41 protein-coding genes and 1 pseudogene are annotated in these 48,165 nt (G+C 29.6%); 21 read left to right on the top strand and 21 right to left on the bottom strand.

Annotated features, from left to right (window positions below; all coding sequences use genetic code 11):
- From F811_RS16985 to F811_RS0107695, 5 genes and pseudogenes are all read right to left on the bottom strand, one after another.
- Window positions 1-86, bottom strand: a pseudogene (locus F811_RS16985) (Rpn family recombination-promoting nuclease/putative transposase); the annotation flags it as partial.
- Between the two features lie 324 nt (window positions 87-410).
- Window positions 411-1,613, bottom strand: a complete 1,203-nt coding sequence (locus F811_RS0107710) for a variable surface family protein (protein WP_020004679.1) — start codon at window positions 1,611-1,613, stop codon at window positions 411-413.
- Between the two features lie 912 nt (window positions 1,614-2,525).
- Window positions 2,526-3,806, bottom strand: a complete 1,281-nt coding sequence (gene serS / locus F811_RS0107705) for a serine--tRNA ligase (protein ID WP_020004678.1) — start codon at window positions 3,804-3,806, stop codon at window positions 2,526-2,528.
- 98 nt (window positions 3,807-3,904) lie between these two features.
- Window positions 3,905-5,200, bottom strand: a complete 1,296-nt coding sequence (locus F811_RS0107700) for an AAA family ATPase (RefSeq protein ID WP_020004677.1) — start codon at window positions 5,198-5,200, stop codon at window positions 3,905-3,907.
- Complete coding sequence (locus F811_RS0107695) at window positions 5,193-6,185, bottom strand: hypothetical protein (RefSeq protein WP_020004676.1); 993 nt, start codon at window positions 6,183-6,185, stop codon at window positions 5,193-5,195. Before F811_RS0107695 ends, F811_RS0107700 begins: the two co-directional genes overlap by 8 nt.
- 203 nt (window positions 6,186-6,388) lie before the next feature.
- On the opposite strand from F811_RS0107695, the gene F811_RS0107690 reads away from it, so the two are divergent.
- Both F811_RS0107690 and F811_RS0107685 read left to right on the top strand, forming a co-directional pair.
- Entirely contained in the window at window positions 6,389-8,239 is a 1,851-nt protein-coding gene (locus F811_RS0107690; RefSeq protein WP_020004675.1) for a methyl-accepting chemotaxis protein, read from the top strand.
- Window positions 8,240-8,641: 402 nt separating this feature from the next.
- Window positions 8,642-10,486, top strand: coding sequence for a methyl-accepting chemotaxis protein (locus F811_RS0107685; RefSeq protein WP_020004674.1), 1,845 nt, complete (start codon window positions 8,642-8,644; stop codon window positions 10,484-10,486).
- Between the two features lie 318 nt (window positions 10,487-10,804).
- Here the strand turns inward: F811_RS0107685 and F811_RS0107680 are convergent, their stop codons facing one another.
- Window positions 10,805-11,128 (bottom strand): cell division protein ZapA, encoded by a 324-nt coding sequence (locus F811_RS0107680; RefSeq protein WP_020004673.1) that lies wholly within the window; start codon window positions 11,126-11,128, stop codon window positions 10,805-10,807.
- A 23-nt stretch (window positions 11,129-11,151) separates the two neighbouring features.
- The gene (locus tag F811_RS0107675; protein WP_020004672.1) at window positions 11,152-12,219 is read right to left on the bottom strand and encodes a coiled-coil domain-containing protein; all 1,068 of its coding nucleotides are present in this window, start codon (window positions 12,217-12,219) and stop codon (window positions 11,152-11,154) included.
- Between the two features lie 115 nt (window positions 12,220-12,334).
- Between F811_RS0107675 and F811_RS0107670 the strand changes: the two genes are divergently transcribed.
- On the top strand, window positions 12,335-13,471 hold the full coding sequence (locus F811_RS0107670) for a hypothetical protein (protein ID WP_020004671.1): 1,137 nt from the start codon (window positions 12,335-12,337) through the stop codon (window positions 13,469-13,471).
- Window positions 13,472-13,686: 215 nt separating this feature from the next.
- Here F811_RS0107670 and F811_RS0107665 read toward each other — a convergent pair whose 3' ends face one another.
- Both F811_RS0107665 and rfaE1 read right to left on the bottom strand, forming a co-directional pair.
- On the bottom strand, window positions 13,687-14,817 hold the full coding sequence (locus F811_RS0107665; RefSeq protein ID WP_020004670.1) for a hypothetical protein: 1,131 nt from the start codon (window positions 14,815-14,817) through the stop codon (window positions 13,687-13,689).
- Window positions 14,818-14,853: 36 nt separating this feature from the next.
- A complete protein-coding gene (rfaE1, locus tag F811_RS0107660) occupies window positions 14,854-15,861 on the bottom strand; it encodes a D-glycero-beta-D-manno-heptose-7-phosphate kinase (RefSeq protein WP_020004669.1) in 1,008 nt (335 codons plus the stop codon).
- A gap of 283 nt (window positions 15,862-16,144) precedes the next feature.
- Here rfaE1 and lspA point away from each other — a divergent pair, with 283 nt between their 5' ends.
- From lspA to F811_RS0107640, 3 genes are all read left to right on the top strand, one after another.
- The gene (lspA, locus tag F811_RS0107655; RefSeq protein WP_020004668.1) at window positions 16,145-16,693 is read left to right on the top strand and encodes a signal peptidase II; all 549 of its coding nucleotides are present in this window, start codon (window positions 16,145-16,147) and stop codon (window positions 16,691-16,693) included.
- Between the two features lie 17 nt (window positions 16,694-16,710).
- A complete protein-coding gene (locus tag F811_RS0107650) occupies window positions 16,711-17,634 on the top strand; it encodes an RluA family pseudouridine synthase (protein ID WP_020004667.1) in 924 nt (307 codons plus the stop codon).
- Window positions 17,635-17,732: 98 nt separating this feature from the next.
- Window positions 17,733-18,374 carry a leucine-rich repeat domain-containing protein gene (locus F811_RS0107640; RefSeq protein WP_020004665.1) on the top strand — a complete coding sequence of 214 codons (642 nt, stop codon included), beginning with the start codon at window positions 17,733-17,735 and terminating at the stop codon, window positions 18,372-18,374.
- 108 nt (window positions 18,375-18,482) lie between these two features.
- On the opposite strand, the gene F811_RS0107635 is transcribed toward F811_RS0107640, so the two are convergent.
- From F811_RS0107635 to F811_RS0107590, 10 genes are all read right to left on the bottom strand, one after another.
- Window positions 18,483-18,773 (bottom strand): hypothetical protein, encoded by a 291-nt coding sequence (locus F811_RS0107635; RefSeq protein ID WP_020004664.1) that lies wholly within the window; start codon window positions 18,771-18,773, stop codon window positions 18,483-18,485.
- Window positions 18,773-19,558 carry a hypothetical protein gene (locus F811_RS0107630; protein ID WP_020004663.1) on the bottom strand — a complete coding sequence of 262 codons (786 nt, stop codon included), beginning with the start codon at window positions 19,556-19,558 and terminating at the stop codon, window positions 18,773-18,775. The genes F811_RS0107635 and F811_RS0107630 overlap by 1 nt, the downstream gene beginning before the upstream one ends.
- A 12-nt stretch (window positions 19,559-19,570) precedes the next feature.
- On the bottom strand, window positions 19,571-20,230 hold the full coding sequence (locus F811_RS0107625) for a HEAT repeat domain-containing protein (protein WP_020004662.1): 660 nt from the start codon (window positions 20,228-20,230) through the stop codon (window positions 19,571-19,573).
- Entirely contained in the window at window positions 20,221-22,794 is a 2,574-nt protein-coding gene (gene alaS / locus F811_RS0107620; protein WP_020004661.1) for an alanine--tRNA ligase, read from the bottom strand. Before alaS ends, F811_RS0107625 begins: the two co-directional genes overlap by 10 nt.
- A 203-nt stretch (window positions 22,795-22,997) precedes the next feature.
- Window positions 22,998-24,509 (bottom strand): Do family serine endopeptidase, encoded by a 1,512-nt coding sequence (locus tag F811_RS0107615; protein ID WP_020004660.1) that lies wholly within the window; start codon window positions 24,507-24,509, stop codon window positions 22,998-23,000.
- 240 nt (window positions 24,510-24,749) lie between these two features.
- Window positions 24,750-25,682 carry a lysophospholipid acyltransferase family protein gene (locus tag F811_RS0107610; RefSeq protein WP_020004659.1) on the bottom strand — a complete coding sequence of 311 codons (933 nt, stop codon included), beginning with the start codon at window positions 25,680-25,682 and terminating at the stop codon, window positions 24,750-24,752.
- 2 nt (window positions 25,683-25,684) lie between these two features.
- Window positions 25,685-27,685, bottom strand: a complete 2,001-nt coding sequence (locus tag F811_RS0107605) for a hypothetical protein (RefSeq protein ID WP_020004658.1) — start codon at window positions 27,683-27,685, stop codon at window positions 25,685-25,687.
- A 46-nt stretch (window positions 27,686-27,731) separates the two neighbouring features.
- On the bottom strand, window positions 27,732-28,508 hold the full coding sequence (locus tag F811_RS0107600) for an SDR family NAD(P)-dependent oxidoreductase (RefSeq protein ID WP_020004657.1): 777 nt from the start codon (window positions 28,506-28,508) through the stop codon (window positions 27,732-27,734).
- Between the two features lie 217 nt (window positions 28,509-28,725).
- A complete protein-coding gene (locus F811_RS0107595; RefSeq protein ID WP_020004656.1) occupies window positions 28,726-29,226 on the bottom strand; it encodes a hypothetical protein in 501 nt (166 codons plus the stop codon).
- Window positions 29,227-29,391: 165 nt separating this feature from the next.
- Window positions 29,392-29,886 carry a hypothetical protein gene (locus tag F811_RS0107590; RefSeq protein WP_020004655.1) on the bottom strand — a complete coding sequence of 165 codons (495 nt, stop codon included), beginning with the start codon at window positions 29,884-29,886 and terminating at the stop codon, window positions 29,392-29,394.
- 152 nt (window positions 29,887-30,038) lie between these two features.
- Between F811_RS0107590 and F811_RS0107585 the strand changes: the two genes are divergently transcribed.
- Together F811_RS0107585 and creD are read left to right on the top strand one after the other, a co-directional pair.
- On the top strand, window positions 30,039-31,514 hold the full coding sequence (locus F811_RS0107585; RefSeq protein ID WP_020004654.1) for a leucyl aminopeptidase family protein: 1,476 nt from the start codon (window positions 30,039-30,041) through the stop codon (window positions 31,512-31,514).
- Window positions 31,515-31,828: 314 nt separating this feature from the next.
- Window positions 31,829-33,190, top strand: coding sequence for a cell envelope integrity protein CreD (creD, locus tag F811_RS0107580; RefSeq protein WP_020004653.1), 1,362 nt, complete (start codon window positions 31,829-31,831; stop codon window positions 33,188-33,190).
- A gap of 225 nt (window positions 33,191-33,415) precedes the next feature.
- Here the strand turns inward: creD and F811_RS0107575 are convergent, their stop codons facing one another.
- A complete protein-coding gene (locus F811_RS0107575; protein ID WP_020004652.1) occupies window positions 33,416-34,348 on the bottom strand; it encodes a DUF7638 domain-containing protein in 933 nt (310 codons plus the stop codon).
- 144 nt (window positions 34,349-34,492) lie between these two features.
- Between F811_RS0107575 and trmB the strand changes: the two genes are divergently transcribed.
- The 8 genes from trmB to F811_RS0107535 all read left to right on the top strand — a co-directional run bounded on the left by trmB (window position 34,493) and on the right by F811_RS0107535 (window position 41,563).
- Window positions 34,493-35,140: a tRNA (guanosine(46)-N7)-methyltransferase TrmB gene (trmB, locus tag F811_RS0107570; RefSeq protein ID WP_020004651.1), complete on the top strand. Its 648-nt coding sequence runs from the start codon at window positions 34,493-34,495 to the stop codon at window positions 35,138-35,140.
- 19 nt (window positions 35,141-35,159) lie between these two features.
- A complete protein-coding gene (locus F811_RS0107565; RefSeq protein WP_020004650.1) occupies window positions 35,160-36,146 on the top strand; it encodes an ABC transporter substrate-binding protein in 987 nt (328 codons plus the stop codon).
- A gap of 204 nt (window positions 36,147-36,350) precedes the next feature.
- Window positions 36,351-36,545 carry a 50S ribosomal protein L32 gene (gene rpmF, locus F811_RS0107560; RefSeq protein ID WP_020004649.1) on the top strand — a complete coding sequence of 65 codons (195 nt, stop codon included), beginning with the start codon at window positions 36,351-36,353 and terminating at the stop codon, window positions 36,543-36,545.
- Between the two features lie 29 nt (window positions 36,546-36,574).
- Window positions 36,575-37,594 carry a phosphate acyltransferase PlsX gene (plsX, locus tag F811_RS0107555; protein WP_020004648.1) on the top strand — a complete coding sequence of 340 codons (1,020 nt, stop codon included), beginning with the start codon at window positions 36,575-36,577 and terminating at the stop codon, window positions 37,592-37,594.
- A gap of 58 nt (window positions 37,595-37,652) precedes the next feature.
- Window positions 37,653-38,507, top strand: coding sequence for a 3-oxoacyl-ACP synthase III family protein (locus F811_RS0107550; protein WP_020004647.1), 855 nt, complete (start codon window positions 37,653-37,655; stop codon window positions 38,505-38,507).
- 63 nt (window positions 38,508-38,570) lie between these two features.
- Window positions 38,571-39,878 (top strand): electron transport complex subunit RsxC, encoded by a 1,308-nt coding sequence (rsxC, locus tag F811_RS0107545; protein ID WP_020004646.1) that lies wholly within the window; start codon window positions 38,571-38,573, stop codon window positions 39,876-39,878.
- A 15-nt stretch (window positions 39,879-39,893) separates the two neighbouring features.
- Window positions 39,894-40,991: an RnfABCDGE type electron transport complex subunit D gene (locus F811_RS0107540; RefSeq protein WP_020004645.1), complete on the top strand. Its 1,098-nt coding sequence runs from the start codon at window positions 39,894-39,896 to the stop codon at window positions 40,989-40,991.
- Window positions 40,991-41,563 carry an RnfABCDGE type electron transport complex subunit G gene (locus F811_RS0107535; RefSeq protein WP_020004644.1) on the top strand — a complete coding sequence of 191 codons (573 nt, stop codon included), beginning with the start codon at window positions 40,991-40,993 and terminating at the stop codon, window positions 41,561-41,563. Before F811_RS0107540 ends, F811_RS0107535 begins: the two co-directional genes overlap by 1 nt.
- Before the next feature lie 425 nt (window positions 41,564-41,988).
- Here F811_RS0107535 and F811_RS0107530 read toward each other — a convergent pair whose 3' ends face one another.
- Window positions 41,989-44,403 carry a DUF2225 domain-containing protein gene (locus F811_RS0107530; protein WP_020004643.1) on the bottom strand — a complete coding sequence of 805 codons (2,415 nt, stop codon included), beginning with the start codon at window positions 44,401-44,403 and terminating at the stop codon, window positions 41,989-41,991.
- Between the two features lie 279 nt (window positions 44,404-44,682).
- Here F811_RS0107530 and F811_RS0107525 point away from each other — a divergent pair, with 279 nt between their 5' ends.
- The 5 genes from F811_RS0107525 to F811_RS0107505 all read left to right on the top strand — a co-directional run.
- Window positions 44,683-44,919 (top strand): 4Fe-4S dicluster domain-containing protein, encoded by a 237-nt coding sequence (locus tag F811_RS0107525; RefSeq protein WP_020004642.1) that lies wholly within the window; start codon window positions 44,683-44,685, stop codon window positions 44,917-44,919.
- Window positions 44,920-45,975: a 3-methyl-2-oxobutanoate dehydrogenase subunit VorB gene (locus F811_RS0107520; RefSeq protein WP_020004641.1), complete on the top strand. Its 1,056-nt coding sequence runs from the start codon at window positions 44,920-44,922 to the stop codon at window positions 45,973-45,975.
- Window positions 45,972-46,706 carry a thiamine pyrophosphate-dependent enzyme gene (locus F811_RS0107515; RefSeq protein WP_020004640.1) on the top strand — a complete coding sequence of 245 codons (735 nt, stop codon included), beginning with the start codon at window positions 45,972-45,974 and terminating at the stop codon, window positions 46,704-46,706. Before F811_RS0107520 ends, F811_RS0107515 begins: the two co-directional genes overlap by 4 nt.
- Before the next feature lie 13 nt (window positions 46,707-46,719).
- On the top strand, window positions 46,720-47,274 hold the full coding sequence (locus tag F811_RS0107510) for a 2-oxoacid:ferredoxin oxidoreductase subunit gamma family protein (protein ID WP_020004639.1): 555 nt from the start codon (window positions 46,720-46,722) through the stop codon (window positions 47,272-47,274).
- Window positions 47,275-47,521: 247 nt separating this feature from the next.
- Window positions 47,522-48,165 (top strand): Rpn family recombination-promoting nuclease/putative transposase (locus F811_RS0107505; protein WP_020004638.1); only part of this gene is annotated, 644 nt, incomplete at its 3' end.

Raw genomic sequence — 48,165 nt, 5'->3', positions numbered from 1 at the left:
ACTATGTTTTCTAGTATATCCTCGTTCCCTACAGAACCTAAAAGATAGCGTACAAAATAATCGTTCATTCTGTTTATACTACGCATTTATATTATACTCCAAAATTATGATAAGTAAATAAAATATATAAATATTAGTTAAACAAATTTTTTATGCAGAATAAGCCAAGAAAAACAAATTTTTTTATAATTTTTTTATAGGAAAGAAGATTTTTAAGAAAATATATGCCGTATAAAAAATAGAATCGGCACTTTGTTAAAAGTCTGATTACCCCGCCCACCCACCCCCAATTTTTTTATTTGGAATTATCTAATAATGAGCGGCAAATAATATGCAAATAAAAAGAGGAGCTAAAAAGCCCCCCTTTTATTAGTTATATATACTCTTAAAGTTATATTGCTAATCTATTATTATTCAGCACCGTTAAGAGAAGGTAAATACCAAGTAATACCAGTAGAAGCATTAAATGCTACAGTGCTTGCACTAGCAGCATAAGGATCATTACCAACTTCTGCCTCAAAGTACCATTCAAGATCTTTAACAGGAGTTATATAAATCTCTCCGTAAGCATTCCATCTTAAAGCATGCTCTACTTTAGAAGATTTCAAACCATTATGTCTAGCTCTATAACCTATAGAAGGTTCTAAATAAAGAGTAACTATATCACTGCTAGCATTCAAACCCAAAGAAGGAAGTATTTGTAATACATAAGGATTTGAATCATATATTGCTGAAGGGTCACCTGCTTGTGGTTTATACATACCTTCTATTACAGAATCAGCAGATACTTTTGTCAAAGCATAATGATCAGTACCATTTAATGTTTTTCCTTTAGCATCTAAAGCTGTATCAAAAGTAATTTTAATAAATGGATCAAGAAGAACATCACCAATAGTTGTTTTTAAGAAAAATAATCTTAAATCAAATCCAAATGAAGATACTACTTGCTTATATTCATCACCTTTTAGTTTTTTACCATCTTGATCATAAGCATTAAATGAATTATTTCCATATTTCAAGTATAATCTTACCAAGCTAAAAGCATCTATACCAGTATAATATCTTATTTGAGTTTCAGTAGATACACCTACATAAGTACTTCTTGCTTTTGATTCAGTAGTTTTATAAACATCTTGAACAGCTACAGATATAGGTATAGCAATTCTCAAATTATTATTTAAAGCATTCACTGTTAATACAGGAGTATGTACACTTAAATGTTTAACTTTATATATATAATCAGCACCACCTTTATATTCATTATAAGGAAGTGTATTTGGACTAAGTGTATAAGAATAACCAAGACCTATACCTATCATATCAGAAGTATAACCTATACCAGCTGATACTGTAGGAATAAATACATAACCACGATCACCTAATGTTTGTGTTTCTTTAATAAGAGTAGCCACACCACCATTTTCGCTTTTAAATCCAAAAGTACCTTTAATAGTACCATTACCTAATGTGAATCCTAATTGGTTCATTCTAGCTCTGAATTGGTTACCATGTACTAAGAAGTCAATCCAACTAGAATCGGATCCATACATACCAAATGCTGAAGCACTAGCTAATGTTACTATTGCCATAGCTGTCAATAAAACTTTTTTCATTGTTTTTTCTCCTAAATTTTTTTATATAGTTAATACCTTAAATAAGGCAGTAACTTCAAAACATTTTAGGAAACAATAAAGATTGGGATCTATATTGTTTCCCAATACGTTAGAATATTTGAGAATAATTCTAACGGACTATAAAAAATTAGTGAGAATAATAAGATTTAGAGGATCTTTATTCTCGGCAAAATTAAGAGGGCATTAGGAAACCGTTAATTTTGCTTTATGTGTACTTAGGAATAATAAGGATTTAGAGGATCTTTATCGTTCCGTACTTAAGCAAAATAGATAAACATAATAAGCAATCTTTTTTTCTGATGTATATCCTTGCATTTTGCTTATAATCTTATTCTAATGAATTTTTGTATAAAAGTCAACACTTACATATGTAAAATTTCAGAAATTTTGTAAAAAGAGGTGCAATAACCGTTAAAAACAGTAAATTATTTTATTCGTCAAATAAAATAAAATAAAAAAATATATACAACTATATTAATATAAATTAACCTTTTATACATATATAATATGTATACATACTATAATTACTTATATTATACAATCTTCCTATCACAAAAAAATATATTATATTATCAATAAAACATATACACAGTACATATTTGTTAAACATATATAATACGGCTTCATTCTTTATATACCTATCAATTCAAAACATATTATGATAATAAATATTAGTTAAACGAATTTATTGTGTAAAAAATGGAATATAAATCTTAAACAATCTGTTTACCCCGCCCGCCCGCCCCCATATATACTTTTTTAATGTCATTTGTTATTTTTAGTGCGAAAACTTAATCGTAAATTCCAATGCAATAAAAAATGCATACCTTGTTTAAGATATGCACTTTATCAATTTTATTTACTAAACTAATTGTTTTTATAATAACGGTATTAATTAGGTTTCTCTATCTTGTCAAAACCAGTAAATGGTCTTAAAGCCTCTGGTATGATAACGCTTCCGTCCGCCTCTTGATAATTTTCAAGTATAGCAATCCAAGTCCTTCCAACAGCAATACCAGAACCATTTAAAGTATGTACCAATTCAGTTTTACCGTTTCTTCTAGTTCTCATCTGCATACGTCTTGCCTGATAGTCCCAGCAGTTGCTCACGCTTGATATTTCTCTGTAGGTGTTCTGAGAAGGAAGCCATACTTCTATATCATAAGTTTTGTAAGCAGCATTGCCTATATCTCCAGAAGAAAGCACTACAACTCTGTATGGAAGCTCTAAAGCCTGCAAAATACTTTCAGCGTCTTTAAGCATTTTTTCATGCTCTTCTTTAGATTTGTCAGCAGCACATACCTTTACAAGCTCTACTTTATCAAATTGATGCTGTCTTATAAGCCCTCTCATATCGCGTCCGTAAGAGCCTGCCTCAGAACGAAAACATGGTGTATAGGCTGTTGCATATATAGGAAGCATATTCTCTGGTATTATCTCTTCTCTGTAAATATTAGTAAGAGGAACTTCTGCTGTAGGTATGAGGTATAAAGCAGGATCATCAGTAGTTTTAAATAAATCCTCTTCAAACTTTGGAAGCTGACCAGTACCAGTCATAGTTCTGCCATTAACAAGCATAGGAGGTACATACTCAGTATAACCATGTTCTGAAGTGTGTTTTTTAAGCATAAAGTTAATCAATGCTCTCTCTAAAGCTGCCCCTTTGCCTTTCATAAGAGAAAAACGAGTTCTAGCCATTCTTACAGCTCTTTCAATATCAAGTATATCAAGTCCCAATGCCACATCAACATGATCTTTTACTTCAAAATCAAATTTACGAGGCTCTCCCCATCTGATAATCTCTTTATTGGCATGCTCATCATCACCTTCAGGTACATCTTCTGAAAGCATATTAGGTAGATAAAGTATTTCATTATTAACCGATTCTTCAAGTTCTGTTAATTTTTCTTCTTTTTTATTTAAGGATTCTGTAAAGTTTTTCATCTCTTCTTTTATTTTTTCAGCTTCTTCTTTATTGCCTGCTTTCATACATTCGCCGATTTTTTTAGAAGCTTCGTTCTTTTTGGCTCTGTCCTGCTCTACTTCTTTTAATAAATTAAGTCTTTCATGCTCCAATGCTTTTAACTTATCCAAAGATACTTTACTTCTTCTCTTTCTTAAATTCTCTTCTACTAATTCAATATTTTCTCTTATTAATTTTACATCTATCATAATAAAAATCCTTAAATAAAATTTATATAAATTATACAACTTATTTAAAAATAGTAAATTGTATTTTTAGAAAATTTATAAACACAGACTTTTTGAAATTATATATGCTTTATAATCCACTCATAACGTCTTTTAAGCTCGCGTTCTTCCCCTATATCAACAGGCTCATAATACTCTTTTTTTATGCCATGCTCTAAATAGTCCTGTTTTACTATATGATAAGGAAATTCATGAGGGTATTTATATTCTTCATCACTTTTTTTATCAAATGACGCTGAATGATTATCTTTTAAATAATTAGGTATAGAATAAAGCTCTCCGTTTCTTATATCTCTAATAGCCTTATTAATAGCATTATAAGCAGAGTTTGATTTAGGACATAAAGATAAATATATAGTAACTTCTGCTAAAGGAATACGTCCTTCAGGCATACCTATAAAATCAATAATACTTACAAGAGAAGCGGCAATATTCATAGCATTAGGCTCGGCAAGCCCAATATCTTCAGAAGCTAATATACACAAACGCCTTGCTATATATCTTGGGTCTTCTCCAGCTTCAAGCATTCTCGCTAAATAGTAAACGGCAGCATTAGGATCGCTTCCCCTTACACTTTTTATAAAAGCACTTATTGTATTATAATGCTCATCTTCATCAAATGTCATAGACTGTTTGCTTGTAACATCTTTTACTATTTCTTCTGTAATTGTAAGTTTTTCTTTGGTTTCATCTATTTGTGTAGCTAAATATGAGGCTTCAAAATAAGTAAAAGCCTTTCTTACATCTCCATGTGAATAGCGTACTATTAAATTAATAGCACCATCTTCTACAGCAACATCATCTTCGCCTAAACCTCTTTTATCGGTAATAGCTTTTAAGAGAGCTTCTTTTATATCATTATCATCAAGATTTCTAAACTCAAAAAGCATTATACGTGAAAGAAGTGCATTATTAAGATAAAAATACGGATTTTGAGTGGTGCTTCCTATAAGTATTACAGAGCCATTTTCTACAGCTGGAAGAAGTGCGTCCTGCTGACTTTTATTAAATCTATGTATTTCATCTATAAAAAGAATAGTTTTTTTTCTGTTTTCCAAATTTTTCTCAGCTTTTTTAATAGCTTCTCTTATTTCAGAAACATTTGAAAGAACGGCATTAAGTTTAATATATTCGCTTTTAGTTTTTTTTGCGATAATTGAGGCAACTGTAGATTTACCAACGCCGGGCGGACCAAAGAAAACCATAGAAGTAATTTTGTCATTATCTATCATTTTCCTTAAAGTTTTATCTTTGCCAAGTATATGCTTCTGCCCGAAAACTTCTTCTATTGAAAGAGGACGCATTCTCTCAGCCATAGGCTTGAAAGAATTAAGATCTTCTTCAAAGTCAAACATTGAGTTTTTCAATATATTCCTCTACTAATGGTATATAATTCATAATATTTTCTATTCTATCTTTTATTTCATACTCAAGCAAATCGGCTATAGATATATAATCCTCATTTGCAAAAGCGTCAAGCACATTATTCATCATCTCATTAAAATCGCTAATAGCATCAGAAAGAGATACGGAGTTTAAATAAATTTGAGAATAGTCTATAGAATAAATAGAAGCGGCATTTGAAAGTATGCTGAATGAAAAACTCACTATTCTTGAGAATTTTTCAGCATATATAAAAGCCTCTTTATCATTTCCAGACTGAAGTTTATTAACTATAGAATCTAATATGTCTAAAATTAGAGGTAAGAATTTAGGCAGACTTCCAACTTTGTATAAAACATTGCTTTCTGTTATATTGCTTGCAAATAATGCAATAGTGTTTATTTTGGCTTCTTCTATAACAAGCTCCATAGTAGGAATCATCTTTTCATTTAAAAAAGGCTTTAAATCATCATTAAAGAACTCATTAACTTTATCTAAACTCTCTGATATGCTGTTTAATCTTTCTAATTTTACTTCGAGCATTTTTAATATATGTATTATATTATAGGATTCCAAACTCATATTAAATAAGAATATAGTTCTAGGCACAGAATCAAGCACCCAAAGCATACCGTCTTTTAATGCTTCTACATCTTTTTCGCTTATTTTTTCGGTATTTGAGACATTCTGCAAATATTCTATAATCGACATAATAGAATACAGAGAATATTCGGCATGGCTTAATGCCTCAACCTCTATTTTCTGAACATTATCTATAGGTATAGTTTCATATTCCTCATCTATATATGGCTGTAATTCTCTTCCATCTATATTAACTTTATTTATTAAAAAATCATTAGAATTGCACCAGCTCTCTATAGGTTTTAATATTTCATAAGCATTTTTTTCGTTTTCAAGCATTACTGATAATTCTTTACCGTTTATAAATATATTCATAAGTTTTGCACCATAAAATAAAAATTATTTTAGTAAATTCTATACAATTTTATATTCTCGGATTTAATAATTTTTTAATAACGACTTTTTAAGTATAAAATCAATATTAAAAATCACAAATACAAAAAATTATTGACGATATGAAAATAATTATTATATTACATTCTGTAATATAATTGATTGTATATGGAGTGAAAGTAGAAATGAGAAGATTCAACAGTTTGGCATTTAAGGTGCCTGCAATCCTTTGTATTGTTACAACTATACTTATAACAATACTTCTGATAATTTCCCTTACGATAGCTGGAAAAGGAATATCTAAAAGCAGATTTGAAGGTTTTGAAACAACAGTAAGAGGCTATTCATCGGTATTTGATGCTTGGTTTAGAACGCAGTCCTATTTATTAGAAACTTATGCCTCTGTACCAATAGTAGGAGAATATCTTGACTACAAAGATAATACAAGAACTGACAGATTAAATGCTACATTAAAAACATTCAGAGAAAAAAATGCCTGTTCTATTAATGTAGGAATAGTAGATAACAACGGTATTATAATAGCTGACAGCGATTATTCAAAATTAATAGGAACTAAATTTACAGACAGCAATATTGATATATGGAATAAATTAAAAAACAGACAATACGGATACGGCAGTGTAAGCTATGGTAATGAACTTGTACCGTCAATAGTGAATGGAGAATTATCTTTTATTTTTGCTACTCCTGTAAAAAATGGAAATAAAGAAGTAGGATATTTATATACTGTTTTTAATTGGAGAGAATTTTATAAAAACTATATAGAAGGTATACAATTAGGAGATACTGGAGGTTTGGACGTAATAACACCTAATTTGAAAGTAGTAATGAACACCGACTATAATAAAGTTAATATAGATGCCCCTTCCGTTTATAAAAGCGTATTTGATAATAATTTATCTAAAGGTGTAGTTACATACATTGCCAATAATCATAAGATGATGGGCTCTTATACCAAAATGAAATATGTTCCTTGGATTACTTCTATGACTATGACTTCAGAAGAAATATTTGCTGAAAATAGAAATGCTGTAATAGGCGGCATTATATTCGGTATAATAACTATAATTTCTATAGCAGTATTTATTAATATATTTATACGTTCTATAACTAAACCTCTATCTATAGTAGTAAATGAGGCACAAAGAATAGAAAGAGGTGATTTAAGTACTTCTCAGAAAAAAATAAAGCCTAGAAAAGATGAAATAGGGCTTCTTGCTGATAGTTTTAATAATATGAGAAGTAAATTAGTAGAAACTATTAAAGAGGTTAATCATGCTTCAGTATGCATAATGAATGCTTCTGAAAAATTAGCCGCTGGAAATATGGAGCTTTCTAAAAGAACAGAATCACAGGCAGCAAGCCTTCAGGAGACAGCCGCTTCTATGGAACAGATGGCTTCTACTATAAAATCTTCTACCGAATATTCTTTAACTGGAAACGACATGATGATATCTTCAAAATCTTCTATAGATGAAGCAGGAGATATTATTATACAGACCACTTCCAATATAGAAGAAGTTTATGAAGCAAGTACAAAAATAAGAAATATTACTAAAATAATAGAAGACATTGCATTTCAAACTAACATATTAGCACTTAATGCTTCAGTGGAGGCAGCAAGAGCTGGAGATCAGGGAAGAGGTTTTGCAGTGGTAGCAAGCGAGGTTAGAAACTTGGCTCAAACTACTCAGTCATCAGTAAAAGATATTACGGATTTGGTAGATAATGCCTATGATAAAATCAATAAAGCTACAGAAACAGCAAGACAATCACAGGAAATATTTAAAGATTTAAAAGCCAAAATAGATGAAACAGCTAATATAATGAGAGGAATAAGTTCAGCAGCAGTAGAACAGCAGTCTGGAGTGGAGCAAGTTAATAGGGCAGTTTCAGAAATGGACGGTGCTACTCAGCTTAATAATACATTGGTAAATGAGGCTGAAGCTGCTTCAAAAGATTTGGTTGTACAGGCTAATTCATTACAAGATGCTATGAACTTCTTTAAACTGTAAAATATCTAAAAATATCTTCATAAATGGGGCATATATTTTAATAATATGTGCCTTCTTTTTATTAGACTTGTTTCAAAATTTTTAATAATTATTAAATATACTATATAAAAAACCTGTATTGTAAAAATAGTGTAATTAATTTTTTAATATTTTGATTACAGAATATAATGCCTGAAATATATTGATTATAAAATAATTCCTATATTATAGAAAGTAATATAAAATTATATATAATATTCTTAAAAAATATTTATTTTTTTTAAATAAAATCAAAAAAAAATTATAATTTTTATTGACTTTGATTATTTTATTGTTAAATTAATTTTGTATTATCTTTACATATACCTGTAATCGATTTTATCAGAAAATAAAAAAATATTATATATAGAGGTTTTTCACAATATGAAAAAAATTCACAGTTTATCATTTAAAGTACCAATTATAATAAGTTCTATTATTTTTATTACTATAGCCATTTTATCTGTAATTTCAATATGGTCTTCATCAAGAGCTATAAGGAAATCTTCTTTAGAAGGATTTAGAGCTACAGTATCAGGATATTCTTCTATGATAGATATGGTTTTGCACGAACAGCTTCTTGCGATATCTACATACGCACAATCTGGGGCTGTAGTTAATGCTGTATTAAATCCTTCAGATGAAGCTGTAAAAACTGAAGCAATAAAAAGATTAAAAGATTTCGGCTCTGTAAATACATACTCTATCAATATAGGTGTAGCAGATATTAACGGCAATATTATACTTGATAATGCCAATCCTAAACTTGAAGGTGTATCTATAGCAAGTGTTCATACTGAATTATTTAATAGAATGAAGGCTAATAACTATAATTATACTTATGATAATACAACAAGTGTATCATCTACAACAGGAGGACAAGCACTTTTACTTTGCGGAGGATTAAGAAACTCAGCAAAAGAACTTATAGGTATAATATACATCAATTTAGATTTGGCTAAAGTAAATAATGACTTTATAGGCAATCTCAATTTAAACGGACGTATTACAGTGGCAAATAATGACGGAAATGTAATATTATCATCTGATAAAGAAAGAATAGGAGATAAACTTCCAGATGTTTACAGTGTAATAAAAACAAGTCATACTGGAATTATAGAATCTTATGATAATGAAGGTCATCAAGGCAAACGTTCTGCCGCTTATGAAAATATTCATACTATGCCTTGGTCTGTGATATTTGCTAAAGCAGACAGCGAAATATATAAAGAAATAAAATATACTATTATACGTACAGTAATTATAGGACCTTTGTTTATAATACTATGTACTTTAATAATAGCATTATACATAAAGAGCATAACAAAACCTTTAAATGAACTCGTATCTATTTCAAGAGAAATTTCAGACGGAGATTTAACTTCAACACATAGAAATATAAACCGTAAAGATGAACTTGGAGTTTTAGCTAATTCTTTCTTTGATATGAGAGACAGATTATCTGATATAATAGTAAAAGTGAGAAACTCAGCAGATGAAATAAGAATGAATGCTAAAGAACTTTCTCAAGGCAGTGCCGACTTATCAAAACGTACAGAAGCACAGGCTGCTAGTTTGGAAGAAACTGCTTCATCTATGGAACAAATGGCTTCTACAATAAAATCATCAGCAGATCAGTCTATTGAAGGAAATAAAATGATGATAGATTCAAGAACTTCTATTCAGAATGCAGGCGAGATAATACTAGATACAACAAAAAATATAGAAGAAGTTTATGATGCCAGTACAAAAATAAAAGACATTACAAAAATAATAGAAGACATTGCTTTTCAAACTAATATACTTGCTTTGAATGCTGCAGTAGAGGCAGCAAGAGCAGGAGAACAGGGAAAAGGATTTGCTGTTGTAGCAAGCGAGGTTAGAAACTTAGCTCAAACTACTCAGTCATCTGTTAAAGATATTACTGATTTAGTTGATAATGCTTATGACAAAATTAATAAAGCTACAGAATCAGCTAGAATATCTCAGGAAATATTCAATGATCTTCAGGGAAAAATAGAAAATACAGCTAAAATCATGCAGGACATAAGTTCCACTGCGGTAGAACAGCATGAAGGTGTAGAACAGGTTAATAGAGCAGTTACTGATATGGATAGTGTAACTCAGCAAAATGCTGCTTTAGTAGAACAGGCTTCCGCTTCTTCTACATCTTTACTTAATCAGGCTGTAGAATTGGTTGATGCTATGAGTTTCTTTAAAGTAAATTAAGTAAGTAATCTGAATTTAAATAAAATATTTTTCATTGTTAAAAAAAAAGACTTGCATTTTAATGCAGGTCTTTTTTAATTTGATATTACTAAAAAATTATATTAGACTTGTTTCAAAAGTACTTGACAAGATTATATGTAAAATTTTGCTAATTTATAAATTATTAAAATAATGTTTTAAATGTTGTATAGCTTATTATTTAAGTATGTAAATATGCAGTCCTTTTGCTTCTTTGGGTCACCAAAAGAAGTGGGGGTGTGGGGGCTAGTCCCCACAATTAATAAATAAAATTAGTTTTGAAACAAGTCTATTATAAAACTATTCTTTAGAATTTTCTTTAGTTTCATCTATAAGTTTGATTAATTTATTAGATCTTGAGGCTATACTTTCTTTTAAAGCTAATAAAGTATCTTTTCCAGCCTTACTGTTAGCTATTTCTCTTTTAAGCAGGTCTGCTATGTTGAGACAAGCTAGTATTGCTATAGTATCTCTAGGATAATTTGAACCATAATGCTCTGCTATATCATTCATACTTTCATCAACAAAATCAGCAACTTCTTTTAAATACTCAGCATTCTCTTCGCTTGATTTTATATTAAGAGTTCTGCCGTATATTGTAACCTCTAAAGTATTATTATCCATTTTATTTACCCATTTTTACAGAATTATTTTGATTCATTATCAAAGAAGAACTCTTCCTCATCATCTTCGCCGAACATATACTGATCATCTTCATTTATATCAAACTCATAATTATCTTCTTTTTTATTTTCATTACTCTCATTATTATCATCGCTGCTGTTACTTGCCTCTTCTTTACTTTCTTCTTTTATACTCTCTATCTCTTCGTCCCAACTAGCATCAGAAGCATTAGAAAAAGGATCTTCCTCTTCTGTAACTTTTACACTAGAAACAACTACTTCTGCTTTTTCTTTAACTGCTTCTTTTACATCTTCTTTAATAGGTTCTTTTGAATGATTAGCTACTTCGTTTTCTTTATACTCTTCATAATAATCTGAATCATTATTGCCGCTGAAAGGATCTTCTTCATCATTATTTAATTCTTCAGTATGCTGTTTTACTTCTTCTGCCTTAATCTCTTTAACTTCATCTTTTTTTATATCTTCTGTTTTTGTATGCACTGCCTCTTCTTTAATTTCTTTAACTTCTTTAGTCTCTTTAATCTCTTTAATCTCTTCTTTTGCAGGCGTATTTACAGCATGATAAACTTTTTTTAAGCTAGCGTTTCTTACACTGTCTATTCTATCTATCAATATACCTAGTTTTTCTTCCAATTCTTTATTTTCTTTTGTAAGAGTTTCTATAGTTCTGTTTGCTGTTTCTAATGATTTTTTTACACTGTCATTTTCTTCTATAAGTGTTACAGAATCTTTTTCCGTATTTTCTAAATTTGATTTTAATGTATCTCTTTCTCTTTTAGTAGTTTCTAATTCTATTCTTGCTGCTTCAAGCTGTTTTATAAGATTTTCTCTTTCTTCTCTTATAGAATTATAATTATCATTTGCATTTCTTTTATCGGCTTCTAGTATAGTTTTTTCCTCTTTAAGAGAATTAAAATTATCTTTAAGCTGATTTAATGAATTAGTTAAATCTTCTTTTTCTTTTTTTAACTGCTCTATAGTTTGTAATAATTCTTTATTATCAAATGAAATTAGCTGATAATCGTCTAAAAAATCCTTTAATTTTTCCTCTAAAATATTAAATTCTTTCAATTTTAAACTCCCCAAAAAACTATTAAAAAATTATATCACATATAAATTCAATTGTCAATTTTTTATTTATATGATAAAATGATATTATAATATTAAAACAAATAAAAACAGTTATATGAAAAATATTTTAAAATTTATAGTTTTTAACTTAATTATTATAAGTTACTTTGAAGTATATGCACAATCTCCATATACAGAAAAAGATCAGAGATTATTAAAAGGTATAATAACAGTTTGGCCCTATATAGGAATAGAGCCTGTAAGACCTACAGAAAGTTATATGCCCATTGATTATATACATGAAAGCTATAAAAGAGAGACTGCTTTAAAAACTTCTTTTTCTTCAAGACTTTTATATGAACTTTCTACTATAGAACTTCATATGGATACGCTAATCGGAGTAAACCTAAAATACGGACATTTCAGTATGCCTAATATGTACCTATCAGTTGGAAAAACATTTAATTTTGATTGGTACTTTTCAGCCACTCCTTTTGCAACTATGACTGCCAAATTTGATGTATTTAATAAAGACAATGCTACTGGAAGTATAGGATTATATGATGCAGGAATAGAGACTATTACATTAACTAGAATACTTCTTTCTTTTAGAATGAAGGCTGTAAATGATATTAACGGCTCCACATTTATGCTTTTGCCTTCAGTTTATGACAGTGAATCTGCTTCTTCTCAGCCGCATTGGTATCTGCCTAGAGTAAATAATGAAATGGGTTTTAGAGCTGGATTTATAGGATATTATTATGAGATATCATACTCTCAAGGCTATTCAAAAGACTCAAATCCTTTGGCTGTACTTTTAAAAGTTCATGGGGATTATTTCAAAGCTCAGTTTTTATATCAATACAACAAAAAAAATTCATTATCTCCAGAAAGATTTGAAACTCTTTATAATAATAATGATGATAAAACTCATCATCTCGTGCAGCTATCTGCTATGGGAAAACTTCCTCTGCTTGACAGACAATTATGGATTAATATGCTTGGAGAATACACTTGGAGAGACAATGATGCACATTATTTAAGATTTGAAATAGGGGCGGAATGGAAAATGCTCAATCTGGCTTTAAGACCGATGTTTTATATACCTGTAAACAAAGATGAAAAGTTTAATAGTAAAAAAGATTTATTCTGTTTAGAGTACAGTGCTTATATAAAATTTAACCCTATATACTTCGGATTTCAAGGCTCTACAGATGGTAGATATTATATAGCTATGAAGGCTGTATTTTAATTATAACAAACCGCATTTTTTTAAAAATACAGTTACAAAAAGTGTAAATATTTGTTAATTAAACTATATACATAAATAAAATTAGTTTTCAAACAAGTTTATTTTTATGAATGTATTATAGCTTTTTGTACGCTATTTACTCAAAGTTTTTATAGTTAATCTGCATTTTACTGCATCATAGTATATAATAATTTTTATTTCAAATTGGAAATATATCAATAGTTCTGGAATCTAATTATACCGTCTTCTAACATAAAGCCGTAAATAGAATCATCAAACATATGTATTCCCCGTAACTTATTAAATCCGTCAGTACCTAAATATTCTTTGCTGTAATTCTGCGATAAAAAAGGATTAGTACGTATAAAGAAATACATTCCATTATCCATACCAGTATATGTAACACGTCCAGTACTTGATATACCTACAGCAAGAGAGTTATCTCTGTTTGGTATTTTGTACGTTTCTTTAAGATTAAAATTATCCAGCTTTGATGTGTATATAATATCTTCCTGATGCTTACCTTCAATTACATTCATAGTAAGAATTGCCACAACCTCTTTATCTGGTACATATACACAGTCTACTATTTCTCTGTAAGACATAGCCGCTTTATCAGTATATTCAACATCTTTAAGAGAGAATCTTTTTTCCATCTTTCCCGTATCCATGTCGTATATATCCAGCAGCGGAACTTTATCTTTATCTCTTTTAAGAAGAGCAAATTTATGATTGGTTAATGTTATTAATTTGACTAAAGATTCGTATTCATTATCAATAACAGTATCTATGCTGTACAATGTATTACCATTGGAAGATATTTTATTTAAAGATACAAAACCTACTTTAGTATAATTGGTATTAGTTACTTTTACAGTATAAGTTTCTATACGCGGAGCATCATCGCCCTCAGTCGTAGGACTTTCAGATGGAAGACTCATCATAACATTGCTTACTACTATATCGCCTACATATCTTAAATTGTACCCTGTTATATAAATATTAGCATTAGAATCTATAAGAGATATTTTTGAAGTTTCAAGATTTTTATACTCCAAAGGAAAATACCTTACATTGCTTCCAGAGGCTATAACCATTCTTGAATTGGATACATCTAAAGCATAAACAGTATCGTTTTTTACTATATAAAAATCTCCGAAATAATATTCGTTATCAACTTTATATATTTTGGGGCTATCCAAATCTACAAACTCATTGCTGTAAACCCCTATATCCTTACCCAATGTAAGCTCTGTAACAACTTTAGCAGGCACTATTAAAGGTTTCGGCAGACAGGAAACAATAAATAACAGCAGTATAAATAATAATATAATTTTTCTCTTCATAATAAAATAATATTTCCAATTTTTATATAAAACTTATTATAGTACTTCCATAAGCTCATCTAATGTTAAAGTGGAAGTTCCTCTCTTTCCTACAACAACACCAGCAGCAGCATTTGATATTTCAGAAGACTCCTTAAAAGATAATCCTACCGATAAACACATAGCAAGTACCGATATAACAGTGTCTCCAGCACCAGAAACATCAAACACGCTCTTTGCCTTTGTAGGTATTATAAAAGGAGTTTTTTTATCAGGACCTTTTATATCCTTATCAAATAAAGCCATTCCATTAGCACCTAAAGTTATCATCAGTTTTGAGAGTGCTAATTTTTTTATTATATCATTTCCAAGTGTATTTATAGCTTCAGGATTAAACTCATAAAAAGGTAATCTACTGTCTGATCCTTCAACTGCCTCTTTCAAATTAGGCGTCATAAGTGTGGCTTTTTTATAAAATGAAAAATGCTTTATAGCAGGATCTACTAATACTGGCTTATTCTTTTTATTGCAGGTATCTATTATCTTTTTTGCAAGCTTATTTGTAATAATACCTTTAGCATAATCGCTTATTATTACAGCATTATAATTATCTACGTTATCAGTAAAGTTTTTTTCTATTTTTTTCATTATACTAGCAGAAAAAGGCTCTGTACTTTCATTATCTATACGCACTATCTGCTGAGTATTTGCCACTATTCTTGTTTTTGTTATAGTATCTCTGGAATCATCTTCTACTATGCCATTAGTAGATATATTTGCCTTATTCATACTTTTTATAATAGTATCAGCAGAATTATCTTTTCCTATTACGCCTATCATAAAAATGCTGTTATTATTATCCTCCCCTATTAAGGCAGAGATATTTCTTGCTACATTTCCAGCACCGCCTAAATAATTTTCTTCATGATTAACATGAAGAACTGGAACAGGTGCTTCAGGAGATATTCTTATAACATCTCCGTAAGTGAATTTATCAAGCATTAAATCGCCTATAACAAGAACTTTAGAGTATTTAATCTTTTTAGCTTTTATTTTTAAGTCCATAATTAATTATCACTATAATAGAATATATTTCTACAATGATTATAACATAAAATAAAAAAAATTGTAAATAATAACAAATGTTTGAAATAATTATATAAAATGATTATAAAAGATATTATCTATATTACATTATATATAAATCAAACTTGTAATTTTTATTAATATAAATTATTATAGTCTATTATATTGATAAATATATTGAAAAAAATTCACTTTTTATATTATAGTCAAGTTATATATTGCAGTAAAAATTAAATATATTAATAAAAAGAGTTAAAGCCATATGATAAAATTAAAAAAAATAGCACAAGAGATAAAACAAAAGAAAATATATTTTTTAGCAGCATTACTTATATTTATAGCAGATGCAGTATCAAAATATTTTATAGATAAATACCTTCAGGAAATAATTGTACAAAGAGTAATAGGCGATATATTAATATTTATATACACTAGAAATTACGGCGTATCATTCGGCTTTCTTAACAGTGTACCAGAATCAATACAGCATATAATACCAGAACTTCTCAAAATTATAGTATTTTTGGCCATGATTGTAGTATTCTTCATAATGATATCTATAAATGTAAAAAAGCAGAAACTTTCTATGATTGGTTTTACTATGGTTCTTGGAGGAGCTATGGGAAACTTGATTGACAGAATTATGAGAGGATATGTTACTGACTTTATTAGTATGGGTTTTAATGAAACTATAAGATTTCCTTATAATTATAATATAGCTGATGCTTCCATTACTATAGGAATATGTATAATAGCTATAGGAGTATTTTTCTTTAAAGAAGATTTTGATAAAAACAAAAATAATGAATAAAGATAAAATAATCAATTATGAACAGAGAAAAATCTGATAATAATAAATACTTTATAATTGAAGAAGCAGATGCCAAAAAAAGACTAGATGTATTTATAAGCGAAAAATTAAATATATCAAGAAGCCAAGTAAAAAATTATTTAAACTCTATCAAAGTAAACGGAATCGAAAAAAAACTTTCATATGCTCTTAAAATAAATGATAAAATAGAAGTTGATATAAATAATAGCGATAAAGAAATAGATATAGAAAATCCTAAAGCTGAAAATATAAGTTTAGACATAATATATGAAGATAAATACCTTCTTGTAATAAATAAGCCCGCTGGAATGAGTGTGCATTGTTCAGCATCAGAAATGACTGGAACTTTGGTTAATGCTTTGCTTTATAATATAAAAGACTTTGATTTTGTAGGCAATAAAAGCAGGGCTGGAATAATACATAGGCTTGATAAAGATACTTCTGGAATTATGATTATAGGGAAAAATGCTGATATTGTATCAAGAATTCAAGAACAATTCAAAAACCGCAAAATAAAAAAAATATATCATGCTATAGTTATAGGAGTTCTTAAAGATAATTATTTAGAAATTAATCTGCCTATAGGAAGACATCAGGTATACAGAAAAAAAATGACTGTAAGAGAAGACGGTAAACATGCTCTTACACATATAAAGGTATTAAAAAGATTTAAAAATCATACGCTTATAGAAATAGATTTAAAAACTGGAAGAACTCATCAGATAAGAGTGCATTCATCATACAAAAACTTTCCCGTAGCAGGCGACAAAATATACTCGAAAAGCTCAAACAAATATAAAGCCCTTATGCTTGTTGCTAAAAAAATAGAGTTTACTCACCCTATCACCAATGAAGTGCTTCAATTTGAGATCGATTATCCTTCTTATTTTTATGAGTTTTTATATTCAGAAAATATATAAAAATATTATTAAATATGTGTTAATGCGTCAATTTTTGTCATATAAGCATGCTAATATAATAATAAATGATAAAAATAATAAATACGGCTTTAATAAATATGACTAAGAGTAATTTTAAATATATAATTAAATGGGCTAAAGAAAATGATGCTTATGATATAGCAAATACAAAAATAGAAGATTTTGATAATATAAGGGAATTAAATCTGAGCAATTTAGATATAACAGAGATTCCTTTAGAATTCTTTGAAATTGAAAATATAGAAAGCCTATACATATCTATGAACTATATAAAAAAAATACCAAAAGAAATAGCTAATTTACAAAACTTAAAAAATCTCGATATATCTTCAAATAAAATAAGATATCTTAATAAAGAAATTTTTGAGCTTACAAACTTAAAATATCTCAATATCTCTTATAATAGTATAAGCAAATTAAATAAAAATATAAAAATGCTAAAAAAACTTGAAGAACTTGATATAAGCGGATGTAATATTTCTTATCTGCCTGATGAAATATATGAGCTTCATAATATAAAGTTTATAGACGCTTCATTTAATAAAATAAAAAAAATAGATTCAAAAATACAAAACTTAAGAAATCTCAAAGAGCTTATTCTTGATTCAAATAAACTAGATGATATACCAGAAGAATTGACAAAATTAAAAAAATTAAAGTTTCTTTCTATTTCAGAAAATAATATAAAATCAGAAAAGAATATAAAAAATAATTTTTAAATATTGGTGTCAGATTATTTATCAAATATTATATATTCACTTAAAGCTAATTTCATAAAACATAGTTAGCCATTTATTTTTTCAAATCTTATTCTTATATTACAAATACTATATTAAATCGCATATGGAGTTTATAATATTAACTTTCTTTCTCTCTCTTTCACTTAAAGGTGCATATTTTGATTTATACATCAAATCATTAGCAAGAACTATAAACTGATCTTTAAGCATTTCTGCTGCTTCTTTAGGTGTTTTACCAGTAGCTCTTATAGCTAAATCATCATTATTAATAACATAATGATCATCTGCTATTTTTGTAATATATCCTTTTAATGATTTTTTAAAATGAAAATCATCTACATCGCTGAAATTTAATTCTATTTTTTGTTTTTGTGCCATTAATATATACCTGCCTTTTTTGCATAGTCTTCATTGGTTAAACTAAAAGTTTTTTGTGTGAATATTATATCATTAGTATTAAATGCATAAGGAGCCCTTCCTTTAAGACCATTAACCCCATTTGATATGGCTTGGTCTATAACAATATAAAGCTCTTCTGCATGGAGTTTCTGATACTTCATAACATCGGCAATAACTATTTCATAAGCAGTCTGCCTAGTAGGAGCACCAGTATCGCCTATAATATGATAAGAAGCACCATTTAAAGTGTCTATCCACAAATAATCGCCTGTAATATCATAAATCTCAAAATCTATACTAACCTTCTGAGACCAAAAAGACATTGCAGAGTTTGCATACATTACTCCGTCAGCTTTACCAGCAAGTAAGGATAATGTTTCTTCGCTTAATCTGTTTGTAGCAAGAGTACCAGTTGCTGCCACATAATCAGCTCCTAATATAGAATGATTTGGAAGTTTGGCAAACTCTTCATTTCCTATTGCTTCCTGCAAGGTTATTAGTTTAACCATTTCATTTTGAGAATTAAAATTACTTATAAAACTATTTAATACAAAATCTGTATATATTTCTGTGTTTAAATATTTTAATTTGTCCAAGTACTGATTGGTCATACTCTTTGGAAAAGTAAAAGAAGCTACCGCTATGGTTCTATTTTTTTCTATAATATCATCAACTCTTACATAAGAATATTTTGAAGCACATGATATAGTAATAAATAAAGATATTATTATAAATAAAAACAATTTAACACTTCTTTTAAACATCAATAATGCACCCTACTCTTCAATTTCTATAGTATTAGCTTTTTTATTTTCTCTATATTCTATAACCTGTTTAATAATAGATCTTACAGCAAAATCACTGTCACTTGAAGCAAGCAAATTCAAAGATCTGTCAACTCTGCCATCATCATAATCTTTTAAAGCCTCAACAGCCGCCATTCTTACCCACTTATTTTTACTTGATAAACTTTCAAGTATAGAGTTCAAAAGCTCTTTAGCATTCATTCTGCCAGCGACTTTTAATCCCTCTATCTGCACCTGCAAATCAGTATCAGAAATAGCCCTTTTTACCCTGTCAATAGCTTCGGGATTATTTGCCTCAAGTCTTCCAAGACCCAAAACAGCTAAACATCTTACATTAAAATCAGGATCTTCAACGCTGGCACGCAAAAAATCACTGTATGCTATATCTGCTTCTATCTTTCCTAAAAGCCAAACAGCCTCAGCACGTACTTCCCTGCCGCCATTTTGAGCCGCATTTAATACTTCCAATATAACCTCTTCATCATTAGGGTCTTTTGCTAATTTTTTTTCGGCTTTATGAACATCTTCAAGTCTTCTTAAAGTAACATCTTTTTCAGAACAAGATATCAAAATAAAAAAAGCATATATAAAAAGTATTGTAATTTTTTTCATATTAAAAGTTATAACCATGTACTCTTTAATTTATTAATTTCTTCTTTTGCCTTATCTATATTTTCTATAGAGCCCTGAGCAAAAGTATCTTTTCCGCCGCCTCTTCCGCCTGCAGTTTTAATAATATCTTTTATAATATTATTTGCAGATAATTTCTTTTCTTTTACAGCACTTCCTGTAAGCTGAACAAGTATAGAGTTTGAAGACTCAGTTTTACTTATCATAACAGTAATACTGTCTTTTACTCTCTCTTTTATAGTATCAGCATAAAGCCTTACTTCTTTTATATCCTCATTAAACTCTAAATTGTAGAATCTAATACCGCCTAAATCTTCATAATTATCCATAAATGAAGTAACTGAAGCTCCAGAAGTCTTTAACTGCTTAATATCTTTCTGCAATTTTTTTACTTCATTTTGAAGGTTTTCAGCTCTTATAGTAATTTCTTCTATTTTTGAAGCATTAAGTATATGTGCCAAGTTTTTTACTTTACTAAATAGTTTTGTAGCCTCATTAGCAGCTTTTAAACCAGTAATAGCCTCTATACGTCTTACACCGCTTGCTGCAGAACCTTCACTTACTATATGGAAATAACCAACTTCCGATGTATTTGTCAAATGACTTCCTCCGCAAAGCTCTACTGAAAATCCGTCTCCTATATCAAGTATTCTAACAGTATCAGGGTATTTCTCACCAAACAATGCCTTAGCCCCAGATGATATAGCTTCTTCTTTAGACATGTATTTAATTACAGCGGGCATCGATTTGAAAACTACTTCATTAACCTTATTTTCTATATTAAGCAAAGTTTCTTCGGATATAGAATCTGGGTGAGTAAAGTCAAATCTCAAATAATCTTCGCATACATAGCTTCCAGCCTGATTTACATGATTTCCAAGTGTAAGCTCTAAAACTCTTTGAAGTATATGCGTAGCTGTATGATTTTTTCTTATAGCCATTCTTCTATCAGCATTAACAAATAATGTTATCTCTTCGCCTTCTTTAAATGAATGATTATTATTTTCAAGTATATGTATAATAGTATTTTCTTTTTTCTGAGTATCTGTTACTTTAATAGTTTGTTTATCTGAAGTCTCTATATATCCGTTGTCTCCAACCTGTCCTCCCATCTCTCCGTAAAAAGGAGAAACATCTGTTACAATAACTGTATTATCATTGTATACTGCAGCTACTTTTGCTTTTACACCGTTTGTCAAATTGTTTAAATCTTCACCAACATATTTAGTGTCAAAGTTTGCTACATATCCGAATTTTGACTTTTTATCTTCTCCAGTTCCTCTGCTTCTTTTTTTCTGCTCTTCCATAGCTTCTTCAAATCCAGCTCTATCAACTGTAAAGCCATGATCATTAGCTTCTTCCTCTGTTATATCAAAAGGAAGTCCGTAAGTATCAAAAAGCATAAATGCATCAGAACCTTTTATCACTTTACTATCTTTATTATCTTCCATTACACTATAGAGTTTATTCATACCAGCAGATATTGTATTTAAAAACTTATTCTCTTCTTCTTTTAATATTCTTTTTATATTCTCTTCTTCTTTAGGAAGATAATCGTATATATCTTTATAAACATCTATAACAGCACCAGTAAGCTCATTTAAGAAAGCTCCTTTATGACCTAAATCGCTTGAAGTTTTCAAAGCTCTTCTTAAAAGTCTTCTCAAAACATATCCTCTTCCCTCATTTGAAGGTACGCATCCTTCTGCCAAAACAAATACCAATGCTCTTAAATGATCTGCTATTAGATTTATTTTTGTTTTATTTTTATCTTCATATTTAACATTGAGTTTTTTTATAATAGCATCAACTATAGGCTTCATAACATCAGTTTGATAATTACTCTCAACACCCTGCATAATATAGCAAAGTCTTTCAAGTCCCATTCCAGTATCTATACCCACATTCTGAAGCGGTGATAAATTGCCGTCAGTATCCTGAAAAAACTCATTAAATACTAAATTCCAAAACTCCAAATATCTCTCACAGTCGCAGCCCACAAAACAATCTGGCTTACCGCATCCTTTCTCCTCTCCCATATCAATATAAAGCTCACTGCAAGGTCCGCAAGCCCCAGAATCTCCAGCAGGTCCCCAGAAATTATCTTTTTTTCCTAGTCTTACTATCTTTTCTTTTGGTATTCCTATATGCTCATTCCAAATCTTAAAAGCATCATCATCTTTCTCATAAATAGAAACATATATTCTTTCAATAGGAAGTTTTATTACCTGAGTAGAAAACTCCCAAGCAAATTCAATAGCTTCTTTCTTAAAATAATCTCCCATAAAGCAGAAATTACCAAACATTTCAAAAAAAGTATGATGTCTTGCAGTTTTTCCTATATTCTCCAAATCTGAAAGTCTAAAACATTTTTGTATAGTAGCTACTCTTGAATAAGGTGCTTTTTTTATTCCTGCATAATATGGTTTGAACTGAAGCATACCCGCTGTTGTGAAAAGAAGTGTAGGATCATCTATTGGTATAAGTGATGATGATTTTTCTATTACATGTTTTTTGCTTTTAAAAAACTCTTTGAATTTTTCTCTCAATTCTAAATGTGTCATCTTCAGCTCCTGTTTTAAGAATATTATTCTTTATATATAAAACTTTATTAACCAAATTAATAGTTTATTAATAATATATTAAATTAGTTATGAATGCAAGTAAAAAGCCAAAAATAGTTAACATAATTTATTAATTAATAATAAAAAAGAGCTTTACAAAATATTATTGCAAAGCTCCTTTATATTCTATTAATATTTAAGCACTATTCTATTATTATAACATAAGTCATTCTAGCACGTTTTATAGTAATAGTAAATGACTTATCATTTCCATAAGAGTCAACGAATTTATCATAATCATCTGTACTTGAAATAGTGATACCGTTAATAGCTTTGATAACATCTCCAGGTCTAAGTCCAGCCTGATATGCTTTAGAGTTCTGAGTCATATTAAGAACTACAACACCTCTTTCATTGCTTCTTATCTGAAGTCTTTGAGATATCTCTGGAGTAATATTTGAAACATCTAATCCCATCCAAGAACGAGTACTTCCCTGAGAATTATTTTGAGATTGTCTGCTAGGTACAACATTCTCATCTTCAACTCTTGCTTCTATAACTATTTTAGTACTTCTTTCTCTTCCGTTTCTCAAATATTTAACTGTAACTTCTTTACCTACTTTTGTAGTAGCTACTTTATTAAATAAATCTCCAGATCTTGTCATTCTCTCGCCGTCAAACTCTATAATGATATCGCCGTCCTGCAAACCGCCTTTAGAAGCAGGAGAATCTGGTATAACTTCGCTTACATAAACTCCGCTGTTTTGTTTAACATTAAGACCTCTTGATAAGTTCTCATCAATATCCTGTAAGTATATACCTAAATATCCTCTTGTAACTCTTCCATTTTCTTTTAGATCTGTCATAACAGAAGTAGCCAAATTAATAGGAGTGGCAAAACCTATACCTATACTTCCGCCTGAAGTAGAATATATTAATGTGTTTATACCTATTACCTGACCATGAATATTAAATAAAGGACCTCCAGAATTACCCGGGTTTATAGCAACGTCTGTTTGTATATATCTTTGATATTTATTAGCTCCAACATCGCTTCTTCCTTTAGCACTAACAATACCGAAAGTAACAGTATTATTAAGTCCGTAAGGGTTTCCTATAGCAATGGCAAACTCACCCGGCTCTATGGCATCGCTGTCTCCCAAAGCAACATAAGGGAAAACTCTGTCATTACCTTCTATTTTTAATAAAGCCAAATCATAAGCCTCATCATATCCTATTAACTTAGCTGGCAATTCACCGTCTTCTCCATAAAGAGTTATCATTATTTTGGTAGCACCTTTAACTACATGGTAGTTTGAAAGTACATAACCATCTTCATTAATAATAAAACCGCTTCCTAATGATTTTTGGCTTCTTCTTTGTCTAGGTACTTGATCCCCAAAGAAAAATCTGAAAAAATCATCAGCATATCTGTCTTCTTCAGTCTGACCTGCCTCAATCTCTGTAGATATATTAACTACAGCAGGCATGTTTTTATCAACAACCTCTCTTATAGCCCCTTCAACTTCTAAAGCACCGTCTAATGAACCTGTAAATGCAGTTTTTTCAGGTGCTGACTGTGCATGAACTAAAAACTCATCTTTTTTATAGTTTTTCTCATATGAAAATATAAAGAAAGAAATTATTATACCTACCAAAGTGAATGTAAGCCCAAGATTTAAAAAGAACATAAATGAACGTTTTTTTTGCTCCATATATGCATAACCTCCGATTAAAATTGATTTTCTTAAACTAAAGTTATTAATTTGCCATGAACATTATAAAACATAATCTCAAAAAATAAAACTAAATAAAATCGAATATTATATGAAGATATTACCTCATTAACTAAAAATAAGAATTTTTATATATAACTATAATACAAATATTGTTCTGACAATCATAACAGTTTTAATATATAATATAAACCTAGAAAAAAAAAGCAAAGTAAAAAATTATTTATAATTATTATGTTTATAAAATACCTCAGGCTCTCCTTTAGGTCTAGTATTCCATCTAGGATGCACCCAAAGCCAATTTTCAGGGTATTTAGAAATTATCTCTTCAAGTTTTTTTGTATATCTTTGGGTGTTATGCCTAATTGTTTCTTCTTTGGTTTCTTTCTCTTCTATGTACATTATTTCAGATACCACTATTTTATGATGTCCGTATCTGTCTGGAACACTATATACAATAGCAATAGGACTTCCAGTTTTCATAGCTATGGCAATAGGTCCTGTAGCTGTAGCACAAGGGCAGCCAAAAAAGTCTACAAAAATACCGTCTAAATAATTTTGATCTGATAAAAATGCAACAGGACTATTATCATTTAAAGCATAAAATATTTCTCTTAAATCTCCCCATCTTGATATGCATTTCATACCTCTTTTTTCTCTCCAAGATTTCATATATACATCAAGTTTAGGATTATCAAGAGGCCTCACTATAACGCTAGGGTGATAGCCTTTAATAGCAAAATAAAAAGCTATATATTCCCAGTTTCCTATATGCCCAGTAATTGCTATAATACCTCTATTTTTTTTATGCATTGCCTCATCAAAAATATCCTGCCCTTCTATTTTTATTCTCTTTAATATTTGTTCATCAGACATTCTCGAAGACTTTATAAACTCAGCAAAAGTCATTATCATAGATTTCATAGAACGCTTAGCTATTCTCTTTCTCTCATGAAAACTTTTATTTGGAAAAGCCTGTTTCAAATTAATCAAAGCCGTATGTCTGGCACTAGGTACAAAATAATACATCAAAGTGCCTACCAATTTTGCAAATAATATAATAACAATATAGGGCATAACAGCCATTATTTCCATTAATATTCTTAATGGAATATATTCAAGCATTATAGTCCTTGGTGATTTATAAGCCAAATTTAAACCTCTTTATCTAATTTGCTGCTATCTTTATCTTCTTCACTGTTAACATCAGCAGTATTATCATCTTCATTAGAAGTATCTGAAAATAAATCTTCATCATTTGTAGATTCATTAAATCCGTCAGAATTAATTTCTATATCAGAATTTTCTGCATTTTCATTACTTTCTGAATTATCATCAGCACTTTCAGTATAAGCATTATTTTCTTCTGTATTATCAGCATTATTATCAGAACTTTCTTTAACGCTTGTATCTGATGCTTCAGTAATTTGATCAGTCATCATAGGTTCATCATCATCATCGCCTTCTATCAATATTCCAGCTCCAGACAATTCACCCTGCGTAATTAAATAATTAAATCCAGATATAAAATAATACGCTTCAGTTAATGCTTTCATTACATTATAGCCCTGTATTCTTTTTTTACCCTTTCCTACTTCGGAAGAAAAAGTTAATATATCATTAGGATTTTCTATTATTCTCTCTCTCTCTTCTTTATCTAATAGAAGTTTATCTAATTTTCTTTTGAAAGGAGTTATTATTGATACAAAAGTATTTCTCAAATTTTTAGCCAAATAAGAACGCTGTCCGTTTTTATCAGAAAGCATAGAAATTCTCTGTTCAAAACGCATAGTTTTATCAGCCTCTACTTTCATTATGGTATTGCAAAGATCGCTGTATTCATTTAATCTTGAATGAGTATCTGATAATGACAAAAATATATTGTTAAAGTCATTTTTATAATCTGTTCTAACCTGATTATCATAAACTAAATTATATCTTACTTTATTTGAAACAAACACAGCAGAGTATTCCCTGTCCAAAAAATCTATTAAAACTTTTATTCTGTATATTTTATCTTTTGTAGGAACAAAGAAGAAAGGATCTGCTTCATACTCTATGCCGTTATCTGATTTTTTATAGGATACACATTTATTTATAAGTTTTACGCCTATAGATTCTACTTTTCCAAGTTTTTCTTCTTCTGTATCCTTTTTCTTTCCGATATTTTCTTTTGCCTGTTCTATTTTGGTTTCCTGAAGTTTTTCTTTATCTTTTCTTAATTTTGTATAATACCCTAAAATATCCTCATCTGTAATATTAAGATATTTATTAAAATCATTAATAGTTTCTAATTTTTCTTTAGAAGCATACTGCAAAAGAGTAAATAATTTAGGATAATATTTTGTATATACTAAATCAACCGCCCTTTTAAAAGCAGATATTCTTGAATTAACTATCCCCTTACTTATATTATCAACAATAGCATAGGCAAGCATAGCTTTTTCTCCTGCTACCTTAATTCTAGAAGAATAAGCATGAAGTACATATAAAGGTCTGAACATTGCTTTTATTTCTTTAACATAGCTTTCAGCCATTACATTGGTATTAAGTTCTTTATAAGGTCTTAAAAAATCCTTGTATGTTTTTTCATTGTATTGATCTTTTATCCTCTCTAAAAGCTCCAAATCCTCAAGGTCTTTAGCAAACTGAGATACAATTTTTTGATGTTTAGCCTTAGCATCTATATTTGAGGCTTCTGTAGGATTTAGTGCATTAAAGATAAGTGTATCCATCTCTAAAAATGCAGCTATAATGTTTTTATCTATAAAGTTAAGGAATTTTGGATTAACATTTCCGCCCATAAAAGTTATAACACCTGCACTTACAGCATCAAACCATAATTTTAATCCGAAAAAAAATCCGTTTCCTTTTTGCTTTTCAGCAGCGGCAGCAGAAGAAGAAGAACCGCCCGAACCTGAACCTTTGGAATCAGAAGGTTTTCCTCCGCTATTATAGTTAGCAGAACCTTTAGAATTGCCGCCTACTAAAGTATTAGCATTTTTCTTTGATGAGCTTACAACAACTGCTGAACGCTTTTTATCAGATACAACTTCGCCGCCTGCATCCACAAATTTATTAAACAAATCTTTTCTTGCATCTTTATTAAGTTCATCTAACTTTAATCTATCTCTAGTATTATCTATATCACCCATAGAAAAAAATAACTCCCTTATTAAAAAAATAAAATAAAAAAATAATTTATTTATTATCTCTATGTATTATTGTAGCACTGCCCTGATTCTCTGCCATAATAGTCATGCTTGATATTTGAACATGACTTCTGCGTGTTAATACATACTCTATATTATCGGCTATATCTTCAGCATATAAAGGAATAAATCCTTTGTATACATTATCTGCTTTTTCTTTGTCGCCTTTAAATCTTACTGTAGAAAACTCTGTATTAACAGCACCAGGTTTGATATTAGTTACTTTAACTGGCTTATCAATTAACTCTACTCTTATACTGTCTCCAAACATCTCTACAAATGATTTTGTGGCACAATATATAGCCCCTCCGCTATAGGCTTCATCAGCAGCAGTAGAAGATAAATTTACTATATGACCATATTTACTTTTTAATATATAAGGCATTAAAAGTCTGGTTAATACTATTAAACCCTCACAATTTACCCTTACCATCTGCAAGGCATCTTCTAAATTATTATTATAATACAAATCTTTACCCAAAGCTAAACCAGCATTATTTATAAGTATATCTATATTTTTATTTTCAATACTGTCAATAGCCTTTACAATATCTTCGGTTTTAGAGAAGTCTAACTTTATAATATTTATTTTTACATTATATTCTTTTTCAAGCTGATTTTTCAAACTTTCAAGTCTTTCTATTCTTCTAGCTGCAAGTATAAGATTAACGCCGTTAGAAGCAAGCATTCTAGCAGCAGCTTCACCAATACCAGCACTAGCTCCAGAAACAAATGCCAATCTTCCGCTTATATCTTCTCTATACATTAAATAACTCCTAAATTTGATTAAATAATAGTGTGAATTATTATATTATTTTGAATAGTATATTGCAATAGCATAAAAAAATATTTTCGATAATTTATTAAATACTATACTATGATAATATTCTTTTATTGTATTATTTTTTTATTATTCTATATTACTATAAAAAAAGAGAGCTATTGTTACATAGCCCTCTTAATTTTTACACAAAAAATTATTTTTATTCGTATGTTCTAACCATTCCAGCCACGTCCTGAGCCGTATACTGCATACCTACTTCATTAAGGTATTTTGTAACTAAAGCATCCATTTGGCTTTTTAGTCCTTTAGAATATAGTTCCATTACAACAGTGCAGTTTTGCTGAGAATCCCAAGTAGTTTCTACAACAGAAGCCCCTCTTATTCTTCCAGCCACTCTCTCTTGTATAACATATTCATCTATCATACCTTTTTCTGTAGAACTTAATGATTCTATATAAGAGCCTACTATTTTAGCTACTATTTTATTTTTGCCGTCTAATTCAGCTGCCTGTTTTGAAGTAAGCTCTCTTCTGAATTTATCTGTGGCATCTATATCATCAGCAGGTACTCCCATGCCCATTACTCTGAATGTATCATCATCAATCCAGCCTTCTGGTCTGTTTCTGCTTACACCAGTGCTATTGCAGGAAGATACAAATAAAGCAGACAAAATTGTCAGAATAATCAATATTTTTCTCATAAATTACCTCCTTCTTTTATAAGAAATATTTTTCCGCTATATTATTAATATAACAAAATATATACATTTTTAGTTATCGATTAATAATAAATTTTTTTAATTAATTTTTAAAAAATCATCAAAAAAATCTTCTAAAAAGCAATAACAATATATAAATACAGTAGATTATTTATAGGTTCTAACCATTCCAGCTACGTCCTGAGCTGTATACTGCATACCCACTTCATTAAGATACTGTGAAACTAAAGAATCCATCTTGCTTTTTAACCCTTTAGAATACAATTCCATTACAACTGTACAATTTTGTTTTGAGTCCCATTTGCTCTCTACAACAGAAAGCCCTCTTACTCTTCCAGCCACTCTCTCCTGTATAACGTATTCATCTATCATACCTTTTTCTGTAGAACTTAATGATTCTATATAAGAGCCTACTATTTTAGCTACTACTTTATTTTTGCCGTCTAGTTCAGCTGCCTGTTTTGCTTCTACTTCCCTTCTAAATTTGTCTGTTTCATCATCAGAAGGAACACCCATGCCCATCACTCTGAATGTGTCATCATTAATCCAGCCTTCCGGACTGCTTTTACTTACTCCAGTACCGCATGAAAGTATAGAAATCAGCAATACAGAAGAAAATATACCTATTAATATTTTTTTCATATAAAACCTCCAATAAATTATTATTAATTCATTCTATATTTTTTATAAAAAAAATCAATACCATATTTTTCTTACCTAGTATAATTGACATAAAATAAACATTATATATAATTATTACTTGAACGTTATCTTTTAAATCAAGGATTCAACAAATGAAACTCAAACATACAATTAATTTTATAAAAAAACATACCGTAGCAATTTTTGTAAAAGTTGAAAAAGAAGAGCCTAAAGTATGCACATTTAATGAAGAGTATATAAAGTTATTTAAAAGCCTAGTAAAAGACAAATATTATACCACTTCAACTCCTTTTGCTTTTGCATTTGCAAGCAATACCAGAGTTATTTTCATCACATACAAAGAAATAAAAAATTATATGTATGAAACTTGGAAAAATGCAGGTGCTTCTCTTATAAAAATTATGAAAGATTTACATATTGAGGATATAGAAGTAGATATGGCAGAATTATTTGCTGAAATAGCTTCAGAAGAATCATATACACAGTTCTGTTTGGGTATAATGCTTGCTTCTTACAGCTTTGATAACTATTTGGGAGATAAAAGACTAAAAGAAAAGCCTTCTATAAAAAATATACTTCTAGTTTCTGAACACAAAAAAGATACTGAAAATGCAATATCAAAAGCAACTCAAATAGCAAATAATATATTCTGGGCAAGAGACATTATTAATGAGCCTAGCAATGTTATCAATTCCTTAACATTTACAGAAAGAGCCAAAAAACAGGCAGAAATGAGAAAAATAACAACTTCTGTACTAACAGAAAAAGAATTAAAATCATTAAATATGAACGGTATATTAGGAGTTAATGCAGGAAGTAAAAATCCGCCTAGAGTATTTATTGCTCAGTACAAAAAAGCAAAAGCTAAAAAACATATATTATTAGTAGGAAAAGGAATAACATTTGATACTGGCGGAATGTCATTAAAACCAGCTGATAGCATGCTTGGAATGAAAGATGATATGTCTGGAGCTGCTGCTGTATGCGGAGCTTTATTTTTGATATCTGATATGAACTTAGATGCTAATGTTACAGTTATATGTCCTTTAACAGATAATAAAACAGGAAGCGGGGCAATTAATCCAGGTGATATATTAAAAATGTACAATGGTGTTACTGTAGAAGTTGTTAATACAGATGCCGAAGGAAGGCTAATACTTGCCGATGCTTTAGCTTACGGAATAAAAAAATATAATCCAGACTTTGTAATAGATATTGCTACTTTAACAGGAGCATGTTCTGTAGCTTTGGGAAGAAATGCTACTGGATTGATGTCTAATGACAGGGCTTTAGCTTCTGCTCTTAAAGATGCTGGTGATGATACTTATGAAAGAGTATGGGAACTTCCTATGTTTGAAGAGTATAAAGAACAGATTAAATCTGATATAGCCGATATAAAAAATACAGGCGGAAGATATGCTGGTACTATAACAGCAGCTCAGTTCCTATCATACTTTACAGAAGGAGCTAAATGGGCTCATTTGGATATAGCATGCACTTCTATAAGCGATACTAATTCAAAATATCTTTCAAAAGGTGCTACTGGAGTGGGTGTTTATCTTTTAGCAAAAACTGTAGAAAAACTCACAGATATAGAAAGATTTTAAAATTTAAGTAAATAGAAAATTTATTTAATAGTTTTAAGTTTAATATAATTAATAATCATAGTATAAATATAATTATGCTATGATTATTTTTTATATGATGAAAATTTTTAAGCTTATCATCATAATTTTTATTTTGCACAGTATTATTTATCAAATTATTATAGATTTATTTTAAAACCAAATTATATAAATTATACGATTTATTAAAATTATAGAATATAAATATATTTTACATTGTAATTATAATAAAGTTATATTAATATACATTGTTTTAAGTTATAATTATACTTGTTTTATATTTTGGGGGATATAATATGATAAAAAATATTAATGATATTGCAAAGACTTTAGGTTTTAAGATACTTATAATAGTGATATTAGGACTTTTGCTTTTAATTCCTATGAGTTTTATAAACGGCGTTGTAAGAGATAGAATACGATATCAAGATGAGGCTGTATCTTCAATAATAGAGCCTGTTGGAAATAGTGCAAATATACAGGGTGTTGTTATTGCAATACCGTATTTAAATAGAGTTATTGACAGTGAAACCAAAGAAATAAGCTATATAAGAAAATATATCTTTTATATGCCTAATGAATATAATGTTGAAGGAGATGTTGAAGTTTCTAGTTTAAGCAGGGGTATATTTAAAGCTCCTATTTTTAATTCTAAATTAAGTATTACTGGAAGATTTGATAAATATAATGCCGAAATATTTAATTTAGATGAAAATAATAATACTATACTTTATGATGAGGCTATGCTTATATTGGGTATAGGAAACAAAAAAAATCTTATGAAACTTCCTAATGTGTCAGTCAATCAAAATGAAGAGATTCAATATTATGAGAAAAACATTAATATATCTTTAAATATGTTTAGTAATAAGTTTTTATATACTATTTCAAGAGATAAAATACTAAACGGTTTTGATTTTAAAATAACTATGGATATTCAGGGAGGAAACTCTCTTATAATAACGCCTTTAGCTTCTGAAAACACATTTAAAATATCTTCAAAATGGAAAGATCCTAGTTTTACAGGCGGATTTCTCCCTACAAAAAGAGAAGTTAATAATGACGGATTTAATGCTGAGTGGAATATAGCAAGTTTCAATACAGCATTTACAAAGTATTGGACTAGCGATGAAAATGCCAATAGAGTAAGTGATAATGAATATTTGAGAGCTGGTGATGAAAATTCTAATAATGTATTAGTATCTTTTCTTCTTCTTAATGACAATTATCAGAAGACCTCAAGAAGTGTAAAGTATGCCATACTTTTTATCTTCATACCATTTTTTGTATTATTTTTATGCGAAGTGCTTTCAAAGAAACGCATACACCCAGTGCAGTATATATTAATAGGCATAGCTAATGCTGTATTTTATCTTCTTCTTTTAGCTATATCAGAGCATTTAATATTTAATTTAAGTTATTTTTTAAGTGCTTTAATGGTAACGGCTTTAACTTCAATTTATATAGGATACATTATAAAATCTCCTAAATACACTATTTCAATGGCTTTAGTAAATGCATTAATTTACATATTCCTATTTGGTATACTTCAGCTTACCGATTATGCTCTTCTTATGGGAACATTAGGATTATTTGCTGTTATTGCTCTTGCTATGTACTTTACACGTAATGTGGACTGGTACGGAGAGAATAATTAATTTTTATTATATTGGACTTTTTTTAACGCACGTTGAACGATACTTTAAATATTAAAAAGATTTACATTTTTTAACTACTCTATATTTTAAGTTTTGTTATACGTGCGTTGTTTATAGCTAAATAATTATAATTTGTCAATTTTATATTATTATCATTCTATAATTTATAATTGCTTATCATATACGCATTTATTAAAAAAATCTTAAATTGAAAGCTATAATAATTCACACTTCTCTTTTTATATTAGGAGTGTATATTATTCTTCTGAAATCATAATCTTTATCGTCCATATCTCCTAAAAATATTCTTTCATGTTCTGGTACTTTTTCATAAGCCTCTTTTAATAATTCTCTATTATAATCTGAAGGATATGCAAGATAAGTATGATATTGTTTTATGGCACAATTAAAAGCACTTTCTTTTCCTGAAATCTTTTTTATATTTTCTTCTATCTCTTTTAATTTTTCTTTTTTGTTTGTGTATTTTAAAGTAGATTTTAATTTAAGTTTGCAAAGGTTTTCTATTATTATAGTATCATCTTCTTTGGGGTATAGAAGAAGTTCATTTTTATTAAACATAGTTTTTATATTATTGAAAGAATATATTTTTTCATCATTATTAAATGATATTGTTTCATCATCATAAATTGTATAGCAAGTTAAAAATATTTCTTTGCTAGATGCATAATTACTAGATTTTCTAAATATAAAATAACTTTTTCCTTCTGATAAATCATATCCAAATTGAGCTTTCATTTTAAAATTAATAGGATTTACCATAAATGACACTTTTAAACTTTCCCATTTTTTTATTTCTCTTTCAGTTGTTCTATAAATGTTCTCCATCTCTGGATTCATTTCTTTTAATATGCTTTTAATATAATCATAGAAATCATCTTTATGAAACCACTCTGATTCTAAAATCTTAAAATCTCCTATATCATGAATATTCAATTCTTCATTATTTTCTATATATGATACAACCCATTTTCTTTTTAATTCTTTTTCAAATTGGTAAATATCAAATTTAAACCAAGCACTTACTATGCCGTCTTCATAAACTGATAGATTGGAAAGAAAGTAATTACCGTTTTTTATAATGCCGAAAAAACTTCTTCCTTCTATTTTTTGATTTCTGTATATATTATTTTTATTCATATGATAAATATATATTTTAATTCTAATTAGTCAATGAAATATATAATTAATTTTTATATATTTATATACCATATTGACATAATGATTAAGTAATAATATCATTCAAATAAAATATTAGGATAAAAAATAATAGGGAGTTATACATTGAGAAATTTAAATCTTGATGATGATATATTAAAAGAATATTTGCTTGATGATTTTAATAATGAAGATAGTTCTTTAATAGCAGATGAATTATCAAAGAGATTGTCTGAATATAATGTAATAGAATTAGAAATAGGATGCGGCAATGGCAAGTTTATCACAGAGCTTGCTATGAATAATAAAGATAAATATTTTATAGGGATAGAGTATTCGTATAAAGCGGCTAAAAAGGCTGTATCAAAGGCTTATAAGAGAGACATAAAAAATCTCACTATTATATTTGGAGAGGCTAATAATGTTATAGATAAATATTTAAACGGTAAATATGTTTTTGATAAAATATATTTAAACTTCCCAGATCCTTGGCCTAAGAAAAAGCATGCCCATAGAAGAATATTTAATAAAGAGTTTTTAAATAAAATATATCCTTTGCTTAAAGATGACGGAATATTTTATTCGGTTACAGATGATGATAATTATGCTTTGGAAATAATGAATCCTATATATAAAGAAGTTAATAATTTTAAGAATATTTTAGATAATGATTATGTTCATAAACTGGAAGGCTACGGAGTTACGCTTTATGAGGAGAAGATGAGAGCTATAGGACATGATATATACTTTTTTGCTCATATCAAGAATATATGATTAGGTTTTTATATTTATTATGAGATTAATAAGATTAGTTAATTATTTTATACTGCTATTTATTTTAGTTTCATGCGTTAGCGAGGATTATGGGGATAAACCTGTTATAGTGAGCATAATAAAGGAAGAAAATTCAAAAAAATTTAATGCTATAGAAAAAGGACTAATAGATCAAATATCATTAGATAAACTTAATGTAAAGATTAACTTCTATACTTCAAACGGAGATGATGCTTCTATTATAGAAATAGCCAATAATGTGCGTGAGGATAATTCCAGCATAGCAGTAGTTATAGGGGAGGAGGCAGTTTTACTTTCTATGAATATAATAGTCCCTCAGTCTATATTATTTGCGGGCTGTTTTGATAATTTATCTTTATCTGCTATAGAAAAAAGCCGAGTTCAGAATAATAATATTACAGGAGTGTACGGCAATTTGGATATTACTAAATATTTAAAAATAATATCGGAAAGCGGTGTAAATAGTTTGGGCTATTTATATAGTAAAAACTCTGAAGTTTCTGAGAATATTTCTGAATATTTAGCCAAATACTGCAGCAATGAAAACATTCATTATTATCCTATATCTGCTGAATCAGATTATACTGTAAATGATATAGAAAATATTATATCCTCTTTAGATATAGATTATTTATTTACAGCTAAAGACGATTACATAAATGACAATATTTATAATATAGATAATTTATGCAGGAAATATTCTATACCAATAATAAATACAGATATAGAAAATGCCTTAAATGCCGATATACTTTTTTCACTTGACTGCAACTATTATTATCTTGGCAGAAAACTTGCCGAACTTTTAAAGGCGGTTATCGATAATGAAGGCAGTACCGATTCTATAGATTTTATTGAAGTTTCTGATTCTTATAGAGTGCTTATAAATGAAGATACGGCAAAATTATACAGAATAAATTTTACAGAAAAAATATTGGAAGAGAGTTATTTTATAATAGAAGATAAAAAGGTTATAAGAAGATAATATTGTTTTTTATTAAATTCGTCTTAATAATGTATTTAATGTATAAAATAATCGTGTAAGTTTTATAATAAACTCTGTGTTATGTTAATTCTGCTTGACAAAATTAGCACTTTATAGTATTATAGTCTATACTTTATATTGTAAAATGCGACTATTATCTATTTAGAGTTAATAGCCTTTAATAAATTTTAAGGAGAAATAAAAATGGCAGTACCAAAGCATAGAAAATCGAAATCTAAAAAAAGATCAAGACAAGCCGCTAATGATAAAAGATTCTTAGGCTCATTATCAATCTGTCCTCAATGCGGAGCAGAAAGAATGCCTCATAGAATTTGTCCAGAATGCGGTTTCTATAAAGACAGAGTAGTAAAAGCTCCAAAAACTCAAAATGCAGGTTGATAAAAAATAAAATTAACTAGGAAATATACATGAATTTAGCCATAGATGTAGCCAGCGGAGAAAAACCTCTCGAAGAATTAGTTCTCGGAGCGGTTAATGCTTTAGCAGAAAATAATGATATAAATTTAATATTAGTAGGTAATGAAAAAAGTATTACTAAAGTTTTATCTAAAGCAAAATATGATCATAAGCGTGTGGATATAAGACATACAGATGAAATAATCGATATGAATGAAAGCCCTGCTAATGGTATAAAACATAAAAAAAATGCTTCTGTTTTAATGGCTGCTCGTTTGGTTAAAGATAAAGAAGCAGATGGTTTCTTTTCACCGGGTAATACTGGTGCTACGCTTGCAGCAGCCCTTACAGAAATAGGACGTTTGAAAGGTGTTATGCGTCCTCCGCTCATATCTACACTTCCGAAATTTGGCGGTGAGTTCTGTATGCTTGATATGGGAGCTAATGTGGATTGTACTCCAGACTATATGGTGCAGTTTGCTGTTATGGGCAGAGTATTTGCAAAAAGATATTTAAAGATAGAAAATCCTAGAGTTGGTCTTCTTAATATAGGCGAAGAGGATTCTAAAGGTAATGCAGATACTAAAAAGATTTTTGAACGCCTTCAGAAAATGAAAAAGATAAACTTTATAGGCAATATTGAACCTAATGATATGCTTAAGTCTGATTGCGTTGATGTTGTAGTTGCTGACGGATTTGACGGTAATATAGTATTAAAAACTATAGAGGGTACGGCAGCTTTGGTTGTAAATATGCTAAAAACCGAAGTTAAGAAAAATCCTGTAAGTGTTATGGGCGGGCTTATGATGAAGCCTGTATTTACTAATTTAAAATCAAAAATGAGTTCTGATTCTTATGGTTCTGCTATACTATTGGGCTTAAACGGCGGTGCTTTTGTAGGTCATGGTAAAACAAGCGGAGTTGGTATGAAAAATGCTGTGCTTAATATGTATAGATTCTTGGATGCCAAAATTAATGAAAAGATAGCTAAAGAACTGTATGACTCTGGAGCTAAGAGAAGAATATTTTAAAAAATAATATTATAAAAGAATATTATAATAATACATTTGTTGTTAAAGGAATTTTGTAATGGTATACATTAAATCTTGTAAAAGCATTTATAAAAAAGAGCAAACCAATATGGCAGCTTCTGATTTGGCTTTGATTCCTATTAATGAGGTTATAAAAGATATAGATGCTTCTGAAATAGATGCTATTATTTGTGCCACTGTTACTAAAGATTATGTTTATCCTTCAACTGCCTGTATATTGGCAGGAAAAATTAAAGCTTCTAATGCTTTTTGCTTTGATATAGAAAGCGATTTTACTGGTTTTTTATCAGCATTAAGATTAGCTTATGCTTTTGTAAAGAGTAATAGATATAAAAATATTTTGGTTGCAGCAGCCGAATCGTTTTATATATGCGATGATAAAAATAGATTTGATGATGCAAGTGTGGCTGCTCTTGTTACTAATGAAAAGTCTGATATACAAATAGATTTTATAGATTCTGTAACAGACGGAAGTGCTTTAGAAAATTGCTATATTCCTATGGGAGGAACTGCTAAGCCTTATACTAAAGAAGGTGTATTAAATAAAGAACACTTCATATCTATAAAAGACAGCAGTATTTTTGAAGAGGAGGCAAAAAAAGCTGCTTTATATGTTAAAGATGTTCTATCTGCTAATAATATAGAGCCTAATTATTATATACCTTCTTATTCAAGTAAAGCTGCTTATGATAATTTTGTTAATGCTTTATCAGTAGATAAAAATATAGTATATTCAAAGATGGAAGATGCTCATTCTTCTTTAAGTGCTTCCTCTGGTGTGGCATTATCTATGGCTTTGGAAGACGGATTTATTAAAAAAAATAGTAAGGTAGCCGTATGCGGTTATGGAAGCGGTTATACCAAATCTGTAGCTGTTATTTCTATAAATTAAATATAATATAATTAAATTAATAATAGTGTTTGAATTAATTTGATTAAATGAAGGATTGATAATATGAAATTAGGTAAATTTCGTTTTGGCGGAGTACATCCAAATGATAGTAAAGATACTGCCGAAATCTCTTCATCTGCTCTTTCTGCTTTACCTAAAACCGTTTTAATATCTATGGCTCAGCATATAGGTGCTCCTGCTAAAATGTTAAAAAACAAAGGCGATAAAATAAGCAGAGGCGAGCTTATAGGCGAGGCAGGAGGATATGTTTCTGGTAATGTGCATTCTTCTGTTACTGGAACTGTTGCTTCTGTAGATATAGCTCCTAATCCTTTGGGACGCGGTGCTAATGCTTTACTTATTAATGTTGACAGTGCTGCTGACAATTTGGCATACTATGAAAACTCAAATTATATGTCATTATCAGCAGAAGAAATGGCTAAAAAGATACAGGCAGCTGGTATAGTTGGTATGGGAGGAGCTACTTTCCCTACTAATGTTAAAGTTGATGGGGCGGCTAAGGGCGGCTGTGATACTTTGGTTATTAATGGTGTAGAATGTGAGCCTTATATTACAAGCGACTACAGACTTATGATAGAATATACCCAAGATTTATTTAAGGGTATTGAAATATTAAGAAAAATTATTCCTTCTGTAAAAAGAACTGTTATTGGTATAGAAAATAACAAGCCTAAAGCTATAGAAGAAATGACAAAAATCGGAAAAGAGCATAATGTTGAAGTTATGCCTTTAAGACTTCGCTATCCTCAGGGTGCTGAAAAAATGCTTATTGATGCTACTACTGGAAGAGTTGTTCCAGTAAGCAAACTTCCTATGGACGTTGGCGTTTTGGTTGTTAATGTGGCTACTCTTTATGCTATATATGAGGCCGTTGCTAAGGATAAGCCTCTTATAGAGAGACTTGTTACTGTTTCTGGAGACGCTATAAAAGAACATAAAAATGTTTGGCTTCCTCTTGGTACTCCTATTTCACATGTTGTAGAAGAGTGCGGCGGTATTACTGCTGAAAATGTTCTTGTACTAGCAGGCGGTCCTATGATGGGTACAAGCATTCCTAATACAGATCAATGTGTTAATAAAGGTACTAACTCTCTTCTTTTCTTGGATAAAGATAAAATGCCTAAAGAAGTAGAATACCCTTGTATTAAATGCGGAAGATGCGGAAATGCCTGTCCTTTAAGATTATCTCCTACTGAAATCGCACATACTGCTAAGGCTAAAATTAAAGATAAATTGAATGATTTAGATATAGCAACCTGCTTTGAATGCGGAAGCTGCTCATATATATGTCCTTCAAAGATTCCTTTGGTGCAGTGGATTAGATTTGGTAAAGATTTGCTAAGAAGATAAATTAAGGAGATAATAATGAAATTTTATACAGAATCGTCTCCTCATATAAAAGACGGAGATACTACTAATAAGATAATGCTAAGAGTGATTATAGCTCTTTTACCAGCCGTTATATATAGTATTGTTTTGTTTGGGGCAAGAGTTATAGTTTTATATTTGGCTGCTATTATAACTTGTATTGTTTCTACTATAATAGTAAAAAAAGTAAGAAAAAAACCTTTAGTTCCAGATTATGCTGTAACGGTTACTGCTATACTTCTTGTTATGACTCTTCCTCCTTCTGCTACTATTACTATGGTTGTAATAGGAAGTGTAATAGCTATAGTATTTGCTAAAGAAGTTTTCGGAGGATTAGGTTCTAATATATTCAATCCTGCTTTGGTAGGAAGGGCTTTTCTTCAGGTAGCTTTTCCTGCTCAGATGACTATGTATACTCCGCCTAAAAATATTCCTTTTTCAGGTGTATTTGAAAATATAGTTAAAGATTTAACTCTTACAGTTTCAGGTGCAACTCAGTCTTTAGATGCAGTTAGTGCATTAACTTCTGCTACTCCTTTAACTTTCTTAAAATTTAATTCTATTGATTTCGGAGGTACTTTAGCTTCTCAAATACAAATAGAATCGCATTATTATTTACAGATGTTACTAGGAAGTACAGCAGGTGCTATAGGTGAAACTTCATTCTTACTTCTTTTAATAGGTGGAATATTCCTTCTAATTACTAATACTATAGACTGGAGAATACCTTTAGGAATGTTTATTTCTTTGGTAGTAGTTAGTTTCCTTCTTTGCTTAGCTATGCCGGGTAAAGTTGCTTCTCCTATATATCAAGTATTAGCAGGCGGTTTCGGACTTGGTGCTTTCTTTATGGCTACTGATATGGTTACTTCACCTTCAAGTCATTTAGGAGCTTGGATATATGCTCTTCTAATAGGGGCGGTACTTGCTATATTAAGAACTTTTGGTTCTTCTCCAGAGTATATGATGTATTCTATACTTATAGGTAATATGTTTATGCCTTTGATTGCTATGCTTACTCGTCCTTTGCCTTTCGGTAAAAAAGAGTTCCTTGCTATTAATAAAGCTAATGCTCAGAAAGAAGGAGGTAAATAATGAAAAAAGAAGTTGGTTATACTGCTGTTATTTCAGTTACTATTACTGCATTGCTTGCTGGTTTTTTGCTTTCATTTGTATATTCTTCTTTTGAAAAAGATATATTGGCCAACAATGAAAAAACTGTACTTAATGGTGTAAAAGCTGTTATTGAGGGTGCTGATGAACTTGAAGGACCTCTAACAGAAAATTCTGCCTATCCATACTATATAGGAAAAAAAGCTGATGGTACTGTAGTAGGTTATGCTATGCTTTCTTCAGCAGGCGGATACAATGGAGAGAATAAAGTGCTTGTTGGTTTTGATGCTAATGTAGATACTATTACTGCTATAGTTGTTACTGAACAGGCTGAAACTCCGGGACTTGGTGCTAAAATTACTGAAGCTAGTTTCAGAGATCAATTTAAAGGACAAAGCTCAATTATTCCTTTAAGTATTGTGAAAGGAATAAAGCCTGAAGATGCTATTGAATCACAGATTGCTGCTATAAGCGGTGCTACTATATCTTCTACTTCTGTTGTTAATGCTGTTAATAGTGCTAAAGATGAGGCTGTTAATTTATTTAAAAATTAAAAGTTATATATATTCTTAAATTAAAAGGCTTATAAGATGTTTGTATATTCATTTTATAAGCCTTTTCATTTTATTATTTAGTATATACCTAAACAAATATAGTTTGTCAAAAATGAAGTTATATTTTGTTTTTAATATATGGGGCTTTGCCCCACACCCCAGTTCTTTTATTGGTATAAAAGAACCAAAAGAACTGCATTTTTAGCCTAAATTTAATAATTTATTCTCATGTAAAACATAATTAGTACTATTTAGTATTATTTTTATATTTGCACTTTCGCGAAGCGTGCCGATGAAGTCCACCTCGCTCTGCGTGCCGTAGGCAGGTGTTGTCACCAACTTTTGGAGAAGCCTGCCACTCTGTGTGTGCCGTAGGCAAGCGAAGGCTGGAAAAAGAACAATTAAAAATTTTAAGTATATAATATTTAATTTAAATTATTTTTACTCATAAACTCCAAAGCCGTTTTTATATTCTCTTTGGATAATGAAACAATACATTTTACTATCAATTTTTTATCATCTTTATTTGACATATTATATGCTTTTTCAAAGTAGGTATAAGCCTCTTCATTTAATTTATCAATTATATTATTCATCTTATCAAGCTGTATTTTAATATATGCTATGCTGTTATGAGCAAGTGCATGTTTATTATTTAGTTTAATAGCCTCATTAAAACAAAATAATGCTTCATCATAATATTTTAAAGCATTTTCTCTGTCATTCATAGTTTGATATATATTAGCCAATTTGGTAATAGTATATCCCATACTGTCATATATTGATGCATTTGTTATATTATCATCTATATCTAAAGCAAGCCCCTTATTATAATAAACTAATGCATCATTAAGCAGTTCTATAGCTTTATTAATGTTTCCATTTTTAAGTTCATTATTAGAATATTTTGTCTTTGAAAAACCTATTCCATTATAGGCATTTAGATAATTAGGGTTAATATCAATTGCCCTTATAAAGTCTTCAAAGGCTTCATTGTATAGTTTTAATCCTACTTTACTTAGTCCTCTGTTATAGTATGCATCTAATGCTTTATTATCTATTTCTATAACTTTGCTATAATATTCTATTGATTTATTATATTCTTCCATATAGTCATAGCATATACCTATATTAAGATAAGCGTCTGTATTTTCTTTGTCTAGTTCTATCATTCTTTTAAAATCTTCTATGGCTTCATTATATAGATTAATTTCCATTTTAGCTAAAGCTCTGTTATAGTATGCCTCTAATGAATGATTATCAAGCTCAATAACTTTAGTATAATATTTTACAGCACTATTATAATCTTCCAAACATTCATAAGATAAAGCTAAATGATAATAAGCATATACATTTTCATTATCAAGTTCTAATACTCTTTTAAAATCTTTAATAGCTTCATTATAATTTTCAGTTCTGTAATATATTATTCCCCTTTCATTATAAGCGTCAATATATTCATTATTTAATTCAATAGCCTTGTTAATATATTCTAAAGCCTCATCAAATTCATTTAAATAAAAATTGGTAAGCCCTCTAAAATAATAAAACTCACTGTTTTCATTGTATAAAGAAATAGCCTTGTCAAAATCTTCTAAAGCCTCTTTATATAAATGTATTCTTCCCTTTAATAAAGCCCTATTATTGTATAAATAAGCATCGTTTTGTTCCAACTCTATAGCCTTATTATAATCTTCCAATGCTTCATCATACATCTGCATTTCATTTTTGATAAGTCCTCTGTTATTGTAAGAGTATGTATCGTCTGGATTAAGCTTTATAGCTTTGTCATAATCTTTTAATGCCTCTTCGTATAATTCTAAAGCCTCTTTTGCTAATGCTCTGTTATAGTATATATATGATATATTTTCATCTTTTTCTATTATTTTTGTGTAATATTTAATAGCTTCTTTATAATTACCCAATTTATATTCAATAAGCCCAGCGTCATTATAAATACTTATTATATTTTCTGGGTCAAAATCCATTGCTCTTTTATAATCTTCTCTTGCTTCATCATATAACTCCAAATTACTTTTTGAAAGCCCTCTGAAGTAGTAGGCATTTGATGCATTAGAATCAAGCTCTATAGATATATCAAAATCACTTATTGCCTCTTCGTACAAACCTAAATAAAACTCGGTTAATGCTTTAAAATAGAATGCTTCGCTGTCATCTTCTCTTAATTCTATAAGTTTATTAAAATCGGATAAAGCTTCTTCATATCTTGTCAAATATGATTTTGAATGTCCTCTATAATAATAAATATCTGCAATATATTCTTCTTCTGTTTTTTCTATTAAAGATAAAGCCAAGTCAAAATTTTTAATAGCCTCTTCATAATTTGCTAAATAAAAATATCCAAGTCCAACATAATATACAGCCTCAAAATCATCTTCATCAAACTCTAATACTTTTTTAAAATCTTCAATACCTTCTTCATATCTTTTTAAATATGATTTTGAATGTCCTCTGTTATAATATGCATCTGCTTTATCTGGAGATAATTCTATTACCTTGTCAAAATCTTTAATAGCTTCTTCATAATTTTTTAAATTAAACTTTGATATAGCTCTGTTATAATATGCATCAACTAATGTATTATGAGTGATATTTATCTCTTCATCATCTATATTTCTCTCTTCATCTTCATTGTTATTATCATCATAAGAATCACTGTATATAATAAACTCTCCGTCAGAATATGCTATAATATCTTTATTATAAATATCTATAATTTCATCTAAATAAGTTATTGCTTTGTTATAGTCGTTATTACTGAATGCTTCATGTCCTAAATTGAATAATCGCTCTATATTTAATTTATCATCATTATTCATTATAATAAACTCACATTTTTTTAATATTATTGATTTTTTTTATTATATATAAAAATAATAATAATTACTATATATAATATAAAAAATCTCATAAAAATACTTTAGGTAGTTATAACTATAATAAAAAAATAGTTAGTATTATTCATTGACGTTTTTTTATTTTCACTTTAGATTTATATTATAATACTATAAATTTTGACAAAGCATTTTTTTTAAATATAATATATCATATATATAATATTTTTAAGAAAACTAATAAAAAATGGAGGTAATAATATAATGGCCAAAGGTAGAGTGAGCATTGACAGAGAGCAATGCAAGGGCTGTTCTAATTGCATATCAGTTTGTCCAACTAAGATATTATATTTAGATAAAGAAAATATGAATTCTTGGGGATATTATCCTGCAGCAGTTACAGATATGGAAAAATGTATAGGCTGTGCCAATTGTGCTATGATGTGTCCTGATATATGTATAAAGGTTGAAAGACTGGATAAAGAGGAGGGTAATAAATAAATGGCTAGGAAGTTAATGAAAGGAAATGAGGCTATGGCCACAGCTGCTATTACGGCAGGATGCAAATGTTTTTTTGGTTATCCTATTACACCGCAGAATGAAATACCAGAGTTTATGTCTAAGGCTATGTATGAATCAGGCGGAGCTTTTGTGCAGGCAGAAAGTGAGGTAGCTGCTATTAATATGGTTTATGGGGCAGGAGGAGCAGGAGTAAGAGCTATGACTTCTTCTTCTTCACCTGGTATTGCTTTAAAGCAGGAGGGTATATCATATTTGGCTGGTGCTGAAGTTCCTGCAGTTATACTTAATGTTATGAGAGGCGGCCCTGGTCTTGGAAGTATACAGCCTGCTCAAAGTGATTATAATATGATGACTAGAGGCGGTGGAGACGGAGATTATAATTGTCCTGTTTTAGCACCTGCTAATTTGCAGGAAGCTGCTGATATGATAATGGAAGCATTTGATATAGCAGATCATTACAGAACTCCTGTTTATGTAGCTGCTGACGGTTATATTGGGCAGATGATGGAACCTGTGGAAATTATTTATAAACCTAAATATGAATTTAAAGAAAAAACTTGGGCTACTAATGGTATGCGAGGTAAAAGAGGAAAAAATCTTGTAAACTCTCTTTATTTAGAGCCTGAATTATTATACAAGCATAATATACATCTTCAGGAAAAATATGCTGAAATAAAAGAAAAAGAAGCAAGAGCAGAAAAATACTTTACTGATGATGCTGAGCTTATATTTGTATCATATGGTACCATGTCTAGAGTTGTAAGAGGCGTTGTTGATAAACTTAGAGAGGAAGGTAAAAAAGTTGGTATGATACGTCCTCAGACTTTATGGCCTTTCCCTGTAAAAGCATTTGATAATCCTAATTGTAAGATGTATGTTTCTATAGAGATGAGTATGGGACAGATGATTGATGATATAAAATTGGCATGCGAATGTAAAGCAGAAGTTAAGTTTTACGGTAAAGCAGGAGGATTAGTACCTACTGCTCATGAGATAATAGAGAATGTCAGAGGTTTTTCTGGGGGTATAATATGATAGTATTTGAAAAGTCAAAAGGTTTAACAGATGATAGAACACATTATTGCCCTGGCTGTATGCATGGCACTTCACAGAGAATAGTTGCCGAATGCTTGGAGGAGCTTGGGGTATTAGATAGAACAGTAGGTATAGCTTCAGTAGGCTGTTCCGTACTTGCTTATAAGTATTTTAATTGTGATATGCAGCAGGCGGCACATGGAAGAGCACCAGCGGTTGCTACTGGGGTAAAAAGAGCGGTACCAGATAGTATTGTATTTACGCTTCAAGGTGATGGAGACTTAGCTGCTATTGGTACAGCTGAGATAATACATGCAGCGGCACGCGGAGAAAACATCACCGTAATATTTTTGAATAATGCCATTTACGGTATGACTGGCGGTCAGATGGCTCCTACTACTTTGGAAGGTCAGAAAACTACAACAACTCAGGCTGGAAGAGATTTTCACAGAGCTGGTAAACCTATAAGAGTATGTGAAATGCTTGCTACTTTGGAGGGAGCTACTTTTGTTGAGAGGGTTGCTTTAGATAGTCCTGCCAATATCAGAAAAGCTAAAATGGCTACAAAAAAGGCTTTTGAACATCAGATAGCAGGAAAAGGTTTTTCTATAGTAGAGATGCTTACAAGCTGCACTACAAACTGGGGAATATCTCCTACAGATTCACATAAATGGATAAGAGATTATATGATACCTCATTATCCTTTAGGCAATTTTAGAAATGATGCTTAAATAAGGAGTATTTATGAGTACAGAGAGAATAATTTTTGCAGGATTCGGCGGTCAGGGCGTTATGTCTATGGGGCAGATGATAGCATATGCTGGTATGATAGAAAATAAGCATGTTACTTGGTGTCCTTCATATGGTCCTGAGATGAGGGGAGGTACTGCTAACTGTTCGGTTGTAGTAAGTGATGAGCTTGTAGGTTCTCCTATCATTTCTCATGACGCTAATGCTGCTGTAATAATGAATCTTCCTTCGCTTACTAAATTTGAAAAAGATGTTCTTCCTAATGGAATACTTCTTATAAACTCATCTTTAATAGATAAAAAGGCTTCAAGAGATGATATAAAAGTGGCTTATGTTGAAGCTAATAAAATAGCTGGTGATATAGGCAATCCTAAATCAGCAAATATGGTAATGCTTGGGGCTTTGCTTACACTTCAGAATATAGTATCATTTGATAGTGTTCAGCAGGCATTTTTAAAAGTATTCGGCGAACGTAAGAAAGATTTTTTACCTAGCAATGAAAAGGCTTTGAATGCAGGACGCGATGCTGTAAAAGATTTGGTTTCTTAAATAATTAAAAAAATAAAAAATTATAGCCTCTGTACCTTTAAAAGTGCAGGGGTTTTTTATTATTTCAAAAATATTTGGGGGCGGGTGGGTGGGGTAATTAGACTTTTAACAAAGTGCAGATTCTGTTTTTTATATGGCATACCTTTTATTAAAAAACTTTATATCAAAAAAATCATGGTTTTTGGGCTTATTTTGTATAAAAAATTTGTTTAACTATATATTATAACAATTTTGGAGTATAATATAAATGCGTAGTATAAACAGAATGAACGATTACTTTGTACGCTATCTTTTAGGTTCTGTAGGGAACGAGGATATACTAGAGAACATAGTAAATTCCGTACTTGAGGATTTGGGCTTTGAAACTGTGCATAACTTACAAATAATTAATCCTCATAATCTGCCAGAAAATATTAACTTAAAAGAGTCCGTACTTGATGTAAAGGCTGTTACCAAAGATAAGAGAAAAATAATTATAGAGATACAGCTTTCTGGTAATATAGACTTTTTAAAGAGAATATACTATTATATATCTAAGAATATAGTAAGCGAAGTGGAGGAAAAAGAGCCTTATGATATAATTAGTGAGGTTATAAGCATTAATTTTGTAGACTTCAATATGGATTTTAATGATGAGGGTAAGCCCCATAGGTGTTTTAAGCTAATAGACACAGAAAATCCAGATATTGTTTTAGATATGGTTCAAATGCATATAGTGGAAGTGCCGAGATTTAAGAAAATACTAAATAATAGTAACACAGAAGATATTAAGAAAAAGAAAATATTATCTTGGATAGAGTTTTTTACGGCTAAAGATTTAGATAAAGTAAAAGAAAAATTAAAGGAGGTAAATAATATCATGCCTAAAGTAATAAAAAGATACGAACGTTT

This window comes from Brachyspira innocens ATCC 29796 (assembly GCF_000384655.1).
Lineage (GTDB): Bacteria > Spirochaetota > Brachyspiria > Brachyspirales > Brachyspiraceae > Brachyspira > Brachyspira innocens.
This window is presented reverse-complemented; position numbering and strand designations above follow the sequence as displayed.

Excerpts from the sequence above, each read along its gene's own strand:
- F811_RS0107710 (WP_020004679.1), bottom strand. The coding sequence starts at position 1,613 with ATGAAAAAAGTTTTATTGACAGCTATGGCAATAGTAACATTAGCTAGT.
- serS (WP_020004678.1), bottom strand. The coding sequence starts at position 3,806 with ATGATAGATGTAAAATTAATAAGAGAAAATATTGAATTAGTAGAAGAG.
- F811_RS0107700 (WP_020004677.1), bottom strand. The coding sequence starts at position 5,200 with ATGTTTGACTTTGAAGAAGATCTTAATTCTTTCAAGCCTATGGCTGAG.
- F811_RS0107695 (WP_020004676.1), bottom strand. The coding sequence starts at position 6,185 with ATGAATATATTTATAAACGGTAAAGAATTATCAGTAATGCTTGAAAAC.
- F811_RS0107690 (WP_020004675.1), top strand. The coding sequence starts at position 6,389 with ATGAGAAGATTCAACAGTTTGGCATTTAAGGTGCCTGCAATCCTTTGT.
- F811_RS0107685 (WP_020004674.1), top strand. The coding sequence starts at position 8,642 with ATGAAAAAAATTCACAGTTTATCATTTAAAGTACCAATTATAATAAGT.
- F811_RS0107680 (WP_020004673.1), bottom strand. The coding sequence starts at position 11,128 with ATGGATAATAATACTTTAGAGGTTACAATATACGGCAGAACTCTTAAT.
- F811_RS0107670 (WP_020004671.1), top strand. The coding sequence starts at position 12,335 with ATGAAAAATATTTTAAAATTTATAGTTTTTAACTTAATTATTATAAGT.
- F811_RS0107665 (WP_020004670.1), bottom strand. The coding sequence starts at position 14,817 with ATGAAGAGAAAAATTATATTATTATTTATACTGCTGTTATTTATTGTT.
- rfaE1 (WP_020004669.1), bottom strand. The coding sequence starts at position 15,861 with ATGGACTTAAAAATAAAAGCTAAAAAGATTAAATACTCTAAAGTTCTT.
- lspA (WP_020004668.1), top strand. The coding sequence starts at position 16,145 with ATGATAAAATTAAAAAAAATAGCACAAGAGATAAAACAAAAGAAAATA.
- F811_RS0107650 (WP_020004667.1), top strand. The coding sequence starts at position 16,711 with ATGAACAGAGAAAAATCTGATAATAATAAATACTTTATAATTGAAGAA.
- F811_RS0107640 (WP_020004665.1), top strand. The coding sequence starts at position 17,733 with ATGACTAAGAGTAATTTTAAATATATAATTAAATGGGCTAAAGAAAAT.
- F811_RS0107635 (WP_020004664.1), bottom strand. The coding sequence starts at position 18,773 with ATGGCACAAAAACAAAAAATAGAATTAAATTTCAGCGATGTAGATGAT.
- F811_RS0107630 (WP_020004663.1), bottom strand. The coding sequence starts at position 19,558 with ATGTTTAAAAGAAGTGTTAAATTGTTTTTATTTATAATAATATCTTTA.
- F811_RS0107625 (WP_020004662.1), bottom strand. The coding sequence starts at position 20,230 with ATGGTTATAACTTTTAATATGAAAAAAATTACAATACTTTTTATATAT.
- alaS (WP_020004661.1), bottom strand. The coding sequence starts at position 22,794 with ATGACACATTTAGAATTGAGAGAAAAATTCAAAGAGTTTTTTAAAAGC.
- F811_RS0107615 (WP_020004660.1), bottom strand. The coding sequence starts at position 24,509 with ATGGAGCAAAAAAAACGTTCATTTATGTTCTTTTTAAATCTTGGGCTT.
- F811_RS0107605 (WP_020004658.1), bottom strand. The coding sequence starts at position 27,685 with ATGGGTGATATAGATAATACTAGAGATAGATTAAAGTTAGATGAACTT.
- F811_RS0107600 (WP_020004657.1), bottom strand. The coding sequence starts at position 28,508 with ATGTATAGAGAAGATATAAGCGGAAGATTGGCATTTGTTTCTGGAGCT.
- F811_RS0107595 (WP_020004656.1), bottom strand. The coding sequence starts at position 29,226 with ATGAGAAAAATATTGATTATTCTGACAATTTTGTCTGCTTTATTTGTA.
- F811_RS0107590 (WP_020004655.1), bottom strand. The coding sequence starts at position 29,886 with ATGAAAAAAATATTAATAGGTATATTTTCTTCTGTATTGCTGATTTCT.
- F811_RS0107585 (WP_020004654.1), top strand. The coding sequence starts at position 30,039 with ATGAAACTCAAACATACAATTAATTTTATAAAAAAACATACCGTAGCA.
- creD (WP_020004653.1), top strand. The coding sequence starts at position 31,829 with ATGATAAAAAATATTAATGATATTGCAAAGACTTTAGGTTTTAAGATA.
- F811_RS0107575 (WP_020004652.1), bottom strand. The coding sequence starts at position 34,348 with ATGAATAAAAATAATATATACAGAAATCAAAAAATAGAAGGAAGAAGT.
- F811_RS0107565 (WP_020004650.1), top strand. The coding sequence starts at position 35,160 with ATGAGATTAATAAGATTAGTTAATTATTTTATACTGCTATTTATTTTA.
- rpmF (WP_020004649.1), top strand. The coding sequence starts at position 36,351 with ATGGCAGTACCAAAGCATAGAAAATCGAAATCTAAAAAAAGATCAAGA.
- plsX (WP_020004648.1), top strand. The coding sequence starts at position 36,575 with ATGAATTTAGCCATAGATGTAGCCAGCGGAGAAAAACCTCTCGAAGAA.
- F811_RS0107550 (WP_020004647.1), top strand. The coding sequence starts at position 37,653 with ATGGTATACATTAAATCTTGTAAAAGCATTTATAAAAAAGAGCAAACC.
- rsxC (WP_020004646.1), top strand. The coding sequence starts at position 38,571 with ATGAAATTAGGTAAATTTCGTTTTGGCGGAGTACATCCAAATGATAGT.
- F811_RS0107540 (WP_020004645.1), top strand. The coding sequence starts at position 39,894 with ATGAAATTTTATACAGAATCGTCTCCTCATATAAAAGACGGAGATACT.
- F811_RS0107535 (WP_020004644.1), top strand. The coding sequence starts at position 40,991 with ATGAAAAAAGAAGTTGGTTATACTGCTGTTATTTCAGTTACTATTACT.
- F811_RS0107530 (WP_020004643.1), bottom strand. The coding sequence starts at position 44,403 with ATGAATAATGATGATAAATTAAATATAGAGCGATTATTCAATTTAGGA.
- F811_RS0107525 (WP_020004642.1), top strand. The coding sequence starts at position 44,683 with ATGGCCAAAGGTAGAGTGAGCATTGACAGAGAGCAATGCAAGGGCTGT.
- F811_RS0107520 (WP_020004641.1), top strand. The coding sequence starts at position 44,920 with ATGGCTAGGAAGTTAATGAAAGGAAATGAGGCTATGGCCACAGCTGCT.
- F811_RS0107515 (WP_020004640.1), top strand. The coding sequence starts at position 45,972 with ATGATAGTATTTGAAAAGTCAAAAGGTTTAACAGATGATAGAACACAT.
- F811_RS0107510 (WP_020004639.1), top strand. The coding sequence starts at position 46,720 with ATGAGTACAGAGAGAATAATTTTTGCAGGATTCGGCGGTCAGGGCGTT.